Raw genomic sequence first — 57,018 nt, 5'->3', positions numbered from 1 at the left:
CGGCTGAGCCGGTTCGGGCTGCTGATCCTGTGCAGGACAGCGCGGTCGACATCGTCGACCAGGCCGAGGCCTTCAAGACCCTGAAGGTCGCCGACGTCATGACGCCGCGCGCCGACATCGTCTCCGTCGAACTGTCGACCGCCTTTGAAACCCTGATCGGCCAGTTCACCGAGGCCGAGCATTCGCGGATGCCGATCTATCGCGAAACCCTCGACGACCCGGTCGGGGTGGTCCACGTCAAGGATGTGTTCCGGCTGCTGGCCTCGGATGACAAGCGTCCCGGCCCCGCCGATCTGGTCCTGCACAAGGTCCGGCGCGAAGCCCTCTATGTGCCGGCCTCGATGCGGGCCGCTGATCTGCTGCTGCGCATGCGCACCAGTCGCCTGCACCTGGCCCTGGTCATCGACGAGTTTGGCGGTACCGACGGTCTGGTGACCATGGAGGACCTGATCGAGGCCGTGGTCGGCGAGATCGACGACGAACATGACGACGCCACCGTCGCCGGTATCGTCGCGCGGCCCGGCGGCGTGTTCGAGGCCGATGCCCGTGCGCCCCTCGAGGAGTTGGAGGCAGCCCTCGGTCGCGAGCTGGCCCCGCCGGACATGGAAGAAGACATCGATACGGTCGCGGGCCTGGTCGTCGCCCTGGCCGGCCGCGTGCCCCAGCGGGGCGAGGTGATCGCCCATCCGGACGGTTTTGACCTCGAGGTGGTCGAGGCCGATCCGCGCCGGGTGCGTCGGGTTCGGGTGCGGCCCGCCGCTGTTCCGGGTGCTCCGACCGCCTCCGCGGACGCTGTCGCCTCGTGAGGTTCAGCCTGGCTCCGCCCTGGCGCGATCGGGGCCTGGCCCTGCTGGCGGGGCTCGCTGCGGCCCTGGCCCATCCGCCCTTCGGCATCCTGCCGGGCTTGCTGGGTTACGCCCTGCTGCTTTGGCTGCTGGATGAGATCGAGGGTCCCCGCCCCCTGAGGTCGGCCTTTCTGCGGGGCTGGCTGGCGGGTCTGGCCTATTTCGGGCTCGGCACCTGGTGGATCGGCGAGGCCTTCATGGTCGACGCCGCCAACCAGGGCTGGATGGCCCCCATCGCCGTGACCGCCATGGCCGGTGGCCTCGCCCTGTTCTGGGGCGTGGCGGCGGTCCTCTATCGGCTGATCCGGCCGCCCGGCGTGCGTCGTATCCTGGTGTTCGCGGGTACCTTTGCAGCCCTGGAATGGGCCCGCGGCCATGTCCTGACCGGCTTTCCCTGGAACCTGCCGGGCGAAACCTGGAAGGCCGGGTCGGCACCCTCCCAGACGGCCGCCCTGGTCGGCGCCTATGGCCTGACCTGGATCACCCTGGCCATTGCCGCCGCCCCCGCCGTCTGGCGCGAGGGCCTGGCCGGACGCAAGGCGATCGCCGCCGCCGGTGCCTTTCTCCTGGCGCTCTATGTCCAGGGCTGGATGCCCGCCTCGCCGGTGGCCCAGGGCAAGCCGCCGACGGTCCGGATCGTCCAGGCCGATATCAAGCAGGAGGCCAAGTGGGACGCCGAGCGGTTCACCCGCATCGTACAGGCCTATGTCACCCTGACGGCCCGGCCCTATGCCGGCAAACCGGCCGACATTGTGGTCTGGCCCGAGGGGGCCTTGCCGGCGGCGATCAATGACTATCTGGCCCCCGGGACCTGGGTGCGCCAGGCGATCGTCGACGCCCTTCAGCCCGGCCAGCTGCTGCTGATCGGCGGCTATCGCTATGACGGCCCGCCGGACCGGCCGGTCTATTACAACAGCCTGATCGCCCTGAAGCGCACCGCGACCGACCTCGAGGTGGTCGGCGTCTATGACAAGCATCGTCTGGTGCCGTTCGGCGAATATCTGCCGCTCGATGCCCTGTTGACCTCTCTCGGCGTCAAGAGCCTGGCCCATCTGGGCGAGGGCTTTGCGAAGGGTCCGCGACCGGCCCCGCTGCGGGTGTCAAAGGACCTGATCGTTCAGCCCCTGATCTGTTACGAGAGTCTGTTTCCGGGCCTGGCGCGCCCTGACTCCCGGGTTCGGGCCCTGGTCAATGTGTCCAATGACGCCTGGTTCGGCATGACCTCGGGGCCGCTGCAGCATCTCAACCTGGCCAGCTACAGGGCTATCGAAGCGGGGGTTCCGATCATCCGGGCGACGCCGACCGGTGTCTCAGCCCTGATCGACGCCAGGGGCAGGATCGTGCCCGGCACCCGCCTGGACCTGGGGGCCAGCGGCGTCATCGATGGTGTTTTGCCCAATTTGGGAAACCCTACGCCCTATGGCCGGATCGGCGATCTGGCCTTCTGGGCCCTGGTTTTCCTGTCGATTTTTGCAAGTTTTCGCAATCGCAGGGCTTAAGGGCTTTTATTTATTACGAATTCGTTAGACATAGGATGAATAAAAACCGCAATTTCAGCTATCAAGCGTAGGTATGAGCGTCCCTTCCGGCCAAGACCGCCACCCCAATCCGATCGACCTGCATGTCGGTGCCCGCATTCGAATGCGCCGCAAGATATTGGGCGTCAGCCAGGAACGGCTGGCCGAGGATCTGGGCCTGACCTTCCAGCAGGTCCAGAAGTACGAGCGCGGGGCCAACCGGGTCAGTGCCAGCAAACTGTACGAAATTGCCCGCAGCCTGCAGTCGTCGGTGGCCTATTTCTTCGAAGGCCTTGCCGACCCCACCGATGCTACCGGTGTCTCTGAAACCGGTTCGGAACAGTTCGTCCACGATTTCCTGATGACGCCCGAGGGTCTGGAACTGGCTGGTCTGTTTCCGAAGATCAGCCGGCCCAAGGTGCGCCGCCGGATCCTCGACCTGGTCCGCTCCATGGCCGAAGAAACCGCGCCGGACAGCGACGACTAGTCGGAACGGGTCGCGACACACGGCGCGGCTTGCAGACATAAACATATCTTTATATGCTGCTCGGCTAGTGGGGTGGACCTGTCGTCCACTCTCGCCAATGTCATGGTCGGAGCTGTCCCTTGAGCCGTTCGTCCTATATCTTCACCAGCGAGAGCGTCTCCGAAGGTCACCCTGACAAGGTCGCCGACCGGATCAGCGACACCGTCGTCGACGCCTTTCTGAGCGCCGACCCTGAAGCCCGCGTCGCCTGCGAAACCCTGGTCACCACCAACCGCATTGTGCTGGCCGGTGAAGTCCGGGCCGGCAAGCCCGACGGCGACAAGGCCGCCAACAAGCAGCTGACCAAGGACATCCTCAAGTCGCTGGAGCCCAAGGTCCGGGCCGCGATCAAGGACATCGGCTACGAGCAGAAGGGCTTCCACTGGGAGAAGGCCAAGTTCTCGAACTTCCTGCACGGTCAGTCGGCCCATATCGCCCAGGGCGTGGATGCCAGCGACAAGAAGGACGAGGGTGCCGGCGATCAGGGCATCATGTTCGGCTATGCCAGCACCGAGACCCCGGAGCTGATGCCGGCCACCCTGCAGTACAGCCACAACATCCTCAGCCATCTGGCCAAGCTGCGCCACAGCGGCGAGCTGCACGAGCTGGAGCCCGACGCCAAGAGCCAGGTGACCCTGGAATATGACGGCAACGGCAAGCCGGTCCGCGTCGTCTCGATCGTGGTGTCGCACCAGCACAAGAAGAAGATCGCCGGCAAGGCCGCGACCTCCAAGCGCGTGCTCGACCTGATCCGCCCGCACATCCTGCCGATCTTCCCCGAAGGCCTGATCACCAAGAAGACCCAGTGGCTGGTCAATCCGACCGGGCGCTTCGAGATCGGCGGTCCGGACGGCGACGCCGGCGTCACCGGCCGCAAGATCATCGTCGACACCTATGGTGGCGCAGCTCCGCACGGCGGCGGCGCCTTCTCGGGCAAGGATCCGACCAAGGTCGACCGCTCGGCCGCCTATGCCTGCCGCTACCTGGCCAAGAACGTCGTGGCCGCCGGCCTGGCCGATCGCTGCACCATCCAGATCGCCTATGCGATCGGTGTGGCCCAGCCGGTGTCGTTCCACGTCGACCTGCACGGCACGGGCAAGGTCGATCCGGCCGTGCTGGAAAAGGTCCTGCCCGAGCTGATCGGCGGTGCCACCCCGCGGTCGATCCGCCAGCACCTGCAGCTGAACAAGCCGATCTATGCCCGCACCGCCGCCTATGGCCACTTCGGCCGCACCCCCGACAATGAGGGCGGCTTCTCGTGGGAGAAGACCGATCTGGTCGACGAGCTGAAGGGCCTGGCGTAGGCCCTAGCCCCTCCGGGATTATGGAAACGGGCCTCGATCCCTGATCGGGGCCCGTTTTCGTTTGGCGCGCGTCCTCCGTTAAGGACTGGCTTCGCCACTGGCCTCCAACCGGGATGACGGCTAAGACGCCGCCCCATGACCAATGCCCCCATCCCCCACGGCCCGCTGCGCTCGTTCGGCCGCATCAAGTCGCGACCGGTGAAGCCGCGCCAGCAGGCGCTGCTCGACACCCTGCTGCCGGAAATCTCGATCCCGACCGCTGCCTTCGAGCCCCGCGACCTGGCACCCGAGACCACCGAGACGTGGCTGGAGATCGGTTTCGGCGGCGGCGAGCACATGGCCGCCCAGGCCGGCCGTCATCCGCATGCCCTGATCCTCGGGGCCGAGCCCTTCGTCAACGGCGTGGCCAGCGCGGTCCGTCATGTCGAGGAACAGGCGCTCGGCAATGTCCGCATCCACGAGGGCGACGCCCGCGACGTGCTCGGCTGGCTGCCCGATGCCTGCCTGACCCGGGTGTTCATCATGTTCCCCGATCCCTGGCACAAGGCCCGCCACAACAAGCGCCGCCTGATCCAGCCGGCGGTGGTGACCGAACTGGCGCGTGTTCTGAAGCCGGCCGGCCGCCTGCGCTTTGCCACCGACTGGGCCGACTATGCAGAATGGACCATCGAACGGGTCCTGGCCGATCCGGCCTTCCGCTTCGAAAGCGAGACCGCTGATCGCAATGCGCCACCGGTCGACCACGTGACCACGCGCTATGAGGAAAAGAAGCTGGGCGATTGCGCGCCGGTGTTCCTGGATTTTCTGAGGATTTAGAGGCGGGGGAACTTGCCCCCTCCGCGCCTTCGGCGCTCCTCCCCCGTAGGGGGAAGATGAAACGCGCGGATCTCATCTTCCCCCTACGGGGGAGGACGACCTGCGCAGCAGGTCAGGAGGGGGCGAGTGTGATCTCGCCCCCGACCTTCACTCAATAATTGTCGTCGTGGCGCTTGATCGCCGCACGGATGATGTCGGCGGTTTCTTCCAGATCGGCCCAGCCGGTGATCTTGGTCGACTTGCCCTTTTCCAGATCCTTGTAGTGCTGGAAGAAGTGGGCGATCTGCTCGGTGAGGATCACCGGCAGGTCACGCCAGCTGTTCACGCCCGTGTAGAACGGGTGCAGCTTGTCGACCGGCACGGCCAGGATCTTTTCGTCCGAACCCGCCTCATCGACCATCATCAGGGTGCCGATCGGACGGCAACGGATGATCGCGCCCGGCACCACGGGGGTCGGACCCACGACCATGATGTCGGCGGGATCACCGTCATCGGCCAGGGTGTGGGGGATGAAGCCGTAATTGGCCGGATAGAACATCGCCGTATGCAGGAAGCGGTCGACCATCAGGGCGCCGCTGGCCTTGTCGATCTCGTACTTCACCGGCTCGCCGCCCTGCGGGATCTCGATGACAGCGTTGAGGTCGTAGGGCGGGTTGACGCCCGTGGCGATCTTGGAAAGGTCCATTGTGACTCTTCTTTGGGGAGAGGCCCGCGGGGAGGCGGTCCTGCGCGGGGCGCTTATAGGCCACAAGTGCTGCACCGCGAAAGAGGCCGTCGCCAGAGGCCGGTTCGGAGGTCATCCGCAGGGGCTTCCAACCGCCGGATGATCGCGCTATACAGATCCCACATCGTCCGTCAGCGCTGAGTGCGCTTTCGAGCGGCGGCCCGAAAGGCTGCCGCTTTTTCTTTGGCTGTTTGGCGCCCGCGCCTCGCGGCCCTGTTGTGAGTTGAGAAAACCGTTGCGCGGCAAGACGCAGGAAGACCGTGATCTGATCGATATGCTCGATCCCGTCGCCGAAACCGTCGGGTACGAGATCGTCCGCCTGCGCCTGATGGGCGGGGCCGAGACGCGTCGGTTGCAGATCATGGCCGAACGTCCGATGCAGGCTGACGGCTCGGGCGGCGACATGAATGTCGAGGACTGCGCCAGGTTGTCGCGCGCCGTGTCGGAAATTCTCGACGCCGCCGATCCGATCAGCGGCGAATACACCCTCGAGGTCTCCAGCCCCGGCGTCGATCGCCCGCTGACGCGACTGAAGGATTTTGACGACTATGCCGGGCTGGAGGTCCGCATCGAGCTGGACCGCGTCGCCGAGGGCCGCAAGCGCTTCAAGGGCGAGCTGGCCGGCGTCGAGGACGGCCAGGTGGGCCTGAACATCGAGGGCGAGGACGACACCACCGTCTATTTCCCGTTCGAATGGCTGGTCGACGCCAAGCTGGTGCTGACCGACGCCTTGATGAAGCGCGGCGCCGAACAGCGTGCTGCCCGCGTTGCGGCGGATGGCGGCGACGCCGACCAAGACGATCTCGGCGATGACGCCGAGGACGAAGATTTTGACCTGTCCGAAAGTGAAGAGGACTGACCATGGCCATCGGCATTTCCGCCAACCGGCTCGAGCTGCTGCAGATCGCTGATGCGGTCGCGCGCGAAAAAGGCATCGAGAAGGAAGTCGTCATCGAGGCGATCGAGGACGCCCTGCAAAAGGCGGCCCGGGCCCGTTACGGTGCCGAGCACGACATCCGGGTGAAGATCGATCCGCGCACCGGCGAAACCAGCCAGAAGCGCATCATCACCGTCGTTGCCGACGATGCCGAGATCGAGGGTGAGATCGGCCAGGTCCAGCTGTCGATCGCCAAGCGCACCTGGCGCGACGCCGAAATCGGCAAGGTCTATGAAGAAGACCTGCCGCCGTTCGAGATCGGCCGCGTCCAGACCCAGATGGCCCGCCAGGTCGTCATGCACAAGGTCCGCGAAGCCGAGCGCGAGCGTCAGTACGACGAGTACAAGGATCGCGCCGGCGAGATCGTCAACGGCAGCGTCAAGCGCGTCGAATACGGCAATGTCATCGTCGATCTGGGCCGCGGCGAGGGCATCATGCGCCGCGACCAGTCGATCCCGCGCGAGAACTTCAACGTCGGCGACCGCATCCGCGCCTATATCTACGACGTCCGTCGCGAGACCAAGGGCCCGCAGATCATGCTGTCGCGCGCCCACGGCGGCTTCATGGCCAAGCTGTTCGCCCAGGAAGTGCCGGAAGTCTATGACGGCGTCATCGAGATCCGCGCCGTGGCCCGTGATCCGGGTTCGCGCGCCAAGATGGCCGTGATCTCCAATGACGGCTCGATCGACCCCGTCGGCGCCTGCGTCGGTATGCGTGGTTCGCGCGTTCAGGCCGTGGTGGCCGAGCTGCAGGGCGAAAAGATCGACATCATCCAGTGGTCCGAGGACGAGGCGACCTTCATCGTCAACGCCCTGGCCCCGGCCGAAGTCTCCAAGGTCGTCATGGACGAGGAAGACGAGCGCGTTGAGGTCGTGGTGCCTGACGAGCAGTTGTCCCTGGCCATCGGCCGCCGTGGCCAGAACGTCCGCCTGGCCAGCCAGCTGACCGGCTGGCAGATCGACATCATGACGGAAAGCCAGGAGAGCGAGCGCCGTCAGAAGCAGTTCACCGAGACCACGGCCCTGTTCCAGGAAGCCCTGGACGTCGACGAGGTCATCGCCCAGCTGCTGGTCACCGAAGGCTTCGCGGCGGTCGAAGACGTCGCCTATGTCGAGGCCCACGAAATCGCGGCCATCGAAGGCTTCGATGACGAGACGGCCGATGAGCTGCAGACCCGGGCTCGCGAATTCCTGGAAAAGGAAGCCGCCGCCCTGGACGCCAAGCGCGTCGAATACGGCGTCGAGGATGCCGTCCTCGAGATCGAGGGTGTCACCCTGGCCATGGCCGTGGCCCTGGGCGAAGGCGATGTGAAGACCGTCGAGGATCTCGCCGGCCTGGTGCCGGACGACATGCGCGGCTGGTTCGAGAGCAAGAACGGCGAGCGCGTGCGCGAGCCGGGCATTCTGGAAAGCTTCAACCTGTCGCCGGAAGACGCCGAGGCGCTGATCATGCGTGCCCGGATCGTGATGGGCTGGGTCGAGGCTCCGCCGGAACCGGAATACGAAGAGCCCGTCTATGACGAGGGCGAGGCCGTCGAGGCCGAAGCCGAAGGTGAAGACGCCCCCGCCGCCGTCGAAGAGACGCAGGAAGGCTAAGTCAGATGTCCCGACCTTTCCGGCCTCGCCGGGAGGGTCGGGCCCTTTGCGAGACGCATGACCGAACAGGCCGCCCCCAGGACCCACGCTGAAGCCTCCCGCCTGCGCAAGGACGTTGTCCTGGGCGAGGCGACGGACGAGGCGCGGCTGATCCGCTTCGTCGAGGGGCCGGGCGGCATCGTGGTGCCTGACCTGGCGCGCAAGCTGCCGGGCCGGGGAATCTGGGTCGGGGCCGACCGCGACTCCGTGACGCTGGCGGCCAAGAAGGGCCTGTTTTCGCGCTCGGCCAAGACCCGATTGACGGCACCGGCCGATCTGGCTGACCAGGTCGAGGCCCTGCTGGCCAAGCGGGTTCTGGACGGGCTTGGCCTTGCACGCCGGGCCGGGAACATTATTTCAGGCTTCGAAAAGGTCGTCGCCGCGCTGAATTCCGGCAAGACGGCCTGGCTGATCGAGGCGTCCGATGGCGCCGACGATGGCCGCCGGAAGATGCTGACCGCCGTCTACAAGGCCCCGAACACGCCACGAATTCTCGGGATGTTCACATCCGACGAATTGGGTTTGGCCTTGGGTGGCGAGAATGTGATACACACGGCGCTTCTTGCCGGGCGCGGCACTGATCGCTGGACTTTAGACGTCGAGCGGTTATCAGGCTTCCGCCCGTTCCATCCTCCGACCTGGTCGGAGCGTTGGCGCGAGGAACCCTAGGGTCTTTCGATTGAACCGGCAGAGTCGGTCTGATCGCAAGGTTCTAGGCGAATTGAGATGGACCTCAGTCCTTCCGGACTGGGCCCATGAGTGAAGGGTCGGGAAACGCGCTTCCATCTTGGAGGTACGTCCGGGCCCCTTTCTCACATGGAACACACGGTTTTTGGCCAGACCTGGTCTGGCGGAAGTACAAGCGAGCGCATGAGCGACGAGAACGATAACGGTCGGCCCGGCACCCCAGGTGGGCGCGCGCCCATCACACTGAAGCCCCGCCAGGGCTCGGTGAGCGCCGGCGTGGTGAAGCAAAGCTTCAGCCACGGCCGTACCAAGACGGTGGTGGTTGAAACCAAGCGGACCCGTCCGCATGCCGCGCCGGCCGGTAACCTGGCTGCGCCGTCCTCGGCTGAGCGCCGCCACACCAACGAGCCGCGCCCGTCCCAGTCTTCCGGCGGCGGCGGTGGTTCGGCCGGCGGCCTCTCGCAGGACGAGATGCGCGCCCGTCAACGCGCCATTGAAGCGGCCCGCGAGAGCCAGGACCGTCAGGCATCGCAACGCGCTGCTGATGAGGCCCGGGCTCGCGCTGCCGAGGCGGCTGCCCGCGAGGCGGCTGCCAAGGCCGCTGCTTCGGCCAAGGCGGCTGCTGAACCGGCTCCGGCTCCGACGCCCGCCCCGGCGGCTGCGCCCGTTGTTCCGGCCGCCCCGGCCCCGGCCCCGGCCCCGGTCGCCGCTGCGCCGGCACCTGTCGCGCCCACCCCGGCTCCGACCCCTGCTCCGGCTGCCCCGGTCGCGCCACGCGCCGAAGCCCCGCGTGCGGCGGCTCCGAGCCAGACCCGCACCTATGAGCCGAGCCGCGATCGTCGTGATGATCGCTCCTCGACCACGACCTATCGTCCGCCCGCCGGCGAGCGTCCTCCGCAGGGCGACCGTCCGCAAGGCGACCGTCCGTTCAACCAGCGCGCGCCGCGCCAGGACGGACCCTACAACCAGCGCGCCCCGCGCCCTGACGCCGCCCCCCGGGGTCCGCGTCCGGAAGGCGGTTTCCGCAATGATCGCCCGCAGGGTGACCGGCCCCAGGGCGACCGCCCGCAAGGCGATCGTCCGCAGGGTGACCGTCCGACCCAGACCGTGCGCTATTCGGCCCTGGCCCCGCGTCCGGCTCCTGGTGCCCGTCCGGGTCCCGGCGGCCCGCCGCGCGGTCCGCGCCCCGGCGTTCCGGCCGCTGCCCCGGCCACGCCGGAAGTCCAGCGCGCCATGCGCTCGGCTCCGCGTCCCGGTGGTGAAGTCAGCCGCCGGCCCGATGACGAGGACGATCGCCGCAAGGCCGCCGCCCCCGGCAAGGCCGTGTCGCGCGCCAAGGGCGCTCCGGTGCGCCGCGAAGGCCGCCTGACGATTCAGACCGTGGCCGGCGACGGAGACTCCGCCGACCGCATGCGTTCGCTGGCCTCGGTTCGCCGGGCTCGCGAGCGTGAAAAGGAAAAGCGCCGCGGTGGTCCCGCCGAGGTCGTCAAGGTCAGCCGCGAAGTCGTCATTCCCGACGTCATCACCGTGCAGGAACTGTCCAACCGGATGGCCGTGCGCGGCGTCGAGATCATCAAGTTCCTGATGCGTCAGGGCGTGATGCTGAAGATCAATGACGTCATCGACAACGACACCGCCGAACTGGTGGCGACCGAATTTGGTCACACCGTCCGTCGCGTGTCGGAAGCCGACGTCGAAGAAGGCTTCATCGGTGCCGAGGACATCGACGATCACCTGGAGTCGCGGCCCCCGGTGGTCACGGTCATGGGTCACGTCGACCACGGCAAGACCAGCCTGCTGGACGCGCTGCGCAAGGCCGATGTGGCCAGCGGCGAACATGGCGGCATCACCCAGCACATCGGCGCCTACCAGGTTCGCCTGGAAAACGGCGAGAAGGTCACCTTCCTCGACACCCCCGGCCACGCCGCCTTCTCGCAGATGCGGGCGCGCGGTGCCAATATCACCGACCTGGTGATCCTGGTGGTGGCCGGCGATGACGGCGTCATGCCGCAGACCATCGAGGCGATCAAACACGCCCGCGCCGCGGAAGTGCCGATCATCGTGGCCGTCAACAAGATGGACAAGCCGGGCTCGGATCCGACCCGCGTGGTCAACGAGCTGCTGCAGCACGAGATCGTGGTCGAAAGCCTGGGTGGCGACACCCAGATCGTCGAGGTTTCGGCCAAGACCGGCCAGGGCCTGGACGAGCTGATCGAACGCATCCTGCTGCAGGCCGAGGTTCTCGACCTGAAGGCCAATCCCGACCGCACCGCCGACGGCGTGGTGATCGAGGCCAAGCTCGACAAGGGTCGCGGCGCGGTCTCCACCGTGCTGGTCAATCGCGGCACGCTGAAGCGCGGCGACATCGTCGTGGCCGGCAGCCAGTTCGGCCGGGTTCGCGCCCTGCTTAACGAGCGCAACGAGCAACTGACCGAAGCCGGTCCCGCCACCCCGGTCGAGATCCTCGGCCTGGACGGCGTGCCTTCGCCCGGCGACACCTTCGCCGTGGTGGAAAACGAAGCCCGCGCTCGCGAGCTGACCGAATACCGTATCCGCCAGAAGCGCGAGAAATCGATGCATCCGGTTGGCGCGGGTGCCACCAGCATGGCCGACATGATGGCCAAGCTGCAGGACAAGAAGTTCCGCGAACTGCCGCTGGTCATCAAGGCCGACGTGCAGGGCTCGGCCGAAGCGATCATCGGGTCGCTGGAAGCCATGTCGACCGACGAGGTCCGCGCGCGGATCATCCTGTCGGGCGCCGGGGCGATCAGCGAAAGCGACGTCATGCTGGCCAAGGGCGCCGGCGCGCCGCTCATCGGCTTCAACGTCCGGGCCTCGGCCCAGGCGCGGGCGCTGGCCGAGCGCGAAGGCGTCGAGATCCGCTACTACGCGATCATCTATGACCTGCTGGACGATATCAAAGGCGTGCTCTCGGGCATGCTGGCCCCGATCCAGCGCGAAACCTTCCTCGGCAATGCCGAAGTGCTGCAAGCCTTCGACATCTCCAAGGTCGGCAAGGTCGCCGGTTGCCGCGTCACCGAAGGTGTCGTGCGCAAGGGCGCCAAGGTCCGGATCATCCGTCAGGACATCGTGGTGCTCGAACTGGGTACCCTGCAGACGCTCAAGCGCTTCAAGGACGAGGTCAATGAGGTCCCGTCCGGCCAAGAGTGCGGCATGATGTTCGCCGGCTTCCAGGACATCAAGGTCGGCGACACCATCGAGTGCTTCACCGTCGAGGAGATCAAGCGCCAGCTTGACTAGGGCCGGACTTGAGACCCGAAAAATCGGAAGGGCGCGGATCGCAAGGTCCGTGCCTTTTTCGTTTGGGCGCATCGGACTGGAATTCGCCCAATTCCGGCGTTACGCCTTCAGCATGCGTATCAAAGCCCTCCTCGCCCTGACCGTTGCGACCCTGTCGCTGAGCGCCTGTGCCACGGCCGACCGCTATGACGCGGCCGGTGATGTCCATGCCCTGCTGACGGCGATCCGTGACCGCGACCGGGCCGCCTTCGACGCCCGGGTCGATCGTCAGGCCCTGAAATATGCCCTCGAGGCCCGGCTGCTCGAGGAGGCCCGCAAGCGCAAGCCCGACAACAGCCTAATGGCCGTGGCCGCCGCCCTGGCCGGACCGGTCGCCGACCTGGCCGGCGAGGCTCTGATCCGTCCCGAGACCTTCCGGGCCGCCGCCAACTATTACGGCTACACACCGGACAAGCCCCTGCCGGGCCGGATCGCCATCGCCAGCGCCCTGCGCCCGGCCGGCGACGGCCGGGTCTGCGCCGCCAAGAAGGACGGCCCGTGCCTGCTGACCTTCACCCGCGAGGGCTCGGTCTGGCGGCTGAGCGGCTTTGATCCGGAAGCGGCGAACCTGCACTTCAAGCGGTAGTATCTTGGCTTCTCAAAATCCCGCTCTCCCCGGCGAAGGCCGGGGCCCAGATTCATCCGGAGCGTTTGGGGATGTCGCGCCAACGACCCGGCCCGGGACCGCATGCGCTCGCGGGTTCGATCTGGGCCCCGGCCTTCGCCGGGGAGAGCGGGCGTTGGGTGCGGCTGTCGCGATACTTCTGACCGCCCTGGCCACGACCGCCCATGCCGAAAAGCGGATGTTCTCCTATGACCCGATCTCGGCCGATGCCCGGCGCCTGACCGGTGCGGGCCTGACCGTGCTGTTCGACCAGGGGCTGATGGGCGGTGCCAGGCCGATCAAGGTGCTGGCGACGGGCGTGCCGGCCCAGGCCCTGTTGATCAAGGGCAAGGATCGTGACCTGGGCCCCAGGGGCCTGGCGGGTCTCGAGGGCGTCGATGCCGATGCCGCCCTTTATGAGGTCGATCCCGGGGCCGAGCAGGGCAAGATCTATGTCCGCGCCTTCTGTCCGCGGGCGACGCGCCTGTGGCTGAGCTTCAGCCGCATTGCCGTGCGCCGCGACCTGCGGATCCAGGCCCTGGGCGACGACCCCAAGACGCCCGGCCAGGTCCGGGTCTGCGGCACCCTGGACTTCTCCTGGCGCGGCGAGTGGAAACTGCCCGACAGCCATCGTCCCGATCCGATGGAAGACTGGACCGACAATCTGAACGGCGCGCGCTGAGGCTTGCCGGTCGGCCGTTCGCCAGCCAAGCTCCCCCTCAACAAAACGGGGGCGGGAACACCATGACCAGCGCGCTGGACGGCTTTACACGGTTCGAGTTCGACGACGGGCGCTGGACCCGTGAGGTCTACCGGATCGGCACCGGCCCGGCGGTGATCGTCATCCATGAAATGCCCGGCCTGCATCCCGGCGTGCTGGCCTTTGCCCGCGATGTAGCGGCCGCCGGCATGACGGTCTTCTGTCCCAGCCTGTTCGGTAAACCCGCCAAGACCGCCAGCCTGGGCTATGCCCTGGGCGAGATCGCCAAGACCCTGTGCGTGCGCCGCGAGTTCAATGCCTGGGCCACCGATCGTTCCAGTCCGATCGTCGACTGGCTGCGCGCCCTGGCCCGTCAGGCCCACAAGGAGTGTGGCGGCAAGGGCGTCGGGGCGGTCGGCATGTGCTTCACCGGCGGTTTCGCCCTGGCGATGATGACCGAGCCGTCAGTGGTGGCCCCGGTGATGTCGCAGCCCTCCCTGCCGTTCGGCAAGAAGGGCGCGGGGTCGATCGGCTGCTCGGCCGCCGAGATCAGCTGCGCCCGCACCCGGTTCGAGACCGAGGACCTGTCCCTGATGGCCCTGAGGTTCACCTCCGACAAGCTGGTGCCCGATGCCCGGTTCGAGACCCTGAAGCGCGAGTTCGGCGACCGCGTCGATCTGGTCGAGCTCTCCGATGCCGATGCGGCCAAGGGCGTGCCGATGGCTCCGCACTCGGTCCTGACCCTGCATCTCGACCGCGCCGATCCGCTGGGCCCGTCCATGCAGACGCGGGACAAGGTGATCGCCTTCTTCAAGGCGCGGACGGGGGCCTAGGTCCGTTCCCTTCTATTCCGCTCTCCCCGGCGAAGGCCGGGGAGAGCGGGTGTTTGTGGATGTGCGTTTTGCTCAGGTCGCCCCGCACTGGACTTATCCCCCCCACAAGCCTAGAGACCGCGCCTTGCATTTTTCCCCGCGCTCCGGTGTTCGATCCGCCGGCCGGGCCTCAAGGATATCCGCGCCATGAAGCGCCATAGTGACAAGTCTCCCAAGGCCGCCCCTGCGGGCCCCTCGCAACGTCAGCTTCGGGCCGGCGAGCTGATCCGCCACGCCCTGGTCGACATTCTGCGCCATGAGGACCTGCAGGACCCGGCCCTGGCCAATATCTCGGTCACCATCACCGAGGTGCGGATGTCCCCGGACCTGCGCCACGCCATCTGCTTCGTCGAGCCCCTGGGTGCCGGCATCGCGCCGAAGATCGACCGCGAGGCCTCGTCGCCGTCGCGGATCGTGGTCGAGCTGGGCAGTCCCGAGGTCGTGGTCGCCGGCCTCAACCGCGTCGCCAAGTTCCTGCGCGGACGCCTGGGCAAGACCATCGACATGAAGTTCACCCCGGACCTGAAGTTCCTCCACGACGAGAGCTTCAACTCGGCCGCCTATATGGACCGGCTGTTCGACAATCCGGTGGTGCAGCAGGACCTGCGCCGCCTGTCCGATGTGGTCGACCAGGACGAAGACTGAGCATGGCGCGCCGCAAGAAGGGCGATCCCGTCTCGGGCTGGCTGTGCCTGGACAAGCCCTATGACCTGTCCTCGACCAGCGCCGTGTCGCGCGTGCGCCGGGCCTTCAATGCCCAGAAGGGTGGCCATGCCGGCACCCTGGACCCCCTGGCCACCGGCATCCTGCCGATCGCCCTGGGCGAGGCGACCAAGACGGTGCCGTTCCTGGTCGATGCCGACAAGGCCTATCGTTTCACCATCCAGTGGGGCCGCAACACCACCACCCTCGACCGCGAGGGCGAGACGACCGGCACCAGCGACGTGCGCCCGACCCGCGAGCAGGTCGAGGCCGAGCTTTCGGCCTTTATCGGTGAGGTCGACCAGATCCCGCCCAACTATTCGGCCATCAAGGTCGATGGCGAGCGGGCCTATGACCTGGCTCGCGACGGGGTCGAGTTCGAGCTGGCGACGCGCAAGGTGATGATCCACGCGCTGCGGGTGCTGGACGTCCCCGATGCCGACCACATCGTGCTGGAGATGGAATGCGGCAAGGGCACCTATGTCCGCGCTGTGGCCCGCGACCTGGCCGCCGCCCTCGGCACCTGCGGCCATGTCGACCAGCTGCGCCGGACCCGCGTGGGCCGGTTCAGCGAGGCGACGGCGATAGCGCTGGAAACTCTTGAGAATTTGAGCTATGAGGCCCGCCTGTCGGAGGCATTGCTTCCGGTCGAGACCGCGCTGGACGACATCCCGGCGCTGGCCGTGACCGATGAAGACGCCTTCCGGCTTGCGCAGGGACGCGCCATTGTTCTGCTCCCAAGGCAGGTTGAAACGCTGAAAGCCGAGCTCACGCCCGGCGATCGAACCGTTTCCGCCATGGTGGGAGAGAGACTGGTGGCCCTGTGCGAGATGCGCGCCGGACGGCTCAATCCGGTGCGGGTCTTTCAACTCACCTGAGCGGAGACAGCCCGATGTCGATCACTGCCGAGCGCAAGACCGCTCTTATCGCCGAACACGCCCGCACCGAGGGTGACACCGGCAGCGCCGAAGTCCAGGTCGCGATCCTCTCCGAGCGCATCGCCAACCTGACCGAGCACTTCAAGACCCACAAGAAGGACAACCACAGCCGTCGTGGTCTGTTGATGATGGTTTCCCAGCGTCGCAGCCTCCTCGACCACCTGAAGAAGTCCGACCTGGGCCGTTACACGGCTCTGATCGAAAAGCTGGGTCTGCGCCGCTAGTTCTGGCGCAGTCGGCCGCCCTGCTCCGGCAGGGCGGCCGAACGCACTTTTGGGCCTCCGTTTCGAGACAGGCTGAAACGAAGGTCGCTGCGGATCCGCCACATGCGGTTCCGAATACGTAAGCCGGAGATCATGATCCCCGGACGCCTGTCGAACTGGATGAGGAATTCTCGGGACCGCCACTCGGCCGCCCGCCCCTGTCCGTCCGGAAGGAAATGGGTCCTTCGGAACCGAAAGAAGCAAAAATGTTCGAAATCATGCGCAAGACGATCGAGTGGGGCGGCAAGACGCTGGTCCTCGAAACCGGTCGCATCGCCCGTCAGGCTGACGGCGCCGTTCTGGCCACCATGGGCGAAACCGTCGTCCTGGCCACTGCCGTGTTCGCCAAGAAAGCCAAGCCCGGCCAGGACTTCTTCCCCCTGACCGTCAACTACATCGAGAAGACCTATGCCGCGGGCAAGATCCCGGGCGGCTTCTTCAAGCGCGAAGGTCGTCCGTCGGAGAAGGAAACCCTGGTTTCCCGCCTGATCGACCGTCCGATCCGCCCCCTGTTCGTCAAGGGCTTCAAGAACGAAGTCCAGGTCGTCTGCACCGTGCTGCAGCATGACCTCGAGAACGATCCCGACATCGTCGCCATGGTCGCCGCCTCGGCCGCCCTGGTGATCTCCGGCGCCCCGTTCATGGGCCCGATCGGCGCGGCCCGCGTCGGTTATGTCGGTGGCGAATACATCCTGAACCCGACGCTCGACGAGCTGAAGGACAGCAAGATGGACCTGGTCGTGGCCGGCACCGCCGACGCCGTGATGATGGTCGAATCCGAAATCCAGGAACTCTCGGAAGAGGTCGTCCTGGGCGGCGTCAGCTTCGCCCACAAGTCGATGCAGGCCGTGATCGACGGCATCATCGAACTGGCCGAACACGCCGCCAAGGAACCCTTCGACTTCCAGCCGGAAGACACCGACGCCCTGAAGGCCGAAGTGAAGAAGGCCGTCGGCGCCGACCTGGCCTCCGCCTACACCATCCGCGCCAAGGGCGACCGCGTTGCCGCCCTGTCGGCCGCCAAGTCCAAGGCCGTCGACACCTTCGCCAAGAGCGACACCAATCCGGCCGGTATCGATCCGCTGAAGCTGATCTCGGTGTTCAAGGAACTGGAAGCCGACATCGTCCGTCGCTCCATCCTCGACACCGGCATCCGCATCGACGGCCGCACCGTCGACAAGGTGCGTCCGATCCTCGGTGAAGTCGGCATCCTGCCGCGCACCCACGGCTCGGCCCTGTTCACCCGCGGCGAAACGCAAGCCATCGTGGTCGCCACCCTGGGCACCGGCGATGACGAGCAGTTCATCGACGCCCTGGAAGGCACCTACAAGGAATCCTTCCTGCTGCACTACAACTTCCCTCCCTTCTCGGTCGGTGAAACCGGTCGGATGGGCAGCCCCGGCCGCCGCGAAATCGGCCACGGCAAGCTGGCCTGGCGCGCCCTGCGCCCGATGCTGCCGGCCAAGGAAGACTTCCCCTACACCATCCGTCTGGTCTCCGAGATCACCGAGTCGAACGGCTCGTCCTCGATGGCCACGGTCTGCGGCGCCTCCCTGGCCATGATGGACGCGGGCGTTCCGCTGGTCCGTCCGGTCTCGGGCATCGCCATGGGCCTGATCCTCGAAAAGGACGGCTTCGCCGTTCTGTCCGACATCCTCGGCGACGAAGATCACCTGGGCGACATGGACTTCAAGGTGGCCGGCACCAGCGAGGGTCTGACCTCGCTGCAGATGGACATCAAGATCGCCGGCATCACCGAAGAGATCATGAAGCAAGCGCTGGCCCAGGCTAAGGGCGGTCGCGAGCACATCCTCGGCGAGATGAACAAGGCGATGGATGCGCCGCGCGAAGAAGTCGGCGACTACGCGCCGAAGATCGAAACCATCACCATCCCGACCGACAAGATCCGGGAAGTGATCGGCACCGGCGGCAAGGTGATCCGCGAGATCGTCGCCACCACCGGTGCCAAGGTCGACATCAACGACGAAGGCACGGTCAAGGTTTCGGCCTCGGACGGCGCCAAGATCAAGGCCGCCATCGACTGGATCAAGTCGATCACCCAGGAAGCTGAAGTCGGCGCGATCTATGACGGCAAGGTCGTCAAGGTCGTCGATTTCGGCGCCTTCGTGAACTTCTTCGGCGCCAAGGACGGCCTCGTCCACGTCAGCCAGATCAGCAACGAACGCGTCGCCAAGCCGTCGGACGTGCTGAAGGAAGGCCAGATCGTCAAGGTCAAGCTTCTCGGCTTCGACGATCGCGGCAAGACCAAGCTGTCGATGAAGGTTGTCGATCAGGAAACTGGCGAAGACCTGTCCAAGAAGGAAGCGGCGGCCGAAGAGGCTTAAGCCTTTTCAGCCCGGTTTTTCCGGACGGAATGCAGCGGGCGGCTCCGAAAGGGGCCGCCCGTTTTGCGTTTGGGGGGCGTGATTTCGGCTGGGCCCGACGATGAGTGTTGGACGGCCGCCAGTTCTATCGCGGCAGACGAACCAATTCGGGCAATCCCAAACGTTTGGCGTCCGCTTCGAACTGCGACTTTGGCAAAGGTCCGACTACCTGCTCGGGATTGTTGCCCCACCCTCGCGTTTCCTCAGCAACACGGCGGAAATAGAAGTACTCGTCTTGGCTAGCATGACGTCGCGCGACCACGATGTGTGTGGCGTCGCCGCCAGCGGCGAACACATCTGGGCCCGGCAGCCCGTCGATCGCGCATCCGCCCTTTGGACCGTCCGGACAGCGAAAGAGTGCACGCTCGTCGCCGTCGGCAATATTCGTGACGTAGAAGGGATGGCTTACCTCGTGGGCACGCGGGGAGCAGCCGACGACTAGCACGGTCGCTAAGGCCGCGACGGCTGAGAGTACTTTGGACATGGCGCCTTCCACAGGAGTCGTTCCAATCTTCGCACAAGGCTCGCCCGCCGACCTCCAGGGTCGGTGCGATCCTTACATCTCTTGGAGGCTGCAGCGTGCCGAGGCGTACAGGTCTGTCAAGGACGGCCCTGCGGGCCGCCGCTCCGCGGCGACGCGAGAGCGTCGTCCTTGAGAGACCTGTACGCCTCGGCGATCGTCTCGCCGTGAGATGTAAGGATGGCTCCGCCCGAGGGGGGCGAAGGGCGCACCTGCTGAATAGGAAAGTAGGTGTTCAGCCATTCCTCACAGCCGTCATTCCCGCCCTTGTGGCGGGAACCCCTGTTTCAGCTGACACGTGAGACGCCAGCGAAGGGCGCGCGCACTTCGCCCCTTCCCCACCTGCGCCGGACCGAGGGGTTCCCGCCACAAGGGCGGGAATGACGGTGGCGTTTTGGGGGCCTCTATCCTCGTTCCCGTATGGGGATACGCGACCCTCGCCCCCAGCCACTTCAACGCCCTGACCCCGCCACCCAGCGTCACGATGCAAAATCGACGCATCACCCCCAAAACCTGCCCCATACTTCTCCTCGCCCCATCGCAGGGGAGGGCGTCCAGCTGGCGACCTGACGCGCGGTGGGGGCGGTTGAACGGGTTCAAGAGGGCAGGGGACGTAAACCTGTCCATCGGGGGAAGGCCAAGGCCCCCGCCCGTCCGAAGGTTCGCTCCGGGTCCCTCCGGAATCGGCGTGGCTGCAGCCCAAGGCTCAAGTCCGTCGCGAGGAGGGCAAGATCCGGGTGGGGTGAAGGGTTGAACCAGACCCGCGCGCCCCGGCCAGAGGGATAACAACCGCGCGGAGCGCTCCGGCCACGGCCGAAACGGTACTCCAATCACACTCCTCCGGGCCTGGCCCGGACGCTCCGCCGCCTCCCCACTCGCCGGTCAAACCGGCGAGGCTGCGAACCTGTGTCTACCGCTTCGGCGTCACCCGGATCGTCACCGGGTCCGGTGTGCCGTTGCCGCCACGACACGCGGCCGGCTTGAACTTCAGGTCCAGGCACACCCAGACCTCGGTCAGGCGATTGTCGCGGTTGACCCGGACATTCAGGCCCTCGGCCCTCAGGCCCCGATTGCGGGTCAGGAAGGCGGCGCGCACCTGGCCGGCGGTCATGGTCCCGTTCGCATCGGGCTGCAGGTCGGGCACGTTCAGTCCGGCGCGCACGGCGCGGGCCTTTTTGAAATAGGCCTCGGGCGTCTTCCAGTCGCAGGTGCCGTGGGCCTGCCACTCATGCTGCAGCAGCCAGGGCGAGGGGGTCATGCAGAGATTGGCCTTCACCGTCTTCAGGCTGAGCGGCGGGCTGGGCCGGCAATAGCGGGGGTGGACGCGGTCGGGCCCATTGGGCCACAGGCCGTGGACAGTGAAGCCGAAGCTGTTGGCCTCGCACTGAATGGCCTTGTCCGATTCCGGGATGTTCGACCGGCAGGCCTCGGGCGACCAGTAGAGTGCCAGCAGATAGGCCGCGATCGGAATGTCGGTGTGGATCTGGTCCGCCGGCGGCACCTCGGCCGGGGCCGGCACCACGTCGCGCGGCAGGGAGCAGGCCTTGAGGTCGGAGGCCTGGGCCGCGCCGGCCAGGTCCAGGGCCACGGCCCCGCCGATCAGGGTTCGGATGATCATGGCCGTCATGGGTCTTCCCGGGCTGACCGGGCCCGCAGACTGCGGCCCCGCCGCGATGTCCTTACAGCAGGCGCGGCTGGTCGTCGCCCGTCTGACGGCCCGGATCATTATTGAGAATGATTATCATTGCGCTGTCGCAAGGCTCTAGATAAGAACGCTTCGCAATATCAGACAGGGCGCGCGGGATCGTCGCCCCTCTGCAGACAGGATTTGTGATGCGTAATGTGAGCCCCCGTGATCCGGCCCTGCCGGGCATTGTCAGCCGGCAGCGCCGCGCCCTGGGCGCCGCCGCCGTGGCCGGCGTCGCCGGCCTGGCCTTTGGCGCGGGCCTGGCCCAGGCCGCCGAGGCCCCGGCCCCGGCCCCGGCCTCGACCGCCCTGGCGACCGCCCCCGCCGACGCAACCGAGATCTCGGCGGTCAAGGTCGACGGCCACAAGGCCACCGACGTCCAGTCGGCCAAGTACACCGCCCCGCTGGTCGACACGCCGCGCTCGATCACGGTGATCTCCAACAAGATCATCGAGCAGACCGCCGCGACCTCGCTGCAGGACATTCTGCGCACCTCGCCGGGCATTACCTTCGGGGCGGGCGAGGGCGGTCAGCCCCTGGCCGACCGGCCGTTCATCCGGGGCCAGGCTTCGGGCAACAATGTCTTCGTCGACGGTATCCGCGACAGCGGCGGCCAGACCCGCGAGGTCTTCAATCTCGAACAGGTCGAGGTCATCAAGGGGCCGGATTCGGTCTATAGCGGCCGTGGCTCGGGCGGTGGCAGCATCAATCTGGGCTCCAAGTCGCCCAAGCCGGTCAGCTTCCTGCGCGGCTCCCTCGCCGCCGGCACCGACGCCAATATTCGCGGCACGGTCGATGCCAACCAGGCCCTGGGCGAGACGGCGGCGGTTCGTCTGAACCTCATGTACACGCAAGGCGATACGCCCGGCCGCGACAGTGTCGATTTCAAACGCTGGGGCGTTGCTCCGTCCCTGGCCTTCGGCCTCGGCACCGACACCCAGGTGACGGCCAGCTATTATCATCTGGAGACAGAACAGGACCCCGACTACGGCATACCCCTGGCGGCCAAGCGCAGCTGGGGCACGGCCGGAACCGACGGTCGCACCCGTCCCCCGAGCGGCATTATAGACGTGTCTCCCGACGCCTTTTACGGCCTGTCGGCGCGCGACTTCCTGAAGACCCGGGCCGATATCGCCACCCTGATCTTCAACCATCAGATCAATGACGACTTTTCCGTCCGCCAGGCGGTGCGCTATTCCAGGTCGCTGAACGACTATGTCGTCACCAATCCCGGCGACGGCGGCGTGGCCCAGTTCGTGGCCGGCGACTGGTGGATGAAGCGCGGCACCAAGTCACGCTGGAACCCGACCACCACGGTCGCGGCGGTCACCGATTTCAGTGGCAGGTTTGATCTCGGGACGGTGGAGAACCGGTTCAATCTCGGTCTCGAGCTGGCCCGCGAGATCAATGAGAACGCCACCTATGTGGTCTTCACCCGCTCGGGTTCGGCCTGCCCGGTGGGCTTCACGGCCAATGTCACCGCAGCGGGAGCAGGCGACTGCACCCGGCTCTATGCCCCCAACCCCGATGACAGCTGGAGCGGCAGCATCACCCGCGCCCCAGCGGCCCGCTCGGTGACAAAGAGTGCAGCGATCTATGGCTTCGACACGATCAAGCTCAGCGACCGGTTGCAGGTCAATCTTGGCGGCCGCTATGACGTCTACAACACCCGTGGCACCAATGTGACGGTGACCAGCGCCAGCGGCGTGATCACCAGCGCGGTCTTCACCAACGTGCCGGAAGCCGAGTGGGACTTCTTCAACTACCAGGTCGGGCTTGTGTTCAAGCCGACCGCCGCCTCCAGCCTCTATGGCTCCTATGCCACCTCCTCGACGCCGCCGACCATCTCGGCCGGCGACCAGAACACGGCGACCGGCACGGGCACGGGCAATCTGGCGACCACCCTGCTGGACCCGGAAGACACCACCAGCGCCGAGCTGGGGGGCAAGTGGACCCTGTTCGGCGACCGTCTGGCCCTGTCGGGGGCCCTGTTCCGCACAGAGCGCAAGAACGCCCAGATCCAGGTTGCGGCCGGCGTCTATGAGCAGGTCGGTGAAGCCATGGTCCAGGGCGTTGAACTGGGGATCTCCGGCCATGTCACGGCCAGGTGGCAGGTGTTCGGCGGCTATACCTATTTGGACAGCGAACTGGTGCGCGGGGCCTATAATGGCGTCAACCAGGGTGACCCCCTGGCCAATACACCCAGGCACAGCCTCAGCCTGTTCTCGACCTATCGCGTGACCCGCAAGATCGCCCTCGGCGGCGGGGCCTACCATGTCTCCAGAAGCTTCGGTGGCAACCAGGGCGGGGCCGGGGGCGGCGTCAACCGGGTCCATGCCCCGGCCTATACCCGCTATGACGCCTTTGCCTCATGGGCCATGAACGACCGCATCGACCTGCAGCTCAATGTCCAGAATCTGACGGACGAGCGCTATATCCTGCGCACCAACGGCGTTCACCACGCCGACCCCGCGCCGGCCCGTCAGACGATGCTGACCGTCAACGTCAAGTACTGAGACTCCCCTCTCGACTTGGCGTTCGCCCCGTCCGGCAGGCCCATGCCGGACGGGGCACCTTCATGTCCGACCTACGGAATTTCGATCATGATGCTGCAGATTCCCGAAGTCCTGACCAAGGTCCAGGTGGCCGAATGCCGGGCGATCCTCGACGCCGCCCCCTGGGTCGACGGCAACCTGACCTCGGGCTTCCAGGCGGCCCTGGCCAAGCAGAACCAGCAGCTGCCGCAAACCGGCGAGGCGGCCCGGACGGTCGGGGCGATCCTCCTGGCGGCGCTGGAGCGCAACCCCCTGTTCGTCTCGGCGGCCCTGCCCCGGACGATCCTGTCGCCGATGTTCAATCGCTATGGCCAGGGCATGGGCTTTGGCGACCATATCGACAATGCCGTGCGCCGTGATCCGGTCACCGGCCAGACCCTGCGCACCGACCTGTCGGCGACCCTCTTCCTGTCCGAACCCGAGGACTATGACGGCGGCGAGCTGGTGGTTGACGACCTCTATGGCAGCCATGCGGTCAAGCTTTCGGCCGGCGACCTGATCCTCTATCCGGCCTCCAGCCTGCACCATGTGACGCCGGTGACCCGGGGAACCCGCACGGCCAGCTTCTTCTGGATCCAGAGCCTGGTGCGCGAGGATGCCCGCCGGTCGCTGCTGCTGGACATGGATGTCGCTATCCAGCGATTGTCGGGCACGGTGGGCGCGGCTGATCCCTCGATTCTGGCCCTGACCGGAACCTATCACAACCTGCTGCGGCAATGGGCCGAGGTCTGACGCTCGACGAGCGCACTCGGCGAACATTGGTGTGCAAGGCAACACTCCCTTTACCAAAGGGCCCCACGATCCCTCGCGCGATCACCCGGAGCCCCGATGCCGTCTTCCCCGTCCTCCGACGCGACCCTGCTCGCGCCCTTGCCATTCGGTGAGGCGGAAGCGGCCCGCTGGTTCTTCGCCCATGCCAAGGACCTGTTCGCCGTCGTCACGCCGGACGGCCGGTTCTCGGTGGTCAATCCGGCCTGGCAGGCCCTGACGGGCTGGTCGCCGGAGGATCTGGTCGGCCGGGCCTGTATCAAGTTCCTGCATGCCGAGAGCCATGGTGAACTGATTGACACTGGCCGGCGGCTTCGCGAGACCGGCTTTACCGTCAATCGCCTGCGGGTCCTGTGCAAGGACGGCGGGACGGTCTGGCTGGAGGGGCGCTCGCACCTGGGCCCCGGCGGTGAAATGGTCGGCACCCTGCATGACGTTTCGGTCGAGGTAGCAGCCACCCGAACCCGGGAGATCCTCGCCGAGGCGGCCGGAATCGGCGTCTGGACCTATGATCCGGTGACCGAGCACATCGACTGGACGCCTGACGCCCTGACCGCCACTGGCCTGTCGCCCAGCGACCTGGACAGCGCCGACGCCTTTCTGGCCCGGCTGGACGATGATCAGCGAACCGAGGTGGCCGATATTCTTCGCAAGGCGGTCCGTTCCGGCGAAGCCGGGGCGGTGGAATTCCGGCTGCGCGGTCGCGACGATCAGTGGTTCACCCTGAGGTCGACCTATCGGGCCGAGCCGCTGGACGGCGGCCTGTTCGCCCTGACCGGGATTTCGCAGAATGTCACCGATGTCGTGCGCAGCCGCGACGCGGCCCTCTGGGGCGAACGCCGGGCCCGGCAACTGGTCGAGGAAGCCCCGTTCGCGGTGGCCGTCTATGATCGCGACCTGCGCCTGCAGGTGGTCAGCCCGCGATTCCTCGAGGTCTTTCGCTCGACCGAAGCGGAGGTGATCGGCAAGTCGTTGCACGACCTGACCCACGGCAGTCGCCGGCGCTTTGTCTCGGCCGTGACCCGGGCCCTGTCCGGCGAGGTGGTCGCCCGGAGGGAGGATCGGCTGCATGACGCCGAGGGGGGCGAACACAGCCTGCGCTGGGAAGCCCGGCCCTGGCGCGATGCCTCCGGCGCGATCGTCGGGGTCATCACCTATATGGACGACGTTACCGCCCTGGCCGACGCCCGCCGCGAGGCCCACGTCAATGCCCGCCGGTTACGCACGGCCCTCGGTGCGGCGCGGGCCGGGGTCTATGAAATCGATCATGCCAGCCGGTCCTTCTGGGGATCGCCGGAGTTTCATCGCATGCTCGGGCGGCGCATTGCCTATGAGGATGTGCGCGAGGCCGTCTGGCCGATGTTGCATCCCGAGGATCGTGAGGCCCTGAAGGCCTCCGCCCCTGTCTGGCGACAGGGCGGCCCCCAGGTCTTCGACGCCCGCATGCTGGATGTCGCCGGGCAGGCCCGGTGGATGCGGGTGTTTCACGAGGTGCGCCGCGATGCCAACGGGCGGATCCGCAAGGCCTTCGGCCTGATCCTCGACATCGACGAACGCAAGCGGGCCGAACTGGCCCTGGTGGCCGCCGAGCGCGAGGCCCAGGCTGCCAGTGAAGCCAAGGCCCAGTTCCTGGCCAATATGAGCCATGAGATCCGGACGCCGATGAACGGCGTGCTCGGCGTCATGCATCTGCTGAAGCGCCAGGGTCTGCCGGTCGAGGCCGAGGACCTGCTGGGTGAGGCCCTGGCCTGCGGCCAGATGCTGTCGACCCTGCTGGATGACGTGATCGACATCTCGCGCATCGAGGCCGGCAAGCTGGAGATTCACCCCGAGGCCGTTGATCCGCTGAACCTGTTGCAGGGCGTGGGACGGTTGATGGCCGCCCAGGCCGAGACCAAGGGTCTGGACCTGGTGATCGACGCACCGCCCCTGGGCTGGATCAGCACCGATCCGACCCGCCTGCGTCAGGCCCTGTTCAACCTGATCGGCAATGCCGTGAAGTTCACCCTGCAGGGCACGGTGACGGTCCGGGCGCGTCGCCTTGAGGCCGCGGACGGTCCGATGATCGCCTTTGACGTCATCGACACCGGGGTTGGCGTGCCGACCGAGGTTCAGTCGCGGCTGTTCGAGCGCTTCGAGCAGGGGGATGCCAGCACCACCCGGCGGTTCGGCGGCTCGGGCCTGGGCCTGGCCATCACCCGGCGCCTGGCCCAGATGCTGGGCGGCGAGGTCGTCTTCCAGTCCGAACCTGGCGTCGGCTCCCGCTTCACCCTGACCATTGCCGCGCCGGCCTGCGCCGCCCCGATGCCGATCGGTCCGGCCTCGGCCGACATTCTGGCCGGCCTGCGGATCCTGCTGGTCGAGGACAATCCGACCAATCAGCTGGTGGCGTCGCGGATCCTGGAGCAGCTGGGGGCGGTGGTGCACCTGGCCGACAATGGCCAGTCCGGCGTCGAGGCTGTCCGCGAGGGGGGCTTCGATCTGGTGCTGATGGATGTACAGATGCCGGGGATTGACGGGCTCGAGGCGTCCCGGCGGATCCGCGCCCTGCCGGGCTTGGCCGGAAAAACGCCGATCATTGCCCTGACCGCCAATGTCATGGCTCACCAACGCGCAGCCTATCTGGCCGCCGGCATGGACGGGGTCGCGGCCAAGCCGATCTCCCCGACGGCCTTGGTCACCGAAATCCTGCGGCTGGCCGATAGCGTGCCGATTTCAGAGACCGCTGTCGCCTGAGTTTCCCCGACGATCGAACCACGCTAAAGCAGTCGTCGAAGAGCGTGTGACAGCTCAAGGGGACCCCGAATGACCGACCAGACGACCCAGGAAGAGGGCGCATCCATGCGGACAGTGGTGGCGGCTTCGTCGGCCGGCACCGCCTTCGAGTGGTACGACTTCTTCATTTTCGGAAGCCTGGCCCAGGTCATTTCCAAGACCTTTTTCACCGGCCTGCCCGACGCCGCCGGCTATATCGCCGCCCTGGCCCTGTTCGGGGTCGGCTTTGCCTTCCGGCCTCTGGGGGCTCTGGTCTTCGGCAAGATCGGCGACCAGGCCGGTCGCAAGGGCGCGTTCCTCGCCACTGTGCTGCTGATGGGCGGTGCCACCTTCGCCATCGCCTTCCTGCCGACCTATGAGCAGGCCGGTATCATCGCGCCGATCCTGCTGATCATCCTGCGCTGTTTGCAGGGCTTCGCCCTCGGCGGCGAATATGGCGGCGCCGCGATCTATGTCGCCGAGCACTCGCCCCCCGACAAGCGTGGCTGGTCGACCTCCTGGGTTCAGACCTCGGCCGCCTTTGGCCTCTTCGGCGCCCTGCTGGTGATCATGGCCACTCGCGCCGCTGTCGGCGTTGAAGCCTTTGACGCCTGGGGCTGGCGGATCCCGTTCGCCGTCTCGATCGGCCTGCTCGGCATCTCTGTGTGGATGCGCCTGAAGCTCACCGAGAGCCCGGCCTTCGCCAAGATGAAGGAAGAGGGCGAGGCCTCGAAGGCACCCTATGCCGAAGCCTTCGGCCAATGGAAGAACATGAAGCTGGTCATCCTGGCCTTCCTGTCGATGATGTGTGCCCAGGGGGCCGTCTGGTACACGAGCTTCTTCTATGTCCAGACCTTCATGGAGAAGTTCCTCAAGGTCGATCCGGTCACAATCAATGCCCTGATGATGACCGCCACGGCGGTCAGCGCGATCTTCTACGTCGTGTTCGGCTGGTTGTCGGACAAGGTGGGCCGCAAGCCGGTCATGCTGGCGGGCATGACCCTGGCCCTGGTCTTCTACTTCCCCGGCTTCCACCTGCTCGAACGCGCCGCCAATCCGGCCCTTGCCGAGGCCTCGGCCAGGTCACCGGTCTCGGTGATTGCCGATCCTGCAGACTGCGCCCTGCAGTTCGACCCGGTCGGCAAGGCCGCCTTCGTGTCGTCCTGTGACATCGTCAAGAGCACCCTGGCCAATGCCGGGGTCTCCTATGACAATCAGAAAGCCCCGGCCGGTACCCCGGCGGTGATGAAGGTCGGCGACGTCGTGGTTGCCTCGCCCAGCGCCGAGGGCCTGTCGAAAGCCGAAACCAAGGCGGTCAAGGCGGACACCGAAGCCCGGATCAAGGCGGCCCTGACGGCGGCGGGCTATCCGGCCAAGGCCGATCCGGCCCGGATGAACCTGGTGGGAATGTTCGGCGTGCTGCTGGTCTTCGTGATCGCGGCGACCGCCCTGTTCGGCCCGCTGGCGGCCTGTCTGGTTGAGCTGTTCCCGACCCGGGTGCGCTATACCGCCCTGTCTTTGCCCTATCACATCGGCACCGGCTGGGTGGGCGGCTTCGTGCCATTCTTCGCCTTCGCCATCGTCACGGCGGTCGGCAATATCTATGCGGGCCTGTGGTATCCGGTGTTCTTCACCCTGGTCAGTGTCCTGACGACCCTGTTCCTGCTGCCCGAGACCAAGGGCCGGGCCCTGGACTCGGTGTAAAAAGGCCCCAGAGCCCTCTCCGCCCCTGATGGCTTCATCAGGGGCGGATGGAAAGGGCTCCAGATCAGACGTTCAGAGCGTTCCTCAATCCGATAACCGTTTCACACTTATCGGAAGCCGCCCTAGTTCGCCGGGGCTGAAAGCAGGACCTCGACCGCAACGTCGGCGGCGGTCAGGGCCTGGACCAGGGCCGGCTCGACCGGCGCGGTGATCAGGCGCACGACCTGTCGACCTTCGGAGGCCAGCTGGATCAACCGCTCGGCCGTGGCCTCGTGGGGCGTGATCCGCTCGACGTCTCGGCGGGCCATGGTCAGGATCTGCGGATCGACGTCTGGATCGAAGACCAAGGCATCGGCCGCCGACAGGGCCCGGACGGCGCGCAGGGTCAGCAGATCCGACGGGCCCTTGCCGGCAATGAAGCGCACCCGGCCACGGCGGGCCGAGCCCTTGGCCAGGGCCTCTCGGAACAGTCGCCCGGCGGTTTCCATGTCGCCCGACATCGCCGCCTGGGCCGCCTCGCCGGTCGCCGCATCGCGCAGGAACGAGCGGCGCTCATGCATGGCGGGCAGGGTCTTGCGGACCTCGTCCTGGAAACGGCGCAGCAGGGCGGCAACCCGGCCGGCGCCCTCCGGCACCTGGGCCTCAATGTCATTGCGCAGCAGGGTGGCCAGCACCGGCGAGGCCCCGCCCGTCCCGACGGCCGCCACCACCTCGCCCCGATCGATGACCGCCGGGGTGTTGAAGTCGCAGAGGGCGGGCTTGTCGACCACATTGACCAGGACCCGCGCGGCGCGGGCGGCGGCGGCCGCGGCCTGGATAAAGACCTCGTCCTCACTGGCGATGAAGGCCAGGACTGCCCCGGCATAGGTCCCCGGCAGGAAGGCGGCATGGCCATCGATCCGCACGACCGTGGCCGGCGACCCCTCGAAGAGCCGGGCCTTGTTGTCGGCACCGTCGCCTGAGCCGGCGATCACGACCTTGCGGCCGGCGAGGGGGAAATAGGCGGGAAAACTGTCCAAGAGGGGTCCCTCAGCGGGCCTGGCAGGCATCATAGGGGCCACCCGGGAAGCCATCCAGGCTGGCATCGTCGCCCTTGCTCCAGATCTGGAACGGGCCCTTGGCATATCGCGCGCCCGACGCGGAACGCGCCAGGGGCAGGGCCTTGGTCACCCCGCCGGCCGAGACGATGGCCTGGTCGCCGCGCGCTGGATAGGTGGCGGTGAAACTCCGGCCTCCGCTGCAGGCATAGGCGACCGGCGTCGTCGTCGAGGGGCCCGGCTCGACCGTGGCACAGGCACCAAGCGTCAGGCCGGCAAAGGTCAGGGCGAGAACGAGGCGACGCACGAGGGACTCCGAAGGCGGGATCGCCGGATTGACGATGCGGCCAGCATAGCCGGATTTGCGGCCGCTTTGCGCCCCCGTCATGGCCTGCGGATCGCTTTCTGGCGATGGGGTTCAACTCCATCGCGAACTTGCCGGCGGATGGTCGAAAATTGCCGCTTCCCCGCAGTGTGAACAGTGTTAGGTTTGGGGCTCTAGCAGGGTCGCGCCCCGGCCCGAGCTCGGTTGGAGGCGAAGACACATGGCCGCGACTCTCGATGTGAACGGCAAGGCGGTGACGGTTCAGGCCGATCCCGCGACCCCCCTGCTCTGGGTCCTGCGGGACGAGCTGGGCCTGACGGGAACCAAGTTTGGCTGTGGGGTCGCCCAGTGCGGGGCCTGCACGGTGCACGTCGATGGCCAGCCCATCCGTTCCTGCGTCACCCCGATCGAGGGCCTGGCCGGGTCCAAGATCACGACGATTGAAGGCCTGGGTGGCACCCATCCGCTGCAGCAGGCCTGGGTCAAGCATGACGTCCCGCAGTGCGGATACTGCCAGTCGGGCCAGATCATGTCGGCGGCCGCCCTTCTGGAACAGACCAAGGCCCCCAGCGACGCGCAGATCGACGAGGCCATGAGCGGCAATATCTGTCGTTGCGGCACCTATCAGCGGATCCGCGCCGCCATCAAGGACGCGGCGGGCCTGACCCCCGCCACCGCCGGCCTGCCCCATGCCGATATTGATGAAGCCATCGCCGCCGCCACCGGCGCGACCAGCCGTGGAGCCGGCCGATGAACGGGCCTTTCAACAAGCTCGTCGCCCAGGACGGTGTCAGCCGTCGTGATGTGGTGGTCGGTGCCACCCTCGTCGGGGGAGCCTTGCTGGTCGGCTGCTCTCCGGCCGATCTGCTGAGTGCCGGGTCCAAGGTCGAGGTCGGGACCTTCGGTCCCTTCATCAAGTTCGCGCCCGACGGCGCGGTGACCGTGATCTCCAAGCACATCGAGTTTGGCCAGGGCAACCACGCCGGCCTTGCGGCGATCGTCGCCGAGGAGCTGGACGCCGACTGGACGCGGGTCAAGGTCGAGCAGGCCCCGGCCAATGCCAAGCTCTATTCCAACGGAAACCAGGGTGTGCAGCTGACCGGCGGGTCGTCGGCGATCTCCAATTCCTGGGACCAGCTGCGCAAGGCCGGCGCGGCCTCGCGTGCCATGTTCGTCCAGGCCGCTGCCGCTCGATGGAGCGTTCCGGCCGCCGAGATCAAGGTCAAGGACAGCGTGCTCAGCCATGCCTCGGGCAAGACGGCCGGCTTCGGCGATCTGCTGGCCGATGCGGCCAAGATCAGCCCGCCGGAAAGTCCGGCCCTGAAGGATCCCAAGACCTTCACCCTGATCGGCACCGATCGTGTCCGTCGCAAGGACTCCCTGGCCAAGAGCACCGGCACGGCCCGCTTCACCCAGGACGTTCAACTGCCGAACATGCTGACGGCCATGGTCGCCCATGCCCCGCGGTTTGGCGGCAAGCTCAAGAGCTTTGACGCCACCGATGCCCGCAAGGTGGCCGGTGTCGTCGATGTCTTCGAGATCCCGACCGGGGTCGCGGTCGTGGCCCAGTCCACCTATGCCGCCCGCATGGGTCGTGAGGCCCTGAAGCTGGAGTGGAACGAGGACAAGGCCGAGAAGCGCAGCTCATCGGCCATCGCGGCCACCTTCCGTGACCTCGCCTCCGGCAAGGGTCCGGCCGATCAGAAATGGGAAAGCTTCGAGTCCAAGGGCGACGCTACGGTCATCGCGAACGCCAAGGGCGCGTCGGTGTTCGAGGCGACCTATGAGTTCCCCTATCTGGCCCATGCGGCCATGGAACCGATGAACTGTGTGGCCGCCGTCGATGGCAACAAGGTCAAGCTGACCTTCGGATCACAGGGCCAGACCCTGGACCAGCTGAATGCGGCCAAGATCGTCGGAACCCTGCCCGGCTCGGTCGAGATCGAGACCCTGTTTGCGGGCGGGTCCTTTGGTCGGCGCGCTACCTTCCAGTCCGACTATGCCGCCGAATGCGTTCACATCGCCAAGACGGTCGGCAAGGGACGGCCGGTGAAACTGGTCTGGACCCGGGAAGACGACATGCAGGCGGGCTATTTCCGCCCGCTGGTCGTGCATGCGGTCAAGATCAGCCTCGACAAGGACGGCTATCCGGCCGCCTGGCGTCACCGCATTGTCAGCCAGTCGATCATGAAAGACTCGCCGGTCGGGAGCAAAGGGCCCGATCCGACCGCGACCGAGGGCACGGCCGGCTCGCCCTATCTGAAGGTCACGCCGATCGTCGACGCCCAGCTGGCCCTGCCCGAAGTCGGGGTGCCGGTCCTGTGGTGGCGGTCCGTGGGGGCCACCCACACCGCCTTCGTGATGGAGCACACCATCGACCAGCTGGCCCTCAAGGCCGGCAAGGACCCGGTGGAGTATCGCCGCGCCCTTTATGTGAAGGCGGGGGCCGAGCGGCACCTGGCGGTCCTGAACCTGGCGGTTGAAAAGGCAGGCCCGACGGCGACCGCCGGCTGGACCCGCGGCGTGGCCGTGCATGAAAGCTTTGGCTCCGTGGTGGCCCAGATCGCCGAGGTCCAGCTGGTCGACGGTCAGCCGAAGGTCGGCCGCGTGGTCACGGCCATTGACTGCGGGACGGCCATTTCGCCCGATCAGATCGCGGCCCAGATGGAAGGCGGCACCTGTTATGGCCTGTCGGCCGCCCTGTTCGGCGAGATCACCCTGACCGACGGGGCCGTGGATCAGACCAATTTCGACGGCTATCGGGTTCTGCGGATGAACGAGGCCCCGACCGTCGAGACCCACATCCTGCCGTCCGGCGCGGCACCGAGCGGCGTGGGTGAGCCCGGGACGCCGGTCATCGCGCCGGCTGTGGCCAATGCCGTGCTCGCGGCGACCCGCAAGGCGACCTCACGGCTGCCCTTTACGCAACAGACGTGAACTTGTGACGTCCAGCGCCCTGCCGGCGCTGGACGTCGCGAGAAGCTGGCCGCATGCTGTCGCTATGGTGGCACCTGAAGACACGCCAGGTTTCGAACGGCTCACACCGCGTGAGCGGGAGATCCTGCGCCTGATTGCGCGCCATCTGCAGTCCAAGGAAATCGCCCGGCTGCTCAGCCTCTCGCCCAAGACGGTCGAGATGCATGTGCTCAGCGCGCGGCGTCGGCTGGCGGGGCTCAGCCGCCGCGATGCGGCCCTGGCCTTCATGGCCTGGGAAGCCGACCCCGGTAATGACTACCGTAAGCAATCGGATGACCTAGCCCTGGCCCCGGCCCGGGTGTCCTCTCACCTCACAGGTGAGAACGGTCATGAACAACGAGCAAACCCGGGACGGGACTTGGAAGCGGCAGGAGGCCTCGGGCTTCTTCATCGCCAGCTGGCAGTCCCTCGAAGAGGCGCTGGTCCTGCTGGCGGGTACGCCGGAACGGGGCCAGCTGGTCTCGGAGACGGTCTCGGCCCTGAGGAAGGCCCAGACGGCTGGCGATCCGCCGCCCAGGCTGCTGCTGCGCGTTCTGGCGGCGACGGCCTTTCTGTCGGACGACCGGCCCCTGCGGACCGAGCAGGAAGGAGCTGGCGCGATGACCTGACTCCCCTGCAGTGGCTGGGCCTGATCATTGGACTGGCGATCCTGGGCGGACTTGCGCTCGGCGCCCTGACCACCGGAGCCCACGACTTCCTCTTTGCCCTCCAGCGGTTCCGCGAGGGCTGGAGCCCGCCGCCCGCGTCCTGAACGCCGGAGCGAATTCCCCAAAATCGAGATCTTGAACGCGCGGCCGCCTGCCGCGTGACGGGAGAGTCTTGCATGAAACGGATCGATGCGGCCCGCGCCGGGGCCCAGAAACTGATGCGTGCCGAGGCGGCGATCGACGCGGCCCTGCGCGAAACCGCCGAACTGGTCGGCCTTTTGCCGACCCTGAGACTGCAGGCCAATCTGTCGGCCGTGATAGGTCAGGCGGCGGTGGACGATCTGGGCGAGACCCTGGCCCATATCCTTTCGGCCCGCCGGGCCATCGTCCGGGCCCATGGCGGCCTGCAGACCGTCCGCGAGCAGATCGGTTGCCGCACCGCGTCCGTCGGCGAGATGGACAAGCCGCCGGAAATACCGCGCACGGGCGGCTTCCACGCCCTGGAAGGCGGTCGGGCCGCATGATCCCGGTCTTCTCTATCGGTGCCGCATGCGGCATGGTCACGCGCCAGTTCGCGTCGGGGCCAAGCCGTGTACCAAACCCTCACCCCGTGGATTTCCCTGAGCGTCGCGGTGCTGATCTGCGGCTTCGCCATCTGGAAGGGCGACCGCTGGACCCGCTTTGTGGCCATGGTCTATCTGGCCGGCTGGATCGCGACCCCCTTTGCCCAGATCCGCGATCCCCTCAGTCCCGAATGGCGGGTCATGGCCATCGACGCCGTGGTCATGGTCCTGCTGGTCTGGGCCTCGCTGAAGGCGCGACGGCTGTGGAGCGTCCTGGCCGCCGCCTGCCAGATGATGGCCGTGGCCTCGCACCTCGTATCGATCATCGACCTGCGGATCTACATGGTGACGCTCGTCGTGGGCCTGACCCTGATCAGCTACGGGGTCCTGGTTGCCCTGCTGGTGGCGACCCTGTCGACCGTCCGGGCCCGGCGGCGCAGCCATGAGCGGCCTGACGACCCTCGTTCATGAGGTTTCCGCCGAGGAGATCGCCGAGTTCAAGCGCGGACTGAGCGCGCTCGGGCCACAGCAGCGCCGGATCCTGGCCGTCCTGATCCCGCGCCTGATTGCTCTGGAGGAGCGCGGTGACCCCGAGGGGGCGATCCGGATCATCGACGAGATCCGCGCCATCCTGATGACCCAGCGCCGGACCTGCCACTAGGCGCGGTCAAGGTCGTCGGGACGGTCGATGTCGAACACTATGCCGGCCGCGTCGACCTCGATCCTGATGAACCGCTCACCGGCCTGACGGATCAGGGCCTGGGCACCGACATCGCCGTCCAGCCTGCGCAGCGCCGGGATCCAGTCACCGCCGAACAGTACCGGATGGCCGCGCTGGCCCTCATAGAAGGGCGCAGCGATGCCGTCGCGTCCGGGCAGGGCGCGGATCAGGGCCGGGGCGACTTCGGGCGTGACCAGGGGCATGTCGCCCAGAAAGACAAAGACTCCGTCGATGTCAGGGGGCACCGCCTGAGCCGCAGTGGCCAGGGACGCGCCCATGCCCCGGGCCGGATCGGCGACCCTGACCACGGTCAGGTCGGCACCCGAGCCGAGTCCGAGGATGGTCGCCTCCAGCTCCGGGTCGTCGCCGATCGCAACCACGACCGAGACGGCCGGGCTCGCCACAGCGGCAGCCAGGGCCCCGGCAATCAGGGGCTGGCCCCGAAACGGCGCCAGCAGCTTGCCGCCGCCGAACCGGGTGCCAAGACCGGCGGCCAGGACGATCGCCGCGAACCTTGCGCTTTTGCTTTCCGCCATCCTGTCCAACGCCTATCCTGCCGGCAGACATGACGCCCTATGACGACAGCCCCGCGCAAGCGGCCATGACCGCGCCCCGTCTGATCGACGGTTTCGGCCGTGCCGTCACCTATCTTCGGGTCTCGGTGACCGATCGCTGTGACCTGCGCTGCGTCTATTGCATGTCCGAGCATATGACCTTCCTGCCCAAGGCCCAGGTCCTGACCCTCGAGGAGCTGGACCGTGTCGCCTCGACCTTCATCGGTCTGGGGGTTCGCAAGCTGCGTCTGACCGGTGGGGAGCCGCTGGTGCGCAAGGGCTTCATGGACCTGGTCGCCGGCCTGTCGCGTCACCTGCGATCGGGGGCGCTGGACGAGCTGACCCTGACCACCAACGGCACCCAGCTGGCCAAATATGCCGAAGATCTGGCCCGTTCTGGCGTTAGACGGATCAATGTCTCGCTCGACACCCTGAAACCCGACCTCTTCAGGCGTCTGACCCGGGGCGGCGACGTCGCCCAGGTGATCGGCGGCATCGATGCGGCCCTGGCCGCCGGCATAGCGGTGAAGATCAATGCCGTGGCCCTCAAGCATGACAATGCCGCCGAGCTGCCGGACCTGATCAGCTGGGCCCACCAGCGCGGCTGCGACATGACCCTGATCGAGACCATGCCGCTGGGCGAGATCGACGAGGACCGTACCGACCAGTACCTGTCGCTGAAGGACGTGCGGCGTGACCTGGCCTCGTTCTGGACCCTGGAGGACCTGGCCTATGCCACCGGCGGGCCGGCCCGCTACACCCGCATCGCCGAGACCGGCGGGCGCCTCGGCTTCATCACCCCGCTCAGCCACAATTTCTGCGAGTCCTGCAATCGGGTTCGTCTGACCTGCACCGGCACCCTGCACACCTGCCTGGGCCGTGATGACGCTTCGGACCTGCGGGCGGTGATCCGGGCCGGGGCGACCGAGGCCGAGCTGCAGCAGGCGATCTTCGCCGCCATCGGGTCCAAGCCCGAAGGCCATGACTTCCAGATCGCCAGGGCCCGTCCGGCCGTCGCCCGCCACATGTCGACCACGGGGGGCTGAGATGGCGCAGGTGCTGCTGTTTGGACGCCTGGCCGACCAGGCCGGCTGGCGGGACCGGGCCTTTGAGGCGACTTCGCTCGCGGCGTTGCGGGACCTGATCGCCCATGACGATCCAGATCTTGGCGAGGCCCTCAGCGGCCCCGGCGTCCAGGTCGCGGTCGACAAGGCGCTGGTCCGGGGTGAGGCCGTGCTGGCCACCGGCACCGAGGTCGCCTTCCTGCCGCCGATGAGCGGCGGATGATCACCCTCACCGCCGAACCGTTCGAGCCGGGCGCCTTGCTCACCCGCTTCTGCGCCGGACGTGACGAGACGGGTGCCGTGGCCAGTTTTGTCGGCCTGGCCCGGGCCGAAAAGGGTCAGGCGGCGGCGCTGGAGCTGGAGGCCTATCCCGGCTTTACGGACGCGGCGATCAGCGCCTTTGCCGAAACCGCCAGAACCCGCTTTCGCCTGCACGATTATCACATCGTCCACCGCACGGGCCGCATCGCGTCGGGCGAGGCCATCGTCTTCGTCGCCACCGCCGCCGGCCATCGTCGCGAGGCCTTCGAGGCCTGCGACTTCCTGATGGACTGGCTGAAAAGCCGGGCCCCCTTCTGGAAGAAGGAGCATGGTCCGGACGGCGCCCGCTGGATCGAGCCGACGGACCGCGATAGGACCGACGCATCGCGTTGGGATCAGGAGTAGATCATGTCGGCAGCAGGCCTCACCCCCGGTGGCGGGATCAAGCCGGACCTTCCGTTCATGCCGGTGCGCGTGGCGATCCTGACCATTTCCGACACCCGCGACGAGGAAAGCGATACCTCCGGCCAGGTGCTGGTCGATCGCGTCAAGGCCGCCGGCCACGAGCTGGGCGGCCGGGCGGTGGTGCGCGACGACGTGGCCCAGATCCGCGATCAGGTCAGAACCTGGATCGCCGGCGGCCAGGTCGATGCCATCATCACCACCGGCGGCACAGGCCTGACCGGCCGCGACGTCACGGTCGAGGCCCTGGAGCCGCTGTTCAACAAGAAGATCGACGGCTTCTCGGTGATCTTCCACATGGTCTCCTATGCCTCGGTGGGGCTCTCGACCCTGCAGTCGCGGGCCACGGCCGGACTGATCGACGGTGTCTTCGTCTTCTGTCTGCCGGGCTCCAACGGCGCGGTGCGCGACGGCTGGGACAAGGTGATCTCCGCCCAGCTCGACAGCCGCCACAAGCCCTGCAACATGGTCGAGCTGATGCCCCGGCTCCTCGAACAGTGAGCAAGCTGACCCACATCGACGACCAGGGCCGGGCCCGCATGGTCGATGTCTCGGGCAAACCCGAGACTGCGCGCGAGGCGGTGGCGACCGGCTTCGTGCGGATGAGCCCCGAGACCCTGGCCCTGGCCGTCTCCGGAACCGGCCGCAAGGGCGATGTCCGGGCCGTGGCCGAGATCGCCGGGGTCATGGCCGCCAAACAGACCTCCAACCTGATCCCCCTGTGCCACCCCCTGGCCCTCTCCAAGGTGGTGGTCGAGGTCGAGCCGGCCGAGGGCGGTCTGGCCGTCACCGCCCGGGTCAAGACCACCGGCCCCACCGGGGTCGAGATGGAAGCCCTGACCGCCGTCTCGGTCGCCTGCCTGACGATCTACGACATGCTGAAAGCCGCCGAGAAGGGCATGGTCATCGAGGCCGTGCGCCTGATCGAAAAGACCGGCGGCAAGTCGGGCGACTGGACGGCGGGTTAGGTTCGGCCGTCGCGGGCTGACGTTCGGGCGCACGGCTTTGCCGCTTCACGCGGTCGACCCGCTGAAGGTTGGGGAGGCGGCGGAGCGTCCGGGCCAGGCCCGGATGGAGTTGTAGAGGAGTACCGTTTCGGCCGTGGCCGGAGCGCTCCGCGCGGTCGTTATCCCTCTGGCCGGGGCGCGCAGGCCTGTTCAGCCTTTTGCCCCACCCGGATTTCATCCTCCTCGCGACGGACTTGAGCCTGGGGCTGCAAGCCACGCCGATTCCGGAGGAACCCGGAGCGGACCTTCGGACGGGCGGAGGCTTGGCCTTCCTCCGATGGACAGGTTTACGTCCCCTGTCCTCTTGTACCCGTACAACCGCCCCCGTCGCGCGTGTCGGCCGCCAGCTTCGCGCCCTCCCCTGCGACGGGGCGAGCTTGATTATGCGGGCGGTTTGTTGGGGGCTGCGCCGATTTTGGATCGTGACGCCGGGTGGCGGGGTCAGGGCTTTGATTTCGTTGGGCGTGGGGCGGGGTTATCCTCGTGCTCGCACGGGGATAGAGGCCTGTTTACGGAGCCCCTCTCTCATAGAGAGAGGGATGGGAGGGTGAGAGGTTACACCCTGTCCGAACGAAGCACCGCCAGGATGTCGTCCGATACGCCACCCGGATCGGTCAGCACGCGTTCGTTGGGAAACCGCATCACCACGTACCCATAGAGCTCCAGCGCCTGGGTCCGGCGCTCGTCATGGTCTTCCCGGCCTTCGTGCGCCGCGCCGTCCAGCTCCACGATCACCTTCGCCGCCTCACAGACGAAGTCCGCGGAGTATCGATCAATCGCCACCTGCCGCAGGAATCTGAACCCGCTCAGCCGCCGATTGCGGACGAGAGTCCACAGCGTCCTCTCGGCCAGGGTCTGGTTCTGGCGCAGGCGACGGGCGTTGGCGATCTTGTCCATGGCGGGAGCATGGTCTGAGATGCTCTGCGCGCTCAACGACAGGAATCGAGATTTCTCCGGCTGGCGGTGAAACCTCTCACCCTCCCATCCCGGCCTTCGCCGGGACGGGCCCCTCCCTCTCTCTATGAGAGAGGGGTTCCGTGCGCGCCGGATGGCTCGGCAAAGCCGCCGCCCCCTCGGGCAGAGCCATCCTTACATCTCACGGCGAGACGATCGCAGGGCAGATCAGGTCACTCAAGGACGGCTTCGCCGCCGCGTAGCGGCCGCTCGGAGAGCGGTCCTTGACTCACCTGATCTGCCCTGCACGCTTCAGCCTCCAGGAGATGTAAGGCCTGGCACGACGCTGGGCGTCGTGCTTTCGGGCGGGAAGCCGACTCGTGGTTCCGATCAGCGTCTGACCAAATTCCCTCTCCCTATGGGAGAGGGAGCAACGTCCGCTCCCCACCCGTCTCAGCCGCTCGCAAGGTCCACCCCCCGCCGCGCCAGCGCCGGATGCCCGTGCCGCGTGGCCATGATCTCGCCGATCACCGCCACCGCCACCTCGAAAGGGGCCTTGCCGCCGAGATCCAGACCGATCGGCGCGCGCAGCCGGGTGAGGTCGTTATCGGTCAGACCTGCCGCCTTCAGCCGCTCAAGCCGCTCGCCCAGCCGTCGCCGGGCCCCCAGCAGGCCGACATAGGGGGCGGGTGAGGGCAGGGCGGCCAGCAGGGCGGCGTGATCAATCTCGAGGTCATGGCCGCAGACCGCCACCGAGGTCCAGCGGTCGAGGCCGATACCGGCCAGGGCGTTGGCCACCGCGTCGCGCCGATAGGCGACGCCCGGCAGGGGCGGCGGGGCAAGGGGGCCCTTGGGGCGGACCAGATGGGTTTCGAAGCCGGACTGGGCCCCGAGGCTGGCTATGGCCAGGGCCGTCGGGTCGCCGCCCAGCACCACCAGCCGCGGAACCGGGTCATAGGCGCGCTCGAACGCGCCGGGCCAGGGCGCGATCGGCACCTCCAGGCACTGACGCCGTTCCCCGTCGCTGGCCCAGAAGGCCGGCATCCGGCGGTCTGCCAGGCGCAGGAGGGTCGCGACCGCCGGATCATCGGGTGCGAGGCGCTCGACCAGGATCTCGATCCGCGCGCCGCACAGCAGGCGAATGTCCGGCCAGGGGCTGCCCTCGCCATAGATCAGGCGGCGCGGTTTGCCGTCCTCGAGACAGGCCAGGGCATGGCCCTCGACATCGGCCTCGATGCAGCCGCCCGACAGAAAGCCGGAAACAATATTTTTTCCGAACACCATCTGGGTGCCGACCGGACGCGGGCCGCCGCCGCCCAGGGCGACGATGGTGGCGAGGGCCGCCGGACCCGCCAAAAGCCCCGCCTGCAGGGCGGGTCGGGCGTCATCGGCCATGCCGTAGAGGGGCCAGTCGGCGGCCGTTTGAAAGCTGTTCATCACGGCCGACTTTAACCCCTCGGCAAGGTTCCAGAAACGGGTTCTTCAAACCTTGGCGTCTAGAGTCAGCGAACACAGGTGTCGTTCCTTACGGATGGTCATGCCCATTTCGGTCTCAAAGCTTGGCCTCGCGGCCGCCCAGTTCGGGCTCGATGGCATGACGTCGTCGCCGCGCGGGCGTTCGCCTGAAGCCGAGGCCCGCGACATTCTTTCGATCGCCGACCGCTCGGGCCTGTCGGTCCTCGACGCCTCCGGCGTCTATGGCCGGGCCGAATCCATTCTCGGCGACCTGATTCCCCGTCCCGTCTCGTTCCGGGTGACCCTGTCGACCGCGCGTGCGGACCGGGGCCCGGACTATGTCGAGACCGAGGCCCGCAACAGCCTGCGTCGCCTGGGCCTGGAACGCGCCGACGCCATCATCGTCCATTCGCCCTCCGAGCTGTTCGGCCCGCATGGCGCGGCCCTGTGGGACCGCCTGGCCCGCCTGCGCGACGAGGGCCTGTTCAACAAGATCGGCGTCGCCGCCCATGCCAGCGACGATCCGGTTGGCGTGGCCCGCCGCTTCAAGCCCGACATCCTGCAGGCCCCGGCCAGCCTGCTGGACCAGCGCCTGCTGGCCGACGGCTCCCTGTCGCGGATCGCCGGCATGGGGATCGAGGTGCAGCTGCGCTCGATCTTCCTCAACGGCCTGCTGTTCCTGCCGCCCGATCGGGTTCCGGCCCAGCTGAAGGGGGCCTCCGGCCGCCTGTCGCGGGTGCGGCGCATGATCGCCGAAGGCCGCTCCGACCCGCTGCAGGCCGCCCTGGGCTTTGCCCTGTCGCGCCCGGAAGCCAGTGCGGTTCTGGTCGGCGTCACCTCGGCCGCCGAGCTGTCGGCCGTGGTCGCCGCAGCCTCCAGCCCGCCGCCGGATCTGGACTGGGACGACATGGCCATCGACGACCCCGTCGCCCTCGACCCGCGGCGTTGGGTCGCTTAGGCGACTCCCCGAATCAAACCCGACAGTACGAAGCCTGCCCAGGTCCAGCGGTCGCGTCAGCGGCCCGGGAACATGGTTTATGGCGCGTAAGTCTTTGATTCATCAGGTTTTGATGAATCGAGTCTAGACTAGGCGCAACAAGAGGTTTCCGGGGAGCGCATCGTGATCCTTACCGTTCTGCAGGCCCGCATGGGGTCCCGCCGTCTGCCGGGCAAGGCCATGGCCACGCTCCAGGGCCAGCCGATGATCATCCGTCAGCTGGAACGGCTGCGCAGCGCCCGCTGTCCCAGCAAGATCATTGTCGCCACCAGCACCGACGCCTCCGACGACGCCCTGGCGGGCTTTGTCGTGTCGCGGGGCTATACGGTCCATCGCGGGGCCGGGGCCGATATCCTCGACCGTATCGCCCGCTGCGCCGAGGCGATCAGCTCGGTCAGCCATGTGGTGCGGATCAAGGGCGACGCGCCCTTCGTGGATCCGGGCATTGTCGACGAGGCCGTCCGCCTGGCCCTGGCCAGTGGCGCGGCCTATGCCTCCAACCACGTTCAGCGCACCTATCCGGCCGGGCTCGAGGTCGAGGTGATCACGGCCAATGCCCTGCGCATCGCGGCCGCCGGGGCGCGCGATCCGGAGGGCCGGGTGTCGCCCACCGCCGCCATCCGCAACGATCCGGCCCGGTTCAGCCAGGCCCATCTGAAGGCCCGTCGCGACTGGTCGCACCTCGACTGGCGGGTCAAGACCGCCGCCGACCTGGCCTTTGCACGGTCGATCTATGATGCCCTGCATCCGGTCGATCCGAATTTCGGCATGACCGATGTTCTGGATCTGGTCGAAAGCCATCAGGACCTGGCGCGGTTCGCGGCGTAGCCTTGAAATCCGCTCTTCCCGGCGAAGGCCGGGATCCAGATGCAAGAACGCCCGCGTTCCTCAAGGGATCGCGGGCGTCTTTGCATGCGCCTCACAGCTCTACGATCTGGGCCCCGGCCTTCGCCGGGGAGAGCGGAGTTTGGTTCGGTTACTTCCAGGCGCCGTAGGGATCGACCGACGGCTTGCCCAGCGCCTGGGCGACGGCCGGGTGGGTCAGCTGGCCGTTCAGCACATTGAGACCGCGCGCCAGGTGGGCGTTGGTCTTCAGGGCGTCGAGGCCGTGGTCGGCCAGGGCCAGGCCGAAGGGCAGGGTGGCATTGCCCAGGGCTTCAGACGAGGTCCGCGGCGCGGCGCCCGGCATGTTGGCCACGCAATAGTGGACGACGCCGTCGACCGTATAGGTCGGCTCGGCATGGGTGGTCGGCTTGCTGGTTTCGAAACAGCCGCCCTGGTCGATCGAGACGTCGACCAGCACCGAGCCCGGCTTCATCTGCTTGAGGTGCTCGCGACGCACCAGCTTGGGCGCGGCGGCGCCGGCGGTCAGCACGGCGCCGATGATCACGTCGGCCTTGAGGATCTCTTCTTCCACGGCCGCGAAGGTCGAATAGCGGGTCAGGATGCGGCCCTGATAGAGGTCGTCCAGCTCGCGCATGCGCGGGATCGAGCGTTCCAGCACCACGACCTCGGCACCGAGGCCGGCGGCCATGCGCGCGGCGTTGGAGCCGACCACGCCGCCGCCTAGCACGGCCACGCGGGCCGGGGGCACGCCGGGCACGCCGCAGAGCAGCAGGCCCATGCCGCCATTGTGCTTGAGCAGGGTTTCGGCCGCCGAGAACACGGCGATCCGGCCGGCCACTTCCGACATCGGGGCCAGCAGGGGCAGGCCGCCGCGGGCGTCGGTGACGGTCTCATAGGCGATGGCCGCGCAGCCGCTGTTCAGCAGGCCTTCGGTCTGGGCCGGATCGGGTGCCAGGTGCAGATAGGTGAAGAGGATGTGGCGCGGCTCGAGCTTTTCCCACTCGACCTTCTGGGGTTCCTTGACCTTGATGATCATGTCGGCCCCGGCGAACACCGCTGCGGCGTCGGCGGCGAGGGTCGCCCCGGCCTTCAGATAGGCGTCGTCCGCATAGCCGGCCCCGAGGCCGGCCCCGGTCTGGACCAGGACGCTGTGACCATGGCCGACATATTCCCGGACGGCCGTCGGGGTCAGGCCGACCCGATGCTCGCCCGGTTTGATCTCTGAAGGGACGCCAACGCGCATGATGATTTCCTCCTAAAGGATTTTGACGCCAATTTACGCCTCTTGGCCTGCAGGTTTCTTGGGGATTTCATGCGGTGAGAACTATGATATGCAGGAATCCTGCGTCAGATGGGTGAAACATGAAGAAACCCGCCGTCGAACTCGACAGCTTTGACCGGAAGCTCCTGACTCTGCTGCAGCGGCGGGGGCGGGCCAGCTATGTGGACATGGCCGAGGCCGTGAACCTGTCGGAGTCGGCCTGCCTGCGCCGGGTGCGGGCCCTCGAGGAGGCCGGGGTCATCGGTCGCTATGCCGCCGTGATCGACGAGCGGGCCGTGGGCCTGCCGCTCAGTGTCTTCGTCACCGTCACCCTGTCGTCCCAGGCCGAGGCGACGCTCAGCGCCTTCGAGAAGGCCATCGCCAATGTGCGCGAGGTGGCCGAGTGCTATCTGATGACCGGCGGCTCGGACTATCTGCTGCGCCTGGTGGTCAGTGACGTCGATGACCTGGAGCGGGTTCACGCCCAGGAGCTGACCCGCATTCCCGGGGTGGTCCGGGTCAGTTCCAGTATTGCCCTGCGGGCCGTGGTCAAGCGCGCCGAATTGCCGCTGTGAAAGCCGTGCAAAAACCTACTGTCGGTTAACCTTGTCTCTTTAAGCCCTTGGTCCACTGACAACCCGCGTCGGGGGACGAGATGGTTTCGAGAAGACTTTTGCTGGGCGTTCTGGCGTCCGGACTGGCCGGAACACCGCTGGCCGCCCTGGCCGAGGGCGACGATCATCACGCGCCCGCGCCGCGCAAGCCCGCGCCCCGACCGCGTCCGGCCGCCGCCCAGGCCTATGCCGCGCCCGCGCCGGTCCGCTCGACGGTCGCGGAATATCCCAAGCCGACACAGACCGAGCCTGAAGAGGTTCTGATCGATCCCAACGAGGCCCTGGGTCGTCTGAAACACGGCAATGCCATCTTCGCCCGCGGCGGTGCCAGCATGGCCCTGCCCAGCTGGGCGCGGATCAACGAGCTTTCCAACGGCCAGAAACCCTTCGCCATCGTCGTGGGCTGTTCCGACAGCCGGGTCCCGCCGGAACTGGTGTTCGACTGCACCCTGGGCGAGCTGTTCGTCGTCCGCACGGCGGGCTCGACCGTCAGCCGCGAAGGCCTCGGCTCGATCCTCTACGCCGTGGAGCACCTCGGCGCGCCGCTCATCGTCGTGCTCGGCCACACCAAGTGCGGCGCAGTCGGGGCCGCCGTGGATGTCGCCACCAAGCACGCCCATCTGCATGGGGCCCTGTTCGACATGGCCCTGCCGATCCTGCCGGCGGTGATCGAGGCCGAAGAGGCCAAGCCCGCCGACCTGCAGGACGCTGCGATCCGCCAGAATGCCCGCAATATTGCCGAGCGTCTGAAGACCGCCGACGAGGCCTTCAGCAGCCGCATCGCTGCGGGCCGGCTCAAGGTCGTCTCGGCCGTCTACAGCCTGCAGACCGGCCAGGTTGAATTCATGGGCTAGGGCCCCCGTTGACCCGCCCCCCCGCTTCACGTCACATCGCTCGTTGAACGTGGTAAACGGGGGACGAGTGGCATGTCGATGGACGAGACGCCGCCTGCGGGCGGTTCCAAGGATTCGACTCCTGCGACCCTGGCCCGGCTGATCGAGCGCCTGAAGGCCCGATGGGCCGGCGATGCCCGTCTGCGTCTGGCCGCCATGGTCGGCGGTGCCCTGGTCATCGGCTTCGGCGGCGGCCTGCTGACCGGCAAGGCCGGCGAGCTCGGCTGGTTTGGCGGGTCGAAGGGCGCGGTGGCCTCGGCCCCGGTCAAGGGCGAGGCCTGGTCGCTGTTCGGCAAGCCCCGCTCGGCCAATGCGCCCCGTCGCGGCATTCCCAAGCCTGAAGGCTTCGCGGTCTGGCAGAGCCGGATCGACAGCTCGGGCCAGGATCCGATGGCCTGTGTGCGGATGAGCAAGGCGCTGGATCCATCCAAGCCCTATGCCGACTTCGTGCTGGTCTCGCCGGACATCGGCCGCACCCCCGCCGTGCGGGTCAAGGGCGACGAGCTCTGCGTCGGCGGCGTCGGCTTTACCGATCATCGCGTCACCCTGCTCAAGGGCCTGCCCGGCAAGGGCGGCGAGGTCCTGGCCGCCAATGCCGATGTCGATTTCACCTTCGGCGAGAAGCCGCCCTATGTCGGTTTCGCCGGCGACGGCGTGATCCTGCCGCGCGAAGAGGCCGACGGGGTCGGTATCGAAACGATCAATGTCCAGACCCTGGCCATCGAGGTCTGGCGGGTTTCGGACCGCAATCTGGTGCGCAAGTCGATCAGCGCGCCGGACCCCACCGGCGAGGGCGACTGGGCCGGCGACTATGGCGATGACAGCCCCAATGATGACGGGCGTCGCGTCTGGAAGGGCACGGTCCAGGTCACCGGCCCGGCCGGCCAGAAGGCGACCACGGTCTTCCCGCTCGGCGCGGTACTCAAGGACATGAAGGCGGGCGGCTATGTGATCAAGGCCCGCGACGCCTCGGGCGGGCGCGATCCGGACACCGAAGGCGACACGCCGCCGGCCCAGGCCCGCCGCTGGGTGATGTTCACCGACATGGCCATGATCGCCTATGACGGTTCGGAATCGCTCGATGTGGTGGTCCGCTCCCTGAAGAGCGCCAAGACCCTGTCCGGCGTCCGGGTGGCCCTGGTGGCCCGGGATGGCGAAGACCTGGCCGAGGCCAAGAGCGATGCCGACGGCCGGGTGCGCTTCCTGCGGCCCCTACTGAACGGCGAAGGGTCTGAACGGGCCAAGATGGTGATGGCCTATGGACCGCTGGGCGATCTGGCGGTGCTGGACCTCGACCGCTCGCCCGTCGACCTGTCCAAACAGGGCGTCGGCGGCCGCGAGGCGACCACAGCCGGTCGTTCTGCCCGTACCGATATCGACGGCTATCTCTATGCCGACCGCGGCATCTATCGACCCGGCGAGACCGTGCACCTGACCGCCATGGTCCGCGACCGCCTGGCCAAGGCGGTCAATGACCGCAAGGGCGAGATCGTCATCAAGCGACCCTCCGGCGTCGAATTCAAGCGCTATCCCTTCGAGGGTGCCAAGGCCGGCGCCGTCCTGGCCGACATCGCCCTGCCGCGCTCGGCGCCGCGCGGGCGCTGGACCGCCGAGCTGAAGATCGAGGGCATCGAGGCGGCCTCGGGCAGCCTGACCTTCAGTGTCGAGGATTTCGCGCCGCAACGTCTCGCGGTCACGGCGACGGGCCAGGAGTCCCAGCCGCTCGGCGTGGGTGAGACCCGCAAGGTCGATGTCTCGGCCCGCTTCCTCTATGGCGCGCCCGGCGCCGGACTGCAGACCCAGGGCGAGGCCCGCCTGCGGGCCGATGCCGACCCCTTCCCCGCCTACAAGGACTATGTCTGGGGCGACGCCGACAAGCCGTTCGAGGAGAAGTTCCTTGAGCTGGGCACGACGGTCACCGACGGCGAGGGCCGGGCGGTGCTGTCCGTCGCCAGCGACGTGGCCGGCGACACGGCCCAGCCTCTGGTCGCCTCCGTCACCACCTCGGTGTTCGAGCCGGGCGGTCGACCCGTGCGCGAGGGCCTGGACCTGAAGGTGCGCGGCAAGCCGCTCTATTTCGGGGTCAAGGTCGACCAGGGTCAGTCCGCCAAGGGTGACCCGCCGATCAGCCTCGACATCATCGCGGTCAATGCCGCCGGCCAGCGGGTCGGGGCGACGGCCACCTACACCCTGATCAGCGAAAACTGGGACTATGACTGGTTCCAGCAGGACGGCCGCTGGCAGTGGCGGCGCACCAGCCGCGACGCGGTGGTGGCCAAGGCCACCGTCAATATCGGGGCCGGGGCTCCGGCCCGCTTCACCCGCCGCCTCGGCTGGGGCGACTATCGCCTCGTGGTCGAGGGCGGCGACGGCTCGCGCACGGTCACCCGCTTTGCCGCCGGCTGGGGCTCCCCCGCCAAGGACGCCGAGGCTCCTGACTTCGTGCGGGTCAGCGCCGGTGCCAAGGCCTATGTCCAGGGCGATACGGTCGAGATCACCCTGAAGCCGCCCTATGCCGGTGAAGCCCAGGTGGCGGTCGCCACCGACCGGCTGATCGACCTGAAAACCGTTTCGGTCGGGGCCAATGGCACCACCGTGCGCCTGAAGACCTCGGCCGCCTGGGGCGGCGGGGCCTATGTGATGGTCAGCGTCATCCAGCCGCGCGATCCGGTCGCCTCGCCCAAGCCGCGCCGGGCCCTGGGCCTGGTCTATGTGCCCCTGGACCCCAAGAGCCGCAAACTGACGGTCGATCTGGGGACGCCGGCCAAGATCGACTCCAAGGCTCCGGTCGAGATCCCGGTCTCGGTCAAGGGCCTGGGCCTGGGCCAGAAGGCCCATGTCACCATCGCTGCGGTGGACGAGGGGATTTTGCGCCTGACCCGTCAGGACAGTCCCGACCCCGTGAAATGGTATTTCGGCAAGCGGGCTCTCGGCGTCGACTATCGCGACGACTATGGCCGCCTGCTCGATCCCAATCTGGGCGCGCCGGCCAATGTCAATTTCGGTGCTGACGAGGTCGGTGGCGAAGGCCTGACCGTGACCCCGATCAAGACCGTGGCCCTGTGGTCGGGCGTGGTCGAGACCGGTCTTGACGGCAAGGCGGTGGTCAGGCTGCCGGCTGCCGACTTCAATGGCGAGCTGCGGCTGATGGCCGTGGCCTGGACCGACACCGCCGTCGGCTCGGGCTCGCGGCCCCTGACCGTGCGCCAGCCGGTGGTGGCCGACCTGAACCTGCCGCGCTTTCTGGCCCCCGGCGACAAGGCCATGGCCACCCTGGAACTGCACAATGTCGAGGGCAAGCCCGGTGCCTATAGCGCCGAGGCCTTCTCCTCAGGCGGGCTGAAAGTGGCCTTCAAGAAGGTGTTCCAGCTGATCCTGGGCCAAAGGATCGCCGAGAAGATCCCCTTCCTGGCCCCGGACGTCACCGGCATCGGCAAGATCGGCTTCAAGGTGGCCGGTCCCGGCTTTGCGACGTCGAAGGACTATCCGATCCAGACCCGCCTGGGCTGGGGCGATGTGGTTCGTACCACCACCCAGCTGCAGCAGCCGGGCGAGGCCTATACCCCGACCTATGATCTGATGAGCGGCCTGGCGGCCGGGGATGTGACGCTGCAGGTCAGCTATTCGCCGTTCAAGGGCTTCGACCCGGCGGCGATTGCGGTGGCCCTGCAACGCTATCCCTATGGCTGCACCGAGCAGCTGGTCTCGACAGCCTATCCGCTGCTCTATGCCCAGAGCCTGACCAGTGATCCCAAGCTCAAGCGCACGCCGGCGGCCCTGGCGGGGGCGGTGGGCAAGCTGCTGGATCGCCAGACCCTCGACGGTGCCTTCGGCCTGTGGCGGGTGGGCGACGGCGAGGCTGACGCCTGGCTCGGGGCCTATACCACCGACTTCCTGCTGGAAGCCCGGGCCCAGGGCGTCGCCGTGCCCGACGCGGCGATCGACAAGGCCCTGAACGCCATGCGCCAGATCAGCCGTCCTGACGGCTGGGCCTCGGTATCCTACCGGATGGAGTATCCCGAATGGTGGGCGGCGACGCCCGAACAGTCCAAGTCGGCCACCGAACGCATGCGCCGCCGGGCCTCGGCCTATGCCCTCTATGTGATGGCCAAGGGCGGCCGGGGCGATCTGGCCCGTCTGCGCTGGTGGCACGATGTCCAGATGAAGGACGAGGACCAGCCCATGGCCAAGGCCTATGTCGCGGCGGGTCTGGCGCGCATGGGCGACACCGCCCGGGCCCGCTCGGCCATGCGCCAGGCGGTCAAGTCGCTGGGCTATCGGGATGACCAGGACTGGTATCAGAGCCCGCTGCGCGATGTGGCGGGTCTGACGGCCCTGGCGGTCGAGTCCGGTCAGGGCGACATCGCCCGCCAGCTGCAGGGCCGGCTGGAAAATGTGGTCAAGGATCCCGACGCCCTGAACACCCAGGAACAGGCGGCGGTGCTGCATGCGGCCTTTGCCCTGCTGAAGGCGGCGGGTCCGATCTCGATCGACGCCAAGGGGGCCCTGGCCCTGCCGCCGGCAGGGGGTGCGCCGCGCTGGGCGGTGGGCAAGCTGGCCGACAGCCGCTTTACCAATACCGGCAAGGGTGCCCTGTGGCGGACGGTCAGTGTTCGTGGCACGCCCACGGCGGCTCCGGGGGCCTCGGCCAATGGCCTGTTCATCGGCAAGCGCCTGCTGTCGATGACCGGGGCGGCGGTCGATCCGGCCTCCATCCGCCAGGGTGACCGGATCATCGTCCTGGTTTCCGGCCGCTCGATGCAGGCCCGCTCGACCGCCCTGGTGGTCGACGATGCCCTGCCGGCCGGCTTCGAGATCGAGACCACCCTGGGGGCCGATGACGCCCAGAACGGCCCCTACCGGTTCCTCGGCGAGCTGACCGGGGCCGATGTGCAGGAAAGCCGCGATGACCGCTTCATCGCGGCGATGGACCTGGAGGGCAACAAGCCCTTCGCCCTGGCCTATGTGGCCCGGGCGGTGACGCCGGGCGAGTTCTTCCTGCCGGGGGCCGTGGCCAAGGACATGTACCGACCCAGCCTCAATGCGCGGTCGGAGTCCGGCCGGGCCGTGATCGCGCCGGGGCAGTGAGGGTGACGCGCCGTTGCATCTTCCCCCTCCGGGGGAGGAGCGCTGAAAGCGCGGAGGGGGCAAGTCAGCCGGGACTGGCCGTGGAATGACGCCTGCTGAGTCAGGGGGCGCTTCCACCACTGGCCCCCTCCGGATGCTGCGCAGCCTCCTCCCCCGGAGGGGGACGATGGTGGTGCCGCTCACCCGCCTCCTCGTCGGCTTTCTCGGCCTCCAGGTCGTGCTCGCGACGCTTAGCGCCGTCTTCCCGCCCGACATGACCCGGGCCCGGCAGTCCTCGCCGGTGGCCCTGGACCGGCGCGGGGCGTGGCTGCGGGCCCTGCCGGTGGAGGACGGTCGCTGGCGGATCCGGGCGGATCTGGAGCGCACGGACCAGGCCTTCCTGAAGCGCCTGATCGCCGTCGAGGACGGCCGCTTCTATCGCCACCTCGGTGTTGATCCCCTGGCGGTGGTCCGGGCCTTCGGCTCGGCTGTGGTCCATGGTCGCCCGACCTCCGGGGCCTCGACCCTGACCATGCAGACCGCTCGCCTGCTGGAGCCGCGTCCGCGCAATCTGGGCTCCAAGCTGATCGAGATGGTCCGGGCCGTGCAGCTGGAGGCCCGGCTGACCAAGCGCCAGACCCTGGCCCTCTATCTGACCCTGACTCCCTATGGCGGTAATCTGGAGGGCGTCCGCGCCGCCAGCCTGGCCTATTTTGGCCAGGAACCGACCAGCCTGACCGACGGCCAGCAGGCCCTGCTGATCGCCCTGCCGCAGTCCCCGGAGGCCCGCCGGCCCGATCGCCGGCCCGAGGCGGCGCGGCTGGCGCGGCGGTCGGTCCTCGACAAGATGGTCCGGGCGGGAGTGCTGACCGAGGCCGCCGCCCTGGAGGCCGAGGCCGAACCCCTGCCGCGCCGTGCCCCGTTCCCGGCCCTGGCCTGGCACGTGGCAGGGGAACGCGCCCGCGCCGCGCCCACCTCCCAGGCCAGCGTGATCACCACCCTGGATGCCGACCTGCAGGCGCGGCTTGAGCCCATGGCCGCCGCCATCGCCGCCTCGCAAGGGGCCGATGCCACGGCCGCGATCCTGGTGGTCGAGATCAAGGGCCGGGCGGTGCGCGCCGCCGTCGGCTCGGCCGGGCGCGAGCGGGCCGGGGGCTGGGTGGACATGACCCGGGCCCTGCGTTCACCCGGCTCGGCCCTGAAGCCCTTCATCTATGCCATGGCCATGGATGACGGGCTTTTGGCCGCCGACACCCAGCTGACCGACAGCGCCACCCGTTTTGCCGACTATCAGCCCGAGAACTTTGACCGCGTGTTCCACGACAAGGTCACGGTGCGCGAGGCCCTGACCCATTCGCTGAACGTCCCGGCCGTGGCCACCCTTGAGCGCCTGGGGCCCGAGGCCTTTGCCGGGCGGATCGAGGCGGCGGGAGCCCATCTGGCGCGGCCAAAGTCGGAGCTGAAGGCGGCGGGTCTGGCCCTGGCCCTGGGCGGGGAGGGGATCACCCTGCGCGACCTGGCCCTGCTCTATGCCGCCCTGGGCGACGGCGGTCTCGCCAAGCCCCTGGCCTGGACCGAGGCGGACGCCAAACTACGGGAAAGGTCCGGCGGGACCCGGCTGGTGCGGCCCGAGGCGGCCCGGCAGATTCTGGACATTCTGCGTGAGGCCCCCGCGCCGCGGGGTCGCGCCCCTTCGGCCCTGACCCGGGGCGGGCCGGCCATGGCCTTCAAGACCGGCACCTCCTACGGCTTTCGCGACGCGGTGGCGGCCGGGGTGGTCGGCGGCTATGCGATCATCGTCTGGACCGGCCGGGCCGATGGCGGAGCGCGCGGCGGCCTGACCGGACGCGACGCGGCCCTTCCCCTGCTGTTCGACGTCGCCGATGTGGTCGGGGCCCCGGCCACGGCGCCGCGGCCGATCGCGCCGAAGTCGGCCCCCCAGGCCCTGCAGACCCTGCGCGCCCAGACCGAAGGCCCGCGCCTGATCTTCCCGCCGGACGGCGCGGCGGTGCAGGTCGAGGCCCTGGGGCCAGGGTCGCGGGGCCTGGTCCTGGCCGCCGGCGGCGAGGACCTGACCTGGTATGTCGAGGGCAAGCCCCTAGCGGCGGACCCGACCAGCGGGCGCGTAGTCTGGCGGCCGGCCGCGCCGGGGTTCTACCGGCTGTCGGTCGTGGACGGGCAGGGCCGCAAGGCGTCGGCGCGGGTGCGGATCAAGGCGGGGTAAACACCCGAAAATCCGGTCTTCGCCGGGGAGAGCGGAAGTTTTAGATCGCCCCGCCGGCCACCCGCTCATAGTCCTCGAGGCAGGTAATCCCGACATTGAGGTCGGTGACCAGGCCGTTGGACAGCGAATAGACCCAGCCATGCACGGACAGGGGCTGGCCGCGCGCCCAGGCGTCATGCACGAAGACGTCGGCGGCCACGTTGCGCACCTGGCGGATGACGTTCAGTTCGCACAGGCGGTTGAGCCTTTCCTTCTGCCCGGGCAGGGCGTCGAGCTCGTGGCGGTGCTCGGCATGGACCTCGCGGATCGGGTGCAGCCAGTGGTCGACCAGGCCGCGCCGCTTGCCGTCGATGGCCGCCGACACGCCGCCGCAGCCATAATGGCCGACGACCATCACGTGCTTGACCTTGATCACGTCGACCGCGAACTGCAGCACGCTGAGATAGTTGGCGTCCTGGGGCGGGGCGAGGTTGGCGACATTGCGGTGGACGAACAGTTCGCCGGGATCCAGGCCGACGATCTCGTTGGCCGGCACGCGGCTGTCGCTGCAGCCGATCCACAGATATTCCGGACTCTGCTGGTTCTCCAGCCGCTTGAAGAACTGCGGATCAACCTCCGTCTTGCCCTTTGACCAGGCAGCGTTGTTGGTCTTGAGGTCTTCAAGCATGACTTGTCCTTACGCCGGTTGGGCGTCGGGTTGCAGATTGGGATGGGCAGCGGCGATGGCCGGATGCTCCAGGGCCCGGGCCACGGCGGCGCGGATCGCCGGGAAGGGCGTCATGTCCACATGGAAGCGGGCGGCATTATAGACCTGCGGCACAAGGCAACAGTCGGCGAGGCCGGGCGCGTCGCCGAAGGCAAAGCCCCGACCATGGCGGGCCACCATCGGCTCAAGGGCCGCAAAGCCGTCGGTGATCCAGCGCTGGGCCCAGGCGTCGCGGCCGTCCTGGTCGACGCCCAGGCCGGTCAGGGCGCGCAGGATGCGCAGATTGTTCACCGGATGGATGTCGCAGGCGACGATCTCGGCCATGGCCCGCACCATGGCGCGATCAAACGGGTCGGCGGGCAGGAGCGGTGCGCCCGGGACCGCCTCGTCCAGCCATTCCAGGATCGCCAGGCTCTGGGTCAGGCGACGGCCTTCTTCTCCAGGCAGGTCTACCTCAAGGGTCGGGACCAGGGCCTGGGCGTTGAGGGCGCGATAGGCCTCGCCCTGGTGCTGGCTCGACACCAGGTCCACGGGCTGAACGCCATAGTCCAGGCCCTTGAGATTGAGACCGATCCGGACGCGGTATGGGGCGCTGGCCCGCCAGGCGCTGTGCAGGGTGAGCTTCATGTCGCGATCCTAGGCCAGGGTGAAGGACAGTTTGCCGACGCCCTCGACCTCGCCCTCGATCCGGTCGCCGCGGGCGATGGCGCCGACGCCTTCGGGGGTGCCGGTAAAGACCAGGTCGCCGGCCTCCAGCCGCCACAGCTGGCTGGCCTTGGCCAGGACCTCGGCGACGTTCCAGATCATGTCGGCGATCTCGCCGCGCTGCTTTTCCACGCCATTGACCGACAGGGTGATCGCACCCTCCGGCGGCAGGCCGGACATCGGGCGGATGGCACTGATCGGGGCGCTGGCATCAAAGGCCTTGCCGGATTCCCAGGGGTGGCCCTTGGCCTTGGCGGCGTTCTGCAGGTCGCGCCGGGTCAGGTCGACGCCGACGGCATAGCCGAACACCAGCTCCAGGGCCTGGTCCGGCGTCAGGTTCTCGCCGCCGCCCTTGAGCGCCGCGACCAGCTCGATCTCGTGGTGCAGGTCGCTGGTCGCCGACGGATAGGGCACGCTGGCCGGCAGGGGCAGGATGGCGTCGGCCGGCTTGGCGAAAAAGAACGGCGGATCGCGCGTATCGGCCCCCATTTCGCGGGCATGGGCCGCATAGTTGCGGCCGACGCAGAGGATGCGACGCACCGGAAACAGGGCGGACGATCCCTCAACCGGGACCACGGGCAGGGCGGGCGGGGGAAAGATGTATGTCGTCATGGGGCCTGATTAGCGCCAAACCGCCGGCATCAAAAGCATCCTGTCCCGCCCGGGGCCAGTCAGGCCCTATCTGGCTGCGCCGACCACCTAAACGTTCTTTCACTTGCCCCGGCCCGCGCCGTCGAGTCATGAGAGTGTGGGGAAAATAGGGCGTCTTTCCATGCGGGGGCTGTGAGCGCGCGAATGTTGATCATCGAGAACCTGACACACGTCTACGGCAACGGCGTTCGCGCCCTGGACGAGGTCAGCCTGACCATACCGCGCGGCATGTATGGCCTGCTGGGGCCCAACGGCGCGGGCAAGTCGACCCTGATGCGCACCATCGCCACCCTGCAGGCCCCGACCTCGGGCCATATCCGCTTCGGCGACATCGACGTGCTGAAAACGCCGGAGCTCCTGCGCCGCACCCTGGGCTATCTGCCGCAGGATTTCGGGGTCTATCCCCGGGTCTCGGCCTACGACATGCTCGACCACATGGCGGTGCTCAAGGGCATCAGCGGCGCGAAGGAGCGCAAGGAAACCGTCGAGAGCCTGCTCAACCAGGTCAATCTCTGGGGCGTGCGCAAGAAGGCCCTGGCCGGGTTCTCGGGCGGCATGCGCCAGCGCTTCGGCATCGCCCAGGCCCTGATCGGCGATCCGCGCCTGATCATTGTCGACGAACCCACCGCCGGCCTCGACCCGGAAGAGCGCAATCGCTTCCTGAACCTGCTGGCCGAGATCGGCGAGAACGTGGTGGTGATTCTCTCCACCCACATCGTCGAGGACGTCTCCGACCTCTGCCCGGCCATGGCGATCATCTGCGACGGCCGTATCGTCAAGCAGGGCGCGCCCAATGATCTGGTCACCCAGCTGGCCGGCCGGGTCTGGCGCAAGACCATCGACAAGACCGAGCTCGAAGCGGCCAAGGCGACCTATCAGGTCATCTCCACCCGCCTGCTGGGCGGCCGCACGGTGATCCATATCCTGGCCGACAGCGATCCGGGCGCCGGCTTCACGGCGGTCGAGGGCGGCCTTGAGGACGTCTATTTCTCGACCCTGTCCACCACCCGCCGCGCGGCGTAGGAGGACTGGTCGATGTTTGGCAAGATCGCGGGCTTCGAGCTCCGCTACCAGCTGAAGTCGCCCGTCTTCTGGGTGGTGGCGACAGTCTTTTTCCTGCTGACCTTCGGGGCGGCGACGATCGACCAGATCCGCATCGGCGGCGGCGGTCAGATCCACAAGAACGCGCCCTATGCGATCGCCCAGACCCACCTGATCCTGTCGATCTTCTACATGTTCGTCACCACAGCCTTCGTGGCCAATGTGGTGGTCCGCGACGACGAGACCGGATTTGGCCCGATCCTGCGCTCCACCCGGATCGGCAAGTTCGACTATCTGTACGGCCGTTTCACGGGCGCCTTCCTGGCGGCGGCGATCTCGTTCCTGGTCGTGCCCCTGGCGATCTTCATCGGCTCCTTCATGCCCTGGATCGATCCTGAACGGCTGGGGCCGAACCTGCTTGAAGCCTATCTGTTTTCCTATTTCGCCCTCGCCCTGCCCTCGATCCTGCTGACCTCGGCGATCTTCTTCGCCCTGGCCACGGTGACCCGATCGATGATGTGGACCTATGTCGGCGTGATCGCCTTCATGGTGCTGTGGATCATTGCCGGCATCGCCCTGGATCGGCCGGAGTTTGAAAAGACCGCCGCCCTGTGGGAACCCCTGGGCACGGCGGCCTTTGGCCTGGTCACCAAGTACTGGACCGCTGCCGAGCGCAACAGCCTGACCCCGTCCCTGACCGGGGCCCTGCTGTTCAACCGCCTCCTGGCCCTGGCCCTGTCGGCGGCCTTCCTGTCGGCGGCCTACTGGCTGTTCAAGATCCAGGCGGCCGAGCTGGCCGGCGATCGCAAGGTCAAGGCCCACAAGGGGCCGGCACCGATCGAGGTCCTGCCGGCGACCCTGAGTGGCCCGGTCACTCCACGCTATGATCGCCGGACCGCCTGGGCCCAGCTCGTGGTCCGCACGCGCCTGGACATGGGCCAGGTGTTCAAGAGCCCGGCCTATTTCGTGCTGCTGGCCCTGGGCCTGGCCAATGCCATGGGCTCGCTGTGGTTCGCCACCGAGGCCGGGCGCTATGGCGGCGAGATCTATCCGCTGACCCGCGTGCTGCTGATGCCGCTGATGGGGTCGTTCGGCCTGATCCCGATGATCATCGCCATCTATTATTCCGGCGAGCTGGTCTGGCGCGAACGCGAACGCAAGACCCACGAGATCATCGATGCCACCCCGGTGCCGGACTGGGCCTTTGTCGTGCCCAAGACCCTGGCCATTGCCCTGGTGCTGATCTCCACCCTGCTGGTCAGCGTGCTGGCGGCGATCCTGAGCCAGCTGGCCCACGGCTATACAC

General features: G+C 67.6%; 50 protein-coding genes and 2 pseudogenes (2 of these 52 cut by a window edge). 40 read left to right on the top strand and 12 right to left on the bottom strand.

Annotated elements, in window-relative coordinates; all coding sequences use genetic code 11:
* From ACW17U_RS16855 to trmB, 5 genes are all read left to right on the top strand, one after another.
* On the top strand, window positions 1-806 hold the 3' portion of the coding sequence (locus ACW17U_RS16855) for a hemolysin family protein (RefSeq protein ID WP_492053952.1). It extends 100 nt beyond the left edge of the window; 806 of the gene's 906 nt are visible here — the last part of the coding sequence; the start codon falls outside the window, past its left edge; it ends in the stop codon at window positions 804-806.
* Window positions 803-2,344 carry an apolipoprotein N-acyltransferase gene (lnt, locus tag ACW17U_RS16850; RefSeq protein ID WP_492053950.1) on the top strand — a complete coding sequence of 514 codons (1,542 nt, stop codon included), beginning with the start codon at window positions 803-805 and terminating at the stop codon, window positions 2,342-2,344. Before ACW17U_RS16855 ends, lnt begins: the two co-directional genes overlap by 4 nt.
* A gap of 73 nt (window positions 2,345-2,417) precedes the next feature.
* Window positions 2,418-2,849, top strand: coding sequence for a helix-turn-helix domain-containing protein (locus tag ACW17U_RS16845; RefSeq protein WP_492053948.1), 432 nt, complete (start codon window positions 2,418-2,420; stop codon window positions 2,847-2,849).
* Window positions 2,850-2,968: 119 nt separating this feature from the next.
* A complete protein-coding gene (metK, locus tag ACW17U_RS16840) occupies window positions 2,969-4,192 on the top strand; it encodes a methionine adenosyltransferase (RefSeq protein ID WP_492053947.1) in 1,224 nt (407 codons plus the stop codon).
* 135 nt (window positions 4,193-4,327) lie between these two features.
* Window positions 4,328-5,008 carry a tRNA (guanosine(46)-N7)-methyltransferase TrmB gene (trmB, locus tag ACW17U_RS16835; RefSeq protein WP_492053946.1) on the top strand — a complete coding sequence of 227 codons (681 nt, stop codon included), beginning with the start codon at window positions 4,328-4,330 and terminating at the stop codon, window positions 5,006-5,008.
* Window positions 5,009-5,159: 151 nt separating this feature from the next.
* Here the strand turns inward: trmB and ppa are convergent, their stop codons facing one another.
* Window positions 5,160-5,693, bottom strand: a complete 534-nt coding sequence (ppa, locus tag ACW17U_RS16830) for an inorganic diphosphatase (protein WP_062142568.1) — start codon at window positions 5,691-5,693, stop codon at window positions 5,160-5,162.
* 274 nt (window positions 5,694-5,967) lie between these two features.
* On the opposite strand from ppa, the gene rimP reads away from it, so the two are divergent.
* The 11 genes from rimP (at window position 5,968) to pnp (ending at window position 18,714) form a co-directional block, all read left to right on the top strand.
* Window positions 5,968-6,591 carry a ribosome maturation factor RimP gene (rimP, locus tag ACW17U_RS16825; protein ID WP_062142571.1) on the top strand — a complete coding sequence of 208 codons (624 nt, stop codon included), beginning with the start codon at window positions 5,968-5,970 and terminating at the stop codon, window positions 6,589-6,591.
* A 2-nt stretch (window positions 6,592-6,593) separates the two neighbouring features.
* A complete protein-coding gene (gene nusA, locus ACW17U_RS16820) occupies window positions 6,594-8,264 on the top strand; it encodes a transcription termination factor NusA (RefSeq protein WP_492053943.1) in 1,671 nt (556 codons plus the stop codon).
* A 57-nt stretch (window positions 8,265-8,321) separates the two neighbouring features.
* The gene (locus tag ACW17U_RS16815; RefSeq protein WP_062142577.1) at window positions 8,322-8,972 is read left to right on the top strand and encodes an RNA-binding protein; all 651 of its coding nucleotides are present in this window, start codon (window positions 8,322-8,324) and stop codon (window positions 8,970-8,972) included.
* 201 nt (window positions 8,973-9,173) lie between these two features.
* Window positions 9,174-12,251, top strand: a complete 3,078-nt coding sequence (gene infB, locus ACW17U_RS16810; RefSeq protein WP_492053941.1) for a translation initiation factor IF-2 — start codon at window positions 9,174-9,176, stop codon at window positions 12,249-12,251.
* Window positions 12,252-12,363: 112 nt separating this feature from the next.
* Window positions 12,364-12,876: a DUF2939 domain-containing protein gene (locus ACW17U_RS16805; RefSeq protein ID WP_492053939.1), complete on the top strand. Its 513-nt coding sequence runs from the start codon at window positions 12,364-12,366 to the stop codon at window positions 12,874-12,876.
* A gap of 217 nt (window positions 12,877-13,093) precedes the next feature.
* Window positions 13,094-13,576 (top strand): hypothetical protein, encoded by a 483-nt coding sequence (locus ACW17U_RS16800; RefSeq protein ID WP_492055757.1) that lies wholly within the window; start codon window positions 13,094-13,096, stop codon window positions 13,574-13,576.
* A gap of 62 nt (window positions 13,577-13,638) precedes the next feature.
* On the top strand, window positions 13,639-14,427 hold the full coding sequence (locus tag ACW17U_RS16795; protein WP_492053937.1) for a dienelactone hydrolase family protein: 789 nt from the start codon (window positions 13,639-13,641) through the stop codon (window positions 14,425-14,427).
* A 186-nt stretch (window positions 14,428-14,613) separates the two neighbouring features.
* Window positions 14,614-15,111 carry a 30S ribosome-binding factor RbfA gene (gene rbfA / locus ACW17U_RS16790; protein WP_062142591.1) on the top strand — a complete coding sequence of 166 codons (498 nt, stop codon included), beginning with the start codon at window positions 14,614-14,616 and terminating at the stop codon, window positions 15,109-15,111.
* 2 nt (window positions 15,112-15,113) lie between these two features.
* On the top strand, window positions 15,114-16,046 hold the full coding sequence (truB, locus tag ACW17U_RS16785; RefSeq protein ID WP_492053935.1) for a tRNA pseudouridine(55) synthase TruB: 933 nt from the start codon (window positions 15,114-15,116) through the stop codon (window positions 16,044-16,046).
* Between the two features lie 14 nt (window positions 16,047-16,060).
* Window positions 16,061-16,330 carry a 30S ribosomal protein S15 gene (gene rpsO / locus ACW17U_RS16780; protein WP_007667263.1) on the top strand — a complete coding sequence of 90 codons (270 nt, stop codon included), beginning with the start codon at window positions 16,061-16,063 and terminating at the stop codon, window positions 16,328-16,330.
* Between the two features lie 245 nt (window positions 16,331-16,575).
* A complete protein-coding gene (gene pnp / locus ACW17U_RS16775) occupies window positions 16,576-18,714 on the top strand; it encodes a polyribonucleotide nucleotidyltransferase (RefSeq protein ID WP_492053933.1) in 2,139 nt (712 codons plus the stop codon).
* A 124-nt stretch (window positions 18,715-18,838) separates the two neighbouring features.
* On the opposite strand, the gene ACW17U_RS16770 is transcribed toward pnp, so the two are convergent.
* Together ACW17U_RS16770 and ACW17U_RS16765 are read right to left on the bottom strand one after the other, a co-directional pair.
* A complete protein-coding gene (locus tag ACW17U_RS16770; protein ID WP_492053931.1) occupies window positions 18,839-19,237 on the bottom strand; it encodes a hypothetical protein in 399 nt (132 codons plus the stop codon).
* Window positions 19,238-20,183: 946 nt separating this feature from the next.
* A complete protein-coding gene (locus tag ACW17U_RS16765) occupies window positions 20,184-20,900 on the bottom strand; it encodes a ribonuclease T2 (protein ID WP_492053930.1) in 717 nt (238 codons plus the stop codon).
* Window positions 20,901-21,106: 206 nt separating this feature from the next.
* Here ACW17U_RS16765 and ACW17U_RS16760 point away from each other — a divergent pair, with 206 nt between their 5' ends.
* The 4 genes from ACW17U_RS16760 (at window position 21,107) to ACW17U_RS16745 (ending at window position 28,741) form a co-directional block, all read left to right on the top strand.
* On the top strand, window positions 21,107-23,476 hold the full coding sequence (locus ACW17U_RS16760) for a TonB-dependent receptor (protein ID WP_492053928.1): 2,370 nt from the start codon (window positions 21,107-21,109) through the stop codon (window positions 23,474-23,476).
* 87 nt (window positions 23,477-23,563) lie between these two features.
* On the top strand, window positions 23,564-24,247 hold the full coding sequence (locus ACW17U_RS16755) for a Fe2+-dependent dioxygenase (protein ID WP_492053927.1): 684 nt from the start codon (window positions 23,564-23,566) through the stop codon (window positions 24,245-24,247).
* A gap of 96 nt (window positions 24,248-24,343) precedes the next feature.
* Entirely contained in the window at window positions 24,344-27,019 is a 2,676-nt protein-coding gene (locus ACW17U_RS16750) for a PAS domain S-box protein (protein WP_492053925.1), read from the top strand.
* Between the two features lie 69 nt (window positions 27,020-27,088).
* Window positions 27,089-28,741, top strand: coding sequence for an MFS transporter (locus ACW17U_RS16745; protein WP_492053923.1), 1,653 nt, complete (start codon window positions 27,089-27,091; stop codon window positions 28,739-28,741).
* Between the two features lie 122 nt (window positions 28,742-28,863).
* Here the strand turns inward: ACW17U_RS16745 and ACW17U_RS16740 are convergent, their stop codons facing one another.
* Window positions 28,864-29,760, bottom strand: a complete 897-nt coding sequence (locus ACW17U_RS16740) for an NAD(P)-dependent oxidoreductase (protein WP_492053921.1) — start codon at window positions 29,758-29,760, stop codon at window positions 28,864-28,866.
* A gap of 10 nt (window positions 29,761-29,770) precedes the next feature.
* Window positions 29,771-30,166 (bottom strand): MliC family protein, encoded by a 396-nt coding sequence (locus tag ACW17U_RS16735; RefSeq protein ID WP_062142622.1) that lies wholly within the window; start codon window positions 30,164-30,166, stop codon window positions 29,771-29,773.
* Window positions 30,167-30,323: 157 nt separating this feature from the next.
* On the opposite strand from ACW17U_RS16735, the gene ACW17U_RS16730 reads away from it, so the two are divergent.
* The 7 genes and pseudogenes from ACW17U_RS16730 (at window position 30,324) to ACW17U_RS16700 (ending at window position 34,950) form a co-directional block, all read left to right on the top strand.
* A complete protein-coding gene (locus ACW17U_RS16730; protein WP_492053919.1) occupies window positions 30,324-30,857 on the top strand; it encodes a (2Fe-2S)-binding protein in 534 nt (177 codons plus the stop codon).
* Window positions 30,854-33,040, top strand: a complete 2,187-nt coding sequence (locus ACW17U_RS16725; protein WP_492053917.1) for a xanthine dehydrogenase family protein molybdopterin-binding subunit — start codon at window positions 30,854-30,856, stop codon at window positions 33,038-33,040. Before ACW17U_RS16730 ends, ACW17U_RS16725 begins: the two co-directional genes overlap by 4 nt.
* A pseudogene (locus ACW17U_RS16720) lies at window positions 32,979-33,239 on the top strand (helix-turn-helix transcriptional regulator); the annotation flags it as partial. The gene ACW17U_RS16725 and the pseudogene ACW17U_RS16720, both read left to right, overlap by 62 nt.
* A 169-nt stretch (window positions 33,240-33,408) precedes the next feature.
* The gene (locus ACW17U_RS16715) at window positions 33,409-33,687 is read left to right on the top strand and encodes a hypothetical protein (RefSeq protein WP_062142633.1); all 279 of its coding nucleotides are present in this window, start codon (window positions 33,409-33,411) and stop codon (window positions 33,685-33,687) included.
* Between the two features lie 215 nt (window positions 33,688-33,902).
* The gene (locus ACW17U_RS16710) at window positions 33,903-34,250 is read left to right on the top strand and encodes a hypothetical protein (RefSeq protein WP_062142637.1); all 348 of its coding nucleotides are present in this window, start codon (window positions 33,903-33,905) and stop codon (window positions 34,248-34,250) included.
* Between the two features lie 66 nt (window positions 34,251-34,316).
* The gene (locus tag ACW17U_RS16705) at window positions 34,317-34,760 is read left to right on the top strand and encodes a hypothetical protein (RefSeq protein WP_166504098.1); all 444 of its coding nucleotides are present in this window, start codon (window positions 34,317-34,319) and stop codon (window positions 34,758-34,760) included.
* Window positions 34,732-34,950: a hypothetical protein gene (locus ACW17U_RS16700; protein WP_062142643.1), complete on the top strand. Its 219-nt coding sequence runs from the start codon at window positions 34,732-34,734 to the stop codon at window positions 34,948-34,950. Before ACW17U_RS16705 ends, ACW17U_RS16700 begins: the two co-directional genes overlap by 29 nt.
* Here ACW17U_RS16700 and ACW17U_RS16695 read toward each other — a convergent pair.
* Window positions 34,947-35,546: a nucleotidyltransferase family protein gene (locus tag ACW17U_RS16695; RefSeq protein ID WP_492053915.1), complete on the bottom strand. Its 600-nt coding sequence runs from the start codon at window positions 35,544-35,546 to the stop codon at window positions 34,947-34,949. The genes ACW17U_RS16700 and ACW17U_RS16695 overlap by 4 nt on opposite strands.
* A gap of 29 nt (window positions 35,547-35,575) precedes the next feature.
* On the opposite strand from ACW17U_RS16695, the gene moaA reads away from it, so the two are divergent.
* The 5 genes from moaA to moaC are packed head-to-tail and all read left to right on the top strand — an operon-like array spanning window position 35,576 to window position 38,319.
* Window positions 35,576-36,610 (top strand): GTP 3',8-cyclase MoaA, encoded by a 1,035-nt coding sequence (moaA, locus tag ACW17U_RS16690; RefSeq protein ID WP_492053913.1) that lies wholly within the window; start codon window positions 35,576-35,578, stop codon window positions 36,608-36,610.
* Window position 36,611: 1 nt separating this feature from the next.
* The gene (locus ACW17U_RS16685; protein WP_062142652.1) at window positions 36,612-36,851 is read left to right on the top strand and encodes a MoaD/ThiS family protein; all 240 of its coding nucleotides are present in this window, start codon (window positions 36,612-36,614) and stop codon (window positions 36,849-36,851) included.
* On the top strand, window positions 36,848-37,294 hold the full coding sequence (locus tag ACW17U_RS16680; RefSeq protein WP_492053911.1) for a molybdenum cofactor biosynthesis protein MoaE: 447 nt from the start codon (window positions 36,848-36,850) through the stop codon (window positions 37,292-37,294). Before ACW17U_RS16685 ends, ACW17U_RS16680 begins: the two co-directional genes overlap by 4 nt.
* A gap of 3 nt (window positions 37,295-37,297) precedes the next feature.
* Window positions 37,298-37,852, top strand: coding sequence for a molybdenum cofactor biosynthesis protein B (moaB, locus tag ACW17U_RS16675; protein ID WP_062142658.1), 555 nt, complete (start codon window positions 37,298-37,300; stop codon window positions 37,850-37,852).
* Window positions 37,849-38,319 (top strand): cyclic pyranopterin monophosphate synthase MoaC, encoded by a 471-nt coding sequence (moaC, locus tag ACW17U_RS16670; RefSeq protein ID WP_492053909.1) that lies wholly within the window; start codon window positions 37,849-37,851, stop codon window positions 38,317-38,319. Before moaB ends, moaC begins: the two co-directional genes overlap by 4 nt.
* Window positions 38,320-38,913: 594 nt before the next feature.
* Here the strand turns inward: moaC and ACW17U_RS16665 are convergent.
* The gene (locus tag ACW17U_RS16665) at window positions 38,914-39,255 is read right to left on the bottom strand and encodes an endonuclease domain-containing protein (protein ID WP_492053907.1); all 342 of its coding nucleotides are present in this window, start codon (window positions 39,253-39,255) and stop codon (window positions 38,914-38,916) included.
* Between the two features lie 450 nt (window positions 39,256-39,705).
* Window positions 39,706-40,765 (bottom strand): annotated as a pseudogene (locus ACW17U_RS16660) (XdhC family protein).
* Window positions 40,766-40,789: 24 nt separating this feature from the next.
* On the opposite strand from ACW17U_RS16660, the gene ACW17U_RS16655 reads away from it, so the two are divergent.
* Together ACW17U_RS16655 and ACW17U_RS16650 are read left to right on the top strand one after the other, a co-directional pair.
* On the top strand, window positions 40,790-41,665 hold the full coding sequence (locus tag ACW17U_RS16655; RefSeq protein ID WP_062151063.1) for a bifunctional regulator KidO: 876 nt from the start codon (window positions 40,790-40,792) through the stop codon (window positions 41,663-41,665).
* Between the two features lie 162 nt (window positions 41,666-41,827).
* Complete coding sequence (locus ACW17U_RS16650) at window positions 41,828-42,532, top strand: glycosyltransferase family protein (protein ID WP_492053905.1); 705 nt, start codon at window positions 41,828-41,830, stop codon at window positions 42,530-42,532.
* A gap of 148 nt (window positions 42,533-42,680) precedes the next feature.
* Here the strand turns inward: ACW17U_RS16650 and ald are convergent, their stop codons facing one another.
* Window positions 42,681-43,793: an alanine dehydrogenase gene (ald, locus tag ACW17U_RS16645; RefSeq protein WP_062142670.1), complete on the bottom strand. Its 1,113-nt coding sequence runs from the start codon at window positions 43,791-43,793 to the stop codon at window positions 42,681-42,683.
* A gap of 119 nt (window positions 43,794-43,912) precedes the next feature.
* Between ald and ACW17U_RS16640 the strand changes: the two genes are divergently transcribed.
* The 4 genes from ACW17U_RS16640 to pbpC all read left to right on the top strand — a co-directional run bounded on the left by ACW17U_RS16640 (window position 43,913) and on the right by pbpC (window position 52,609).
* A complete protein-coding gene (locus tag ACW17U_RS16640) occupies window positions 43,913-44,386 on the top strand; it encodes an Lrp/AsnC family transcriptional regulator (protein WP_062142673.1) in 474 nt (157 codons plus the stop codon).
* A gap of 80 nt (window positions 44,387-44,466) precedes the next feature.
* Window positions 44,467-45,279 carry a carbonic anhydrase gene (locus ACW17U_RS16635; protein WP_062142677.1) on the top strand — a complete coding sequence of 271 codons (813 nt, stop codon included), beginning with the start codon at window positions 44,467-44,469 and terminating at the stop codon, window positions 45,277-45,279.
* Window positions 45,280-45,474: 195 nt separating this feature from the next.
* On the top strand, window positions 45,475-50,406 hold the full coding sequence (locus tag ACW17U_RS16630; RefSeq protein ID WP_492055756.1) for an alpha-2-macroglobulin family protein: 4,932 nt from the start codon (window positions 45,475-45,477) through the stop codon (window positions 50,404-50,406).
* Between the two features lie 166 nt (window positions 50,407-50,572).
* Complete coding sequence (gene pbpC, locus ACW17U_RS16625; RefSeq protein ID WP_492053903.1) at window positions 50,573-52,609, top strand: penicillin-binding protein 1C; 2,037 nt, start codon at window positions 50,573-50,575, stop codon at window positions 52,607-52,609.
* A gap of 40 nt (window positions 52,610-52,649) precedes the next feature.
* Here the strand turns inward: pbpC and ACW17U_RS16620 are convergent, their stop codons facing one another.
* From ACW17U_RS16620 to ACW17U_RS16610, 3 genes are read right to left on the bottom strand one after another with little or no spacing between them, the layout of a single operon-like run.
* Window positions 52,650-53,276, bottom strand: coding sequence for a carbonic anhydrase (locus ACW17U_RS16620; protein WP_062142682.1), 627 nt, complete (start codon window positions 53,274-53,276; stop codon window positions 52,650-52,652).
* A 9-nt stretch (window positions 53,277-53,285) separates the two neighbouring features.
* A complete protein-coding gene (gene maiA, locus ACW17U_RS16615) occupies window positions 53,286-53,942 on the bottom strand; it encodes a maleylacetoacetate isomerase (protein WP_492053901.1) in 657 nt (218 codons plus the stop codon).
* Window positions 53,943-53,951: 9 nt separating this feature from the next.
* Window positions 53,952-54,632, bottom strand: a complete 681-nt coding sequence (locus ACW17U_RS16610; RefSeq protein WP_492053899.1) for a fumarylacetoacetate hydrolase family protein — start codon at window positions 54,630-54,632, stop codon at window positions 53,952-53,954.
* 183 nt (window positions 54,633-54,815) lie between these two features.
* On the opposite strand from ACW17U_RS16610, the gene ACW17U_RS16605 reads away from it, so the two are divergent.
* Together ACW17U_RS16605 and ACW17U_RS16600 are read left to right on the top strand one after the other, a co-directional pair.
* Entirely contained in the window at window positions 54,816-55,694 is an 879-nt protein-coding gene (locus tag ACW17U_RS16605; RefSeq protein ID WP_062142691.1) for an ABC transporter ATP-binding protein, read from the top strand.
* A gap of 12 nt (window positions 55,695-55,706) precedes the next feature.
* Window positions 55,707-57,018: the 5' portion of an ABC transporter permease/M1 family aminopeptidase gene (locus tag ACW17U_RS16600; protein WP_492053897.1), read on the top strand. Its footprint extends 2,276 nt past the window's final position; 1,312 of the gene's 3,588 nt are visible here — the first part of the coding sequence; it begins with the start codon at window positions 55,707-55,709; its stop codon lies beyond the right edge, outside the window.

The organism is Caulobacter sp. AVps16 (genome assembly GCF_058681455.1).
This window is presented reverse-complemented; position numbering and strand designations above follow the sequence as displayed.

Bases quoted from the DNA above. Each gene is read 5' to 3' on its own strand.
- ACW17U_RS16845 (WP_492053948.1), top strand. From the start codon at position 2,418: ATGAGCGTCCCTTCCGGCCAAGACCGCCACCCCAATCCGATCGACCTG.
- trmB (WP_492053946.1), top strand. From the start codon at position 4,328: ATGACCAATGCCCCCATCCCCCACGGCCCGCTGCGCTCGTTCGGCCGC.
- ppa (WP_062142568.1), bottom strand. From the start codon at position 5,693: ATGGACCTTTCCAAGATCGCCACGGGCGTCAACCCGCCCTACGACCTC.
- nusA (WP_492053943.1), top strand. From the start codon at position 6,594: ATGGCCATCGGCATTTCCGCCAACCGGCTCGAGCTGCTGCAGATCGCT.
- ACW17U_RS16815 (WP_062142577.1), top strand. From the start codon at position 8,322: ATGACCGAACAGGCCGCCCCCAGGACCCACGCTGAAGCCTCCCGCCTG.
- infB (WP_492053941.1), top strand. From the start codon at position 9,174: ATGAGCGACGAGAACGATAACGGTCGGCCCGGCACCCCAGGTGGGCGC.
- ACW17U_RS16805 (WP_492053939.1), top strand. From the start codon at position 12,364: ATGCGTATCAAAGCCCTCCTCGCCCTGACCGTTGCGACCCTGTCGCTG.
- ACW17U_RS16800 (WP_492055757.1), top strand. From the start codon at position 13,094: ATGTTCTCCTATGACCCGATCTCGGCCGATGCCCGGCGCCTGACCGGT.
- ACW17U_RS16795 (WP_492053937.1), top strand. From the start codon at position 13,639: ATGACCAGCGCGCTGGACGGCTTTACACGGTTCGAGTTCGACGACGGG.
- rbfA (WP_062142591.1), top strand. From the start codon at position 14,614: ATGAAGCGCCATAGTGACAAGTCTCCCAAGGCCGCCCCTGCGGGCCCC.
- truB (WP_492053935.1), top strand. From the start codon at position 15,114: ATGGCGCGCCGCAAGAAGGGCGATCCCGTCTCGGGCTGGCTGTGCCTG.
- rpsO (WP_007667263.1), top strand. From the start codon at position 16,061: ATGTCGATCACTGCCGAGCGCAAGACCGCTCTTATCGCCGAACACGCC.
- pnp (WP_492053933.1), top strand. From the start codon at position 16,576: ATGTTCGAAATCATGCGCAAGACGATCGAGTGGGGCGGCAAGACGCTG.
- ACW17U_RS16770 (WP_492053931.1), bottom strand. From the start codon at position 19,237: ATGTCCAAAGTACTCTCAGCCGTCGCGGCCTTAGCGACCGTGCTAGTC.
- ACW17U_RS16765 (WP_492053930.1), bottom strand. From the start codon at position 20,900: ATGACGGCCATGATCATCCGAACCCTGATCGGCGGGGCCGTGGCCCTG.
- ACW17U_RS16760 (WP_492053928.1), top strand. From the start codon at position 21,107: ATGCGTAATGTGAGCCCCCGTGATCCGGCCCTGCCGGGCATTGTCAGC.
- ACW17U_RS16755 (WP_492053927.1), top strand. From the start codon at position 23,564: ATGATGCTGCAGATTCCCGAAGTCCTGACCAAGGTCCAGGTGGCCGAA.
- ACW17U_RS16750 (WP_492053925.1), top strand. From the start codon at position 24,344: ATGCCGTCTTCCCCGTCCTCCGACGCGACCCTGCTCGCGCCCTTGCCA.
- ACW17U_RS16745 (WP_492053923.1), top strand. From the start codon at position 27,089: ATGACCGACCAGACGACCCAGGAAGAGGGCGCATCCATGCGGACAGTG.
- ACW17U_RS16735 (WP_062142622.1), bottom strand. From the start codon at position 30,166: ATGACGGGGGCGCAAAGCGGCCGCAAATCCGGCTATGCTGGCCGCATC.
- ACW17U_RS16730 (WP_492053919.1), top strand. From the start codon at position 30,324: ATGGCCGCGACTCTCGATGTGAACGGCAAGGCGGTGACGGTTCAGGCC.
- ACW17U_RS16725 (WP_492053917.1), top strand. From the start codon at position 30,854: ATGAACGGGCCTTTCAACAAGCTCGTCGCCCAGGACGGTGTCAGCCGT.
- ACW17U_RS16715 (WP_062142633.1), top strand. From the start codon at position 33,409: ATGAACAACGAGCAAACCCGGGACGGGACTTGGAAGCGGCAGGAGGCC.
- ACW17U_RS16710 (WP_062142637.1), top strand. From the start codon at position 33,903: ATGAAACGGATCGATGCGGCCCGCGCCGGGGCCCAGAAACTGATGCGT.
- ACW17U_RS16700 (WP_062142643.1), top strand. From the start codon at position 34,732: ATGAGCGGCCTGACGACCCTCGTTCATGAGGTTTCCGCCGAGGAGATC.
- ACW17U_RS16695 (WP_492053915.1), bottom strand. From the start codon at position 35,546: ATGGCGGAAAGCAAAAGCGCAAGGTTCGCGGCGATCGTCCTGGCCGCC.
- moaA (WP_492053913.1), top strand. From the start codon at position 35,576: ATGACGCCCTATGACGACAGCCCCGCGCAAGCGGCCATGACCGCGCCC.
- ACW17U_RS16685 (WP_062142652.1), top strand. From the start codon at position 36,612: ATGGCGCAGGTGCTGCTGTTTGGACGCCTGGCCGACCAGGCCGGCTGG.
- ACW17U_RS16680 (WP_492053911.1), top strand. From the start codon at position 36,848: ATGATCACCCTCACCGCCGAACCGTTCGAGCCGGGCGCCTTGCTCACC.
- moaB (WP_062142658.1), top strand. From the start codon at position 37,298: ATGTCGGCAGCAGGCCTCACCCCCGGTGGCGGGATCAAGCCGGACCTT.
- ACW17U_RS16665 (WP_492053907.1), bottom strand. From the start codon at position 39,255: ATGGACAAGATCGCCAACGCCCGTCGCCTGCGCCAGAACCAGACCCTG.
- ACW17U_RS16655 (WP_062151063.1), top strand. From the start codon at position 40,790: ATGCCCATTTCGGTCTCAAAGCTTGGCCTCGCGGCCGCCCAGTTCGGG.
- ald (WP_062142670.1), bottom strand. From the start codon at position 43,793: ATGCGCGTTGGCGTCCCTTCAGAGATCAAACCGGGCGAGCATCGGGTC.
- ACW17U_RS16640 (WP_062142673.1), top strand. From the start codon at position 43,913: ATGAAGAAACCCGCCGTCGAACTCGACAGCTTTGACCGGAAGCTCCTG.
- ACW17U_RS16635 (WP_062142677.1), top strand. From the start codon at position 44,467: ATGGTTTCGAGAAGACTTTTGCTGGGCGTTCTGGCGTCCGGACTGGCC.
- ACW17U_RS16630 (WP_492055756.1), top strand. From the start codon at position 45,475: ATGGTCGGCGGTGCCCTGGTCATCGGCTTCGGCGGCGGCCTGCTGACC.
- pbpC (WP_492053903.1), top strand. From the start codon at position 50,573: ATGGTGGTGCCGCTCACCCGCCTCCTCGTCGGCTTTCTCGGCCTCCAG.
- ACW17U_RS16620 (WP_062142682.1), bottom strand. From the start codon at position 53,276: ATGCTTGAAGACCTCAAGACCAACAACGCTGCCTGGTCAAAGGGCAAG.
- maiA (WP_492053901.1), bottom strand. From the start codon at position 53,942: ATGAAGCTCACCCTGCACAGCGCCTGGCGGGCCAGCGCCCCATACCGC.
- ACW17U_RS16610 (WP_492053899.1), bottom strand. From the start codon at position 54,632: ATGACGACATACATCTTTCCCCCGCCCGCCCTGCCCGTGGTCCCGGTT.
- ACW17U_RS16605 (WP_062142691.1), top strand. From the start codon at position 54,816: ATGTTGATCATCGAGAACCTGACACACGTCTACGGCAACGGCGTTCGC.